This window comes from Rhodococcus sp. Q1 (genome assembly GCF_004153645.1).
Lineage (GTDB): Bacteria > Actinomycetota > Actinomycetes > Mycobacteriales > Mycobacteriaceae > Rhodococcus > Rhodococcus gordoniae.
In genome coordinates, this window is the sequence record NZ_SDMJ01000004.1 from 575,417 (window position 1) to 632,753 (window position 57,337).

The following is a 57,337-nucleotide window of genomic DNA, read 5'->3' on the forward strand; positions in this document are numbered from 1 at the left end:
GTATCCGCTCCCGAAGAGTTCCGACCACTTCATCTTTCCGTCGACGACCTCCATGAACGAGCATGCGAGGTTGAGCCGCGCGGTCATGTCGTAGCCGACAGCGACGGCACGGAGCAGGTTGTCGCCGGACGCACCGACGCGTTCGGCCTCGGCGAGGGCCGAGGAGACCACGATCGTCGCGAAGTGCGCCGAGTTGAAGAGCGTGTCGTCCGCGTCGAGCGCGTAGGTGATCTCGGAGTTGAACGCAGCGGCGACGGCGGCAGGCGCTTTGGTCGAACGGCCGAACACCGTGGCTTCCTCGGGCCCACCGAGGCGATCGATCACCTTGTGTGCCATGCGAGTACGTTCCATGTGTGCTGCGGCGAGGCCGCACACGAGGGTGTCGAAGACGATGAGTCCGGTGTAGTCGGCGACTTCCGGCGGCAGCGCGCGGGCATTGCGCGCGGCGGCGAAGTCGGCGATTCGTTCGGTCAGCAGTGACGTCACAGGAGCACCTCGGGCATGCGTAGGGACGGCCCGCGTCGAGATGCGTGAGGATCCGGCACGAGCTGTAATCCACATCACTCTCGCCGAAGACTGTGATGCACCGCCTTCCGGTCCCGCTCACCGGGAGCCGCCCTCCCCGGTGCACCGGGGCGATCGGACAGGGCCACCGACGCGACGATGCCACGGCGTCGTACGCCGTGGCATCGTCGGAAGGTATCCGGGTGGACGAACTCGATCAGCCCACCGGAGGCGAGAACGCCGCGAGCGGTTCGGAACCCGACCAGTCGTGGCCCCAGTAACTGTCCGCGGTGATTTCCTCTGCGGTGTAGAAGGTCTCGTCGACGAGCATCCCCTCCGTGCCGAACTCGAGGTCCCATCCGCCCGGAGCCCGGACATAGAACGAGACCATCTTGTCGTTGGTGTGGCGGCCCAGCGTCGACGAAATCGAGAAACCGAGCTTGTTCACCCGATCCAGGGCCTGACCGACCGCGTCGAGGGTGTCGACCTCGAGCATCAGATGCACGAGACCGGGCGCACTCCCGGGCGGGGCCGGGCACAGCGCGAGGCTGTGATGACGGCGGTTGACGCCGAGGAAACGCACTCGCCGGACCGGCGGGGGGGCCGAGAGTCCGCCGAGCCGGGTCGCTCCGCGCGGGAGGAAACCGAGCACCTCGGTGTAGAACTCGTAGGACTCGGCGAAGGCTGCGGTGGGCAGGACGACATGTCCGAGCCCTTCCTCACCGGTGTGGAAGGTGCCACCGAAAGGCGTCACGATCGGGCTGTGGTCGAGCACCGGCCCGAAGAAGACCTCGGTGCGAGTTCCGCCCGGGTCGTCGAAAGCGATGACCTGCTCGGCGTCGCGGTAGGTGGACTCTTCCTCCGAGAGCACCTCCACCTCGATACCGGCCTTCTCGACCGCCTCGCGCACGCGGCGGAGAGCGAACTCGTCGCGCACCTCCCAGCCCACGGCGAGCGCCTTGTCGACCTCGCCGGGAAGCACGATCAGACGTGCACGGCGCTCGTCGATACGCAGGTAGAGACCGTCGGCCTCGGGCCCGGTACCGACCGCCATGCCGAGCCCGTCGACGACGAGTTCTCGCCACCGAGTGATGTCTGTGGTCTGGATCCTGAGATAACCCAGGCCCCGGATGTCCGTCATATCCGAATATTCCTTCGCCGTCAGTGGTGTGATGTCAGATCATCGACCGCATCATGCCCTGCGGCTCCTCGCCGAGCTGGCAGAGCGTCGCGGCATGGAAGATGGATCCGGGCACGTGGATGGCGTGGCTCAGACCCGCGTGGGCGTCGCGCCAGAAGCGCTGCAGCGGATTGCTCAACTGCAGTGCGCCACCGCCGGCACGGCCGAAGATCTCGTCGACCGCTGCCACGGCCCGCCAAGCGGCGGCCGTCTGCGTGCGCCGGCCGATGGCGCGCTGTTCGAAGGTGACCTCCACGCCCTTCTCCGTCAGATCCCAGAAACGATCGACGGTCTCGAGGATGGCGGCCCGGGACGCGGCGATCTCCGCGGCAGCGTTGCCGAGGGACGACAAGACGTAGGGATCCTGCTTGATGGCCGTGCCGGACACCGTGACCCGCTCACGCTGCGACTCGATGTAGCAGTTCAGAGCGCCCTCGGCGATACCGATGAGCGACGAGGTGATACCGAGCGGGAAGATGCACGAGAACGGGAACTTGTAGAGCGTTTCGTCCCGGCCGGCGTCCTGCCATGCCACACCGCCCATGACGCGCTCCGCGCGCAGGGTGCGGTACTCGGGGAGGAAGGCATCCTTGACGATGAGGTCCTTGGATCCGGTGCCACGCAGACCGACCACGTTCCAGCTCTCGTGGTCGATGGTGTAGTCGGACCGCGGCAGGAGCACGTGCAGGCTCTGTGGCGGGTTGAGCCGGTTGCCGTCCTTGTCGCCCACGGCCGCGCCGATCATCACCCAGTCGCAGTGATCGGTGCCCGAGGAGAACGACCAGCGGCCGTTGAGGATGTACCCGCCGTCGACGGGGGTCGCGACACCCATCGGCGCGTACGGGGAGGCGATCCAGGTGTCGGGATTCTCGCCCCACACCTCTTCCTGTGCCTTCGGGTCGAAGAAGGCCATCTCCCACGGGTGGACACCGACGATGCCGCTGACCCAGCCGGTCGCGCCGTCCATCGCACCGATGGCCATGGCCGTCTCCGCGAATTCCCGCGGGTGCGCTTCGAGACCGCCGAATTCCTTCGGCTGCAGGAGCCGGATGACACCGGCGTCACGGAGTCTTTTTGCGCTGCGGTCGGTCAGACGCATGAGGGTGTCGCCTTCGGCGCCGTCTGCGCGGATTTCGTCTGCGAACTCCGAAACGGAGTCGAGCACCTGTCCCATGATCTCTCCAGCTCTGTGAGGGTGACGCCCCCGGTACGGCATGGTGAGCGTCGGTTCCGTTGGCGCTTACGGTCCCAGGAGAACGGTTCTCGTATCGTGGATTTTCCACTGAGCGGGAACCGCTCGGCCGGCGCCGAGGGTACCCGGCGGGCACCCTCGGCGACCGGTGCCTAGGAGTCTTCTCGGGTGAGGAACGCGAGCACGGTCGACAGCCATGCCTCGCGTGCTTCGATCATCGTCCAGTGCCCGCAATTGGGGAACACGTGCAGTTCACCCCGGCGCAGCTCGCGCATCGGGAGCATTCCCATGTCCACGGGACTGACACGGTCGTCCCGGCCCCAGGTGAGCAGGGTCGGCGCGGTGATCTTGTGCAGCTGAGCCCAGTACGGGGTGGCGTCGGAGGCGGCCGCGGCCTTCGCGGACGCGGCGAAAGCAGCAGTGCTGTACATACGCCGCGCGATCTCGAGGGTCTTCGGTTCGGTGGCGAGTGCCCACCGCTCCTCGATGAGTTCCTCGGTGATGATCGCCGGGTCGTACACCATGGAACGCAGCCAGCGGACGAGCTTCTCCCGGGTCGGATCGTCGGTGAACTCCATGAGCAACCGGATGCCCTCGCCGGGGGACGGAGCGAAGACCGACCGTCCCGCCCCTCCGATGGTGACCAGTTTCTTCACCCGATCGGGCTGGGCGATGGCGAATTGCGTTCCGACGATTCCGCCCATCGAGTTACCGATGACGGAGACCCGGTCGAGGCCGAGTCCGTCGAGGAAGTCCGTCACGGCCACCGACGCCATCGCCATCGGGTGGCCCTCGCACGGATCGCTCACTCCGAAGCCCGGAAATTCCAGGACCAGGCAGCGGAAGTGCTCCGCGAGATCGGCGAGCACCCCTCGGTAGTTCCGCCAACCGGTGACACCCGGCCCGGATCCGTGGAGCAGCAGGAGCGGTTCACCCTGGCCCGCTTCGTGATACCGGAGGGTGCCGCGGTCGGTCGCGAGTTCCCTCGCCGTGGTCTCGAAACTCAATTGCGTCGTCATACCGACGAGGTTTCCAGTGATCCCACTCACGTCGCGCGTACGCTCCCGATCACCGGGATGCCCCGAGCAGGGACCGGGGGTGCGGGCGTATGAGTGTTACATCCAGCCGTCGGACTGCGTTGCGAGCATGCGTTCCATGACCTGCGGTGACCACGACGCATCCGCCGCCCGAGCGGCACGATTGCGGCGGGGGGTGCTCAGTTCGGGGTACAGCGTGCGGGAGATGTCCCGGACGGCGTTGGCGACCAGCGGTGCAATGCGTTCGAGGTGTCCGGGGCGGGTGGGCCCGCACAGGGAGATCGCGGCGACGGGCGACGCAGGGCTGCGGATCGCGGCGCCCACGCAGGACATACCGGCGGTGGCCTCGCCGGTTTCGAAGGCCAGGCCGTGACGGCGGCGGATCCGGTTGAGTTCGAGGTGCAGGGTCGACAGGTCGGTGATGGTCCGCTCCGTGCGCGGGGGCAGTTGCGGACCCACGTAGAGAGCATCGACCTGCTCGGGTTCGAGACCTGCGAGCAGTGCCTTACCGCCGGCGGTGGCATAGGCGGGTGCGCGTCCCCCGACACGGGAGGGCAGCGCTGCGGCGAGCTGACCACCGATCTTGTCGAGGTAGACGCAGTCGCGACCGTCGAGCACGGACAGGTGCGCGACCATGCCCGTCGTCATGTGCAGTTCGTGGAGCAGGGGCGCCGCCGCCTCGCGGATGCGGATGTGCCCGCCGTCGCCCTCACCCATGGTCTTGGCGCGGCGACCGAGGCAGTACCCGAAGGATGCGTGGTCGATCCAGTCGAGCCGTACCATCTGGTCGAGGATGCGGTGGACCGTCGAGCGCGGCAGGTGAGTGCGGCACGCGACTTCCTCGAGGGTGAGCCTGGAGGACATGTCGTCGAACGCGTCGAGAATGAGGGTCATACGTTCGACCATCGACGCGGGCAGTTCGCGCTTCGATGCCTGGGAGACCTGCGCATGTTGCGAGTCGGACATCGCCACCCTTTCTCCGAACCTGGTCACCCACCACAGCGACGAAACTGAAATTGATTCTTGTGGGCGCTCTCCAGAGTACTCGATGGTGACCTGTTGCACAATTCCCGTTGAGCGGACACCCCGCGGGCCGGACGGCCTCGCCGCTCCCTCCGCGCGTCTCACTGAGCAGGAGATACTCGGCCTCGCGGCTCGGACTGTGGGTACAACCGAGGCGCGGGCCGAATCCGCCCTGCAGCCGTCATCCTACGAGTCGAAAGAGCCGAGACCGCGATGCCAGAAACCGAGTCCCCCCTCTTCCGCCCCCTGACGGTGCGCTCTCTCGAGCTCCGCAACCGCATCGTGATGTCCCCGATGACCCGCTCCTACTCGCCGGGTGGCGTGCCCGGTGCGGACGTCGTCGAGTACTACCGACGCCGGGCCGCGGGCGGTACCGCCCTGATCGTCACCGAGGGTGTCGCCATCGACCACCCGACGGCGGTCGACAACTCGCGGGTGCCGCACATGTACGGCGAAGCAGCCCTCGAAGGCTGGCGCCGCGTCGTCGATGCCGTCCACGCCGAAGGTGGACGTATCGTTCCTCAGCTCTGGCATGTCGGCCCCCTCTGGGGGGCGATGACCGCCGATGTCGATCCCGCTCTCACCCCCATGCGGCCGTCCGGTATCTGGGGCGAGCTCGGCGTCACGTCCTACGGGAAGAGCTACGTCGAACGGGCATCCGCCCCCACACGGGCCATGACCCTCGAGGACATCGAGCAGGTCGTCGCCGCCTACGCCGACGCCGCCGCCGCGGCGGCCCGGGTCGGCTTCGACGGCATCGCCCTGCACGGAGGGCACGGTTACCTGCTCGACTCGTTCCTCTGGGAGGGAACGAATCTCCGTGACGACGAATGGGGCGGAGACCTCACGCGCCGCACCCGCTTCCCTGCTGCGGTTGTCGCCGCGATCCGCTCGCGCATCGGCGACGACCTGCCGATCTTCTACCGGTTCTCACAGCACAAGCAGCAGAACTACGAAGCGCGGATCGCCCACACGCCGGACGAGCTGAAAGCCGTCCTCACGCCGTTGGCCGAAGCAGGTGTCGACGTGTTCGACGCGAGCATCCGACGTTTCGACATGCCGGCATTCGAAGGCAGCGACCTCACGCTCGCGGGCTGGGCGAAGAAGGTCACCGGAGCACTCTCGATGGCGGTGGGCAGCGTGGGAATCGCGACCTCCTTGCGCGAGAGCCGCCTGCAGGGCAGTGCGCCCGTGCGCAACAACGTCCCCGAACTCGAACGACGTTTGGGCGAAGACGAATTCGACCTGATCGCCATCGGACGTCTGCATCTGGCCGACCCGGCGCTCGCAACGACCCTGCGCACCGGTGCCGAGCTGCCCGAGTTCGATCGCACGGTGCACGAGGCCGCACTCATCTGATCTCCGGCACGCGGTCCCGCTCATCGGGATCACAGAGCGGGACGACTCTCACCTGCTCTAGAAAGTGATCCGAGACACTCCCATTCGTGGGTCGGGAACCGCGGCCCGAGATCGGGTCGCCGAGAGTATGGAATGTGCTGTGACGTCCTACGCCAACGAACTCTCCCACTCGGAATCCGTGGCCCGCACAGGTCGGGGCCGATTCGACCGGCGGCAACCGGTGTGGGTGATCGTGTCGGTCCTGATCGCCGTCGAGATCATCAGTGCGTTCGAAACATCCATGATGTTCGCCGCGATTCCGACGCTCATCACCGAATTCGGTAGCGACGCATCGACGGTCGGGTGGGCTGTGACGGCCTTCCTGCTCGTGTCCGCGGCATCCGCCGCGGTGTGCGGGCGGCTCGGCGACATGTACGGCCGGGAACGGATCCTGATGATCCTTCTCGCCGTCGCGGCGGTGGGTTCGACGGTCAGCGCTGTCGGTGACAGCCTCACCAGCATCATCGTCGGTCGCGCGATCCAGGGTGTGGCCGGTGCGATTCTGCCGCTGTGCATCGGCCTGGCACGCGAACACCTTCCGGCCGAGCGCGTTCCCGTCGCGGTGGCACTGATCTCCGGTTCCGCCGTCGCCGCGGGTTCGGCGTCGCTGCTCGTCGCCGGCCTGCTGATCGACAACGCCAGCTGGCACATGATCTTCGTCGTGGCGGCCGTCTATGCGCTCTTCGCGCTGCTGCTCGTCTGGTTCGTCCTTCCCTGGCGCCGCCCCACCGGGACCTCCGAGAAGATCGACTACCTCGGAGCGGTGGGCTTCGCCGGTGCTGTCGCCGCGATCCTGCTCGGTGTCAACAAGTCCCAGGCGTGGGGTTGGTCCGATGCGCGCACCCTGGGCCTCATCCTCGGTGGCACCGTCGCACTGGTCCTGTTCGTGCGGTGGGAACTCCGGATCCCCTCCCCCATCATCAACGTGCGCCTGTTCACCGATCGCAAGTTCTCCCTCACGATGCTGGCCACCGTGGCGATCGCGGCAGGACCACTGGGTGTGATCACCATGATCATCCCGATCATCATGCAGACGCCCTCGACCGGCGGCTTCGGCCTCGGTCTCAGCGCGACGCACGCAGGCTGGCTGTCGTTCATCGGCTCCCTGTTCGGCTTCGTGTGCACCCCGCTGAGCGGACGGATCTCCGCCGCAGTGGGTTCACGGGTGTCGATGCTGCTCGGTACCGGCCTCTTCGTCGTCGGAACCGTCGTCATGCTCACGGCACACCACTCCGTGGTCGCCATGACCGCGATGGTCGTGGTGGTCTCCGTCGCCACCGCCTTCGCCTACACGGCAATTCCCAATCTGATCGTCGAGGCAGTGCCCGAGCACAACACGAGCGAGACGACCGGCACGAACGCCGTGCTGCGCACCGCGGGCCAGGGCGTCGGTACGTCGATCGCCACCATGCTGCTCGCCTTCGCGGCGACCCCACTCGCCGGAATCAACATGGTCGGTGTCATGCTCATCGTCCTGTCCGTGGTCACGATCGGGATCACCGTGCTGATCCCCCGCACCGCACGCGCCGCCTGATCCCGAACAGCCTGTCTCCTCCCGGTGTCCCGATTACCGGGAGGAGACGCGCGTGTGTATCGGGCGGCGTTCTACCGTGGTCCGATCGAAAATTGTTGTATCGAAGGGAACCCGCTGCGATGACAGCCGTCCAGGCACCGGTCAGTTCACGTTCCGCTGTGCTGACCGTCAGTGCAGTCGTCCAGGAGACCGCAGACGCGTGTTCACTGGTGTTCGACGTACCACAGGATCGCCGCGCGGACTTCACCTACAAGCCCGGCCAGTTCCTGACCTTGCGCATCCCCAGCGAGGTGACGGGTTCCGTGGCTCGGTGCTACTCCCTGGCGAGCTCACCGCACGCCGACGAACCGCTCAAGGTCACGGTCAAGCGCACCGCCGACGGATACGGCTCGAACTGGCTGTGCGACAACATCACCGCCGGCCAGAGCATCGAGGTGCTGCCTCCCGCAGGAGTCTTCACCCCGGTCGACCTCACCGAGAAGCTCGTACTGTTCGCCGGCGGAAGCGGGATCACCCCCGTCATGTCGATCCTCAAGTCGGCACTGCACAGCGGAAACCGTAATGTGGTGGTGATCTACGGCAATCGTGACGAGAAGTCGGTCATCTTCGCCGAAGAACTCCGTGAGCTCGCCGCACGACACTCCGACGCCCTCACCGTCGTCCACTGGCTCGAGAGCGTGCAGGGCCTGCCGTCCCCGCAGCAGCTCGCGACCTTGATCTCCTCCTTCGCCGATCACCGCGCGTACATGTGCGGGCCCGGCCCGTTCATGGACACCGTCCGCAACAGCCTGCTCCTGGCAGGTGTCCCCAAGGACCGGATCCACGCCGAGGTCTTCACCTCGCTGTCCGGCGATCCGTTCGCCGACGTCCCCCTCGTCGAGATCGACGAGTCGGATGCCGACGCGACCTCTGCGACAGTGCAACTCGACGGCGAGGAGCACGAGCTCGTGTGGCCGCGCAGCGCCACTCTGGTGGACATCATGCTGTCCAAGGGACTGGACGTGCCGTATTCGTGCCGTGAGGGCGAGTGCGGATCGTGCGCGTGCACCGTCGTCGAAGGAGAGGTGGACACCCCGCCCTCCGCGATTCTCGACGAGGAGGACATCGCCAACGGTTACGTCCTCGCGTGCCAGGCCCGGCCGAAGAGCAAGAACGTGCGCATCGACTTCTGAGTCCCCCACAACGAGATCGTCCCCGGATGCCGTGAGGCACCCGGGGACGATCCGTATGTGGTGGATCAGCGATTGAGCAGTGCCCGCATCGCTGCCGCGGCACCGTGGACGAGCTTGTCGCGAGGGAACCCGCTGCGCTTGACCGCGGCCTCGTAGTTGCCGCCCGCGACCCATACGGGACCGTCCTGGAGGTGTTCGAGACCCTCGCGCGCGACATCCTCCGGCTCGGCAACGAGCATCCCGGGAATGTCGAAGTTCAGACCCGCGCGCACCATCGCGGGCGTACGGGTCACACCGAGGACGAGTTCGACGACGTGCACACCGTGCGGCGCGAGTTCGAGCCACAGGCTCTCGGCGAAGACGCGACTGAACGCCTTCGATGCCGCGTAGATGCTCTGATGCTCGGCTCCCATGTACCCGGAGAGCGATCCGAGCAGCATGATGCCACCGCGACCGCGTTCCTTCATCGGTCCACCGAACAGATGCGACAACTCGACCTGACGGTGGACGTTGAGTTCGATCACACCGCGGAATCCGTCGATGTCACCGGTGACGAACTCGTGGCCGTAGCTGTTGGCGCCGGCGTTGAAGATGAACAGCCCGACCTCGATGTCCTCGGTCGCCCGGCGGATCTGGTCCACCGCGTCGTCGTCGAGGAGGTCCAGCGCGAGAGTGCGCACCTGCACGCCGTTGCTGCGCGCCTTGTCCGCCGTCTCCTCGAGAGGTCCCGGCTTACGGGCGATGAGCACGAGATCGAATCCCGCGCGGCTCAGTTCGTCGGCGAACGCCGCACCGACACCTTCGGATCCGCCGGCGATGACGGCCCACGGGCCGTAGTGCGAGCGATCGAGGTCGAGACGTTCGGTCATGATCGGGTCCTTACGGGAAGTAGTCGGAAAACGAGAGTTCGGTGCGTGGACGTCAGTGCACGATGGGAGGTTTGATCGGGGTGTCGTCGAACACCTCGATGACGCCCGCGGTGGCCGCCCGGGTGATCGCCGCATCCAGATGCGGACACGACATCCGGGGCGCGCCGGGGCGGCCGTCGCGACCGTCGTGGTCCTGAACGACAGGACAACGACGGCGCGCGTCGGCGTTCCACTGGATGGACGTGTGCTCCCAGCTGTTCTTCTGGACCAGCACCTGCGCGGCGCATTCGCCGCACCGCAACGGCTCCATCCGGTTCTGCATGTTCTCCGCTCCTAGTCCGCGGTGGTGGACTGCTGCGCGCCGGCCTGTTCGGCAGCGCCGGCTCCGTCGAGGGCGGTCTTGCGAGCGATGTTCTCCTCGACCTCCTTCATCCAGGCCGCCACCGGACGGGTGGTGTCCATCTCGAATTCGAAGCGGTCGGTCATTTCCGGCTTGACGTCCTCGACGTCCACATAGAACTGCTCGTACCAGCGACGCAACTGGTAGACGGGGCCGTCCTCCTCGCACAGGAGCGGGTTGTCGATGCGCGTCTTGTTCCGCCAGATCTCGATGTCCTGCTCGAAGCCCTTGGCGATGAAGGTCCCGAACTGCTGAGCGGTCTGCAAGGCCTGCTCGCCTTCGAGACGGTCGGACTTCTTGACGATCATGCCGTACATCAGCACGAACTTGTCCTGGGAGACCGGATAGTGGCAGTTGATCAGAACCGACTCGACGTCGTACCCCACGTACTGGTAGACGAGGTCGTCGATCATGAAGGACGGTCCGAAATAGCTCGCATCCGAGCGGCTGCCCAGCATCTTCGGCTGTCCGGCCGCATGCGGACGGGCATCTTCCCGGGCCTGACCGCGCATGAACTGGCTCGCCACCTGTCCTTCGAAGACGTTCTTGAAGTACGTCGGGAAGGAGTAGTGCACATAGAAGAAGTGCGCCATGTCGACGATGTTGTCGATGATCTCACGGCAGTTCGTGTCGACCTCGGTGGTGTACCAGACCCAGTCGGTCCACTCGTCGCTCGTCGCACCTTCGATGCGCGGGATGGTCACGTCGGCCGGCGGCGGGTTCCCCTGCGGGTCGTGCCACACGAAGAGCATGCCGTCCTGGTCGAGGGTGTGCCATGCGCGGGTCTTCGCGATCGGAGGAACTCGCCGCGCATACGGGATGTTCTTGCAGCGACCGTTGCCGCCCCAGCGCCAATCGTGGAAGGGACACGCGATCTCGTCGCCCTTGACGGTGCCCCGGCTGAGGTCCCCGCCCATGTGCCGGCAGTACGCGTCGAGGATCTTGATCTCGTCGTTGCTGTCGGCCCACACCACGAGCTTGGTGCCGAAGGCCTCGACCGAGTGGGGCTTGCCGTCCTTGAAGTCCTTCGACAGACCCAGGCAGTGCCAGCCCCGGGCGAAGCGGGCGGGAGTCGACCCGGCGACGATCTCACGGATCTCGGATTGTTCGGAAGTGCCGAGGCTCACGGTCATCCGTCCTTTCGGGAGGAAGGGAAGCGTTGGGGTTCAGGCGACGGAGTCCGATGAAGCGTTCCGTCGCTATACGACCTGCACGCTAGGTGATCGGAATCACCCCTGATGAGGGCATCTCACTGGTCGAGACCTCCGCCGGTGCCGGAAACGGAGGCCCCCTGCGATCACGCGACCGTAGCGGGCTCCGCGGTCGGCAACAGGGCCGCCCGGCCGTTGGCGACGAACTCCTGCTCGATGCGCGCTCGCGCCTCGTCGTCGAGCAGAACGTACTCCGGCGTCCGTCCGACACGCACGTAGACCGGATCGGTGGTGTTCCACGCCACCGCCCGCAGCGGTGCCTTGTTCACCTTGTTGCTCCCCGTCAGCGGGATCTGTGCGGTGACGCGCACGAACCGCGGCCACCACTTGTCACCCATGTCGGGCTGCTCGGCGAGGACGGCCCCGAACACCGCCGGATCGAACTCCGCGCCGGGATCGAGTTCGACGGCGCACATGACCTGATCCCCGGTGGTCGGATCGGGCACGGCGAAGACCGGGGCGGACAGGATGCCCGGAACCCGGAGAACGATTCGTTCGACGGGGGCGGCGGAGAAGTTCTCGCTGTCGACACGGAGCCAGTCGGAGGATCTGCCCGCGAAGTAGAAGAAGTCGTTCTCGTCGCGGTATCCGAGGTCTCCCGACCAGAAGTCGTTCCCCTTGATCCGGTCGGCCATCGCCTCGGGGTTCTTGTAGTAGCCCTCGAAGGTGTGTGCGGTGTCGCAGGCGACGATCTGGCCGACAGCCTCACTGTTGAGGAGACGACCCGACTCGTCGAAGCGTGCGCGGGGACATTCCTTGCCCGTGGCCTCGTCGAGAATGCGGACGTCGACGTCACCGACGGCGACTCCGAGCGAACCGGCCGGGGTGTCCGGGGTGCGGTTGATGCGGAAGACCCCCTCGCTCATGCCGTAGCCTTCGACGACCGTGCACCCGAAACGTTCGGAGAAGCGGGCCACGTCGGCCTCGGACGCCTCGGTGCCGAACGCCAATTCCAGGGTGCTCGTGCGGTCGCGGGGGTCTTCGGGACGGCTCAGGACATACGACAGTGCCCGTCCCACATAGTTGACGAAGGTGGCGCCGTAGCGGTGGATGTCGTCGGAGAACCGGCTTGCGGAGAACTTCCGGATGAGGCAGACGGTCGCGCCGGCCCGCATGGCCGTGCCGAGGTTGAGCATGACCGCGTTGCCGTGGAAGAGCGGCATGCACAGATAGGCGACCGAATCCTCGCGCATGCGCACACGCTCGGTGAGCGGCCCGAGAAGGCGGGCCAATCGTCCCTGCCCGACGATGACGGCCTTCGGCGCACCGGTGGACCCGGAACTGAACAGCAGCAGCGCGATGTCGTCGGCGGACGGGATCGTCTCCGGCAGGTCTGCACCGCGGAACGGCTCGAGGAACTGCCCGTACCGCGCGTCGTCGATGTCGTAGATCCTGTCGTCGGCGAGACCGTGATCGACGCCCTCGAGCAGGTGCGAGAGCCGGGATTCGGTGATCACCAGGTCGATATCCGCGTGCCGGATGTCCCGGGCGATCTCCGGGCCGCTACGGCTGGCGTTGATGCCCACGACTGCCGCCCCGGCCATCGCGCCGGCGCCGATCCAGAAGACGAAGTCGGGGACGTTCTCGAGCAGCACCCCGATGTGGCGCTGCCGATCCGCGGGAGCAGGCACGGTCGCGATGAGCGCGGCGGCACGATCCGAGCTCTCCTGCACCACCTCGTCCCAGGTCCACTGCCGGTCCTCGAAACGCAACCCCACCTTCGGGTCACCGTGACGAGCGCGCACTACTTCTGCGAACGTGTCCAAGTCTTTCCTCCAGACGGTTGTGGCAATCAAGCGAATACGGCGCGACCGCCGGACAGGACGGAACCGGTCTCCGTGACGACGTCGAACCGGGCGTCCGCGGCATCACCCCAGGCGCGCACCTGCGCGGTGTCGCCGGGGAAGACGGGGGCCGCGAACCGGCCGAACAACGTCGTGAGGTCGGCGGGGTGGACCCCGAGCATGCGTGCGAGCGGCAACGTCGCGGCGGCCAGCGTGCACAGTCCGTGCAGGATGGGGCGGGGCTGCCCGATCCGCGCCGCGGCGTCGGGATCGATGTGGATGTGGTGCCGGTCACCGGTCAGCCGATAGAGAACGGCCTGATCCGGGCTGGTCACGAGGGTGCCGACGAGGTCGGCGTCACCCTCCGGCGCCGCCGGTGCCGACGGCCCGCGTTCGCCGCCGAAGCCGCCCGCTCCGGGCGCGAACAACGACCACGTCGCGACGAAGAAATCGCTCTCCACGACGACCTCGAAGACGGCCGCCCGGCCCTTGTCCCAGACCTCCCCCACGCGCGCGGACATCGTGATCTGCCCTGATCGCGGCAACGGCGCGCGAACCTCGAGACTCTGGGAACCGTGGAGCGCGGTGCTCGTGTCGAATGCGCCGAGCGCACCGAGCGCATCCGGCGCCCACTGGGCGAGGGTCAGCGCGAAGGTCGGCAGTACCCGCAACCGGTCCTCGAACACGAGGTCGAGGTCGGTCGCGCCGGCCCCCACGGCAAGCGCGTACAGGATCGCGTCCCGTTCGTCGTAACCGATCGTGCGGGTGCCCAGATCGTGGCCGCGCCACTGCGCGGGCGACGACGCGGTCGTTGCGGTCATGCGGATGGAAGTCCTTTCTCACAGAGGGCGCCGGGCGGCGGCCCGACCGAGACAGGACCTCGCTTCCCACAGACGCCCAGGTCACAGGCTAAAGAGACAGGTGGTGCCCGTCACCGCCCGTCCCACTCACCGGTACATTCGAAGCCGGGGTGACCGGCCGTGAGATTCTGGCGGTACGCACTGGATGGAGGAGGGGACGTTCGTGAAGCGTGCAGGGGAACAGATGGGATTCGAGCGATGACCATCCCCTCCGATCCCTCCCACTACGTCGATCAGCTCGTGTCGCGACTGACCGGTCCGGGCGGCGAGTTCGAAATCGCGGTACAGGACGTCCTGGGTACCGAGATGCCCGTCATGCGCAAGCGCGATCTCGCCGTCGCGGATCTGCTCTCCCAGTCCCTCGTCTGGGGAGACCGCGAGTACCTGGTCACGTCCGATCGGCGCATCACGTTCGCCGAGAATGCGCGCATGTCCTACGCCCTCGCGGCCGCACTGCACGAGCGATACGGGGTGCGGACGGGCGACCGCGTGGCGATCCTGTCGGCGAACCGGATCGAATGGATCACCGCGTTCTGGGCGACGCAGGCTCTCGGCGCGATCTCGGTGGGCCTGAACGCCTGGTGGGTGCAGCCGGAACTCGAGTTCGGTATCCACCACTCCCGGCCCCGGGTGCTCTTCGTCGACGGTCCCCGCGCTGCCGCCGTGGCCGGCATCGACCGCGCACGGACCGTGGTGCTGTCGATCGAGGAGGACCTGCCGCGCCTCATCGCCGAATTCGACGGCGCGCAACCGCCTCCCCCGCGGGTCGCCGAGGACGATCCGGCCGTCCTCCTGTACACCTCCGGCACGAGTGGTGATCCGAAGGGTGCGCTGCACTCCCAGCGCAATCTGCTGGCGGTGGTCGACTACCACCGGTACCTCGACGCGATCACGACGATCTGGACCGGCGGCACCTACACCCGGGCCACGCCGTCGGATGCCCGGTATCTGCTGACATCCTCGCTGTTCCACATCACGAGCCTGCACAACACGATCGTGCCCCGCCTGGCCACCGGCAGCACCGTGGTGATGAACCAGGGGTGGTTCGGAGTACGCCCCGTCCTCGAACTCATCGAGTCCGAGCAGGTCACGCACTGGATGGCCGTGCCGTCGATGGCGGCGCGAATGCTCGAGGACGAGGACCTCGACGGATACGACCTCACCTCCCTCACGCGGTTCACCCTGTCGTCGGAGCCGCTGACACCCGAGTTCAAACAGCAGCTGCGCGAACGGCTTCCGTTCGGCCGGCAAGCGATGGTCGACAGCTACACCATCACCGAATGCAGTACCTCGATCGCGGTGGCCTCCGCCGCGGAACTCGAGCAGTATCCGGGCACGGTGGGCGCACCGATCATCACCGTGAGCCTCGAGATCCGGGATCAGACGGGCGCGTGGCTGCCCGACGGGCATGTGGGTGAGGTGTGTGTCCGCAGCCCCTTCGTGATGTTGGGCTACTGGGACGACGAAGCAGCGACGGCGGAGGCCATCACCCCCGACCGCTGGTTGCGCACAGGGGATTTCGGTTTCGTGGAGGACGGCCGGTTGCGCCTGGTGGGCCGGCGGGCGGATCTGATCCATCAGAACGGCGAGAACGTCTATCCCTCGGAGGTCGAACGCGTGCTGGCCCAGCACCCGGCCGTCCGCGAGTGCCTGGTGACCGGCGTGCCCCACCCCGAATGGGGGCAGGAGGTCGCCGCGGTGGTCGCGCTCGTCGAGGGCTCCTCGGTCACCTCCGAGGAACTGACGACCTTCGCTTCCGAGCATCTCGCCTACTTCAAGGTCCCGACGCAGTGGACACTGACCCGCAGTCTGCTGCCGCGCAACGCCACCGGAAAGATCATCCGCAAGCGCTGGCGGGACACCCACGGACCCTGGTGACCCCCTACGAATCCTGACTGCCGCTGCGGGTGGGCCGAGACCGGACCCGGCCCACCCGCGAGACATTCCGTCAGCTCAGGCGCTCGAGCACCATCGCCATGCCCTGGCCGCCGCCGACGCACATCGTCTCGACACCGAACTGCTTGTCGTGAGTGCGCAGATTGTTGATGAGCGTCGTGGTGATCCGGGCACCGGTCATACCGAAGGGGTGACCCAGTGCGATCGCCCCACCGGCGACGTTGAGCTTGTCCTCGTCGATACCCAGCTCACGTGCCGAACCGAGCACCTGCACGGCGAAGGCCTCGTTGATCTCGAACAGGTCGATGTCGCCGATGCCCATGTTCGCATTCGCGAGGGCCTTGCGGGTGGCGTCGATCGGCCCGAGGCCCATGATCTCCGGCGACAGGCCCGAGACACCCGTGGAGACGATCCGGGCGAGCGGGGTCAGCCCGAGTTCCTTCGCCTTGACGTCGGACATGATCACCAGGGCGGCCGCACCGTCGTTGAGCGGGCACGCGTTGCCGGCGGTCACGGTGCCGTCCGGACGGAAGACCGGCTTGAGCTGGCTGACCGCCTCGTAGGTGGTGCCCGGACGCGGGCCGTCGTCGGTGGACACGACCGTGCCGTCGGCGAGGGTCACCGGGGTGATCTCCCGCTCGAAGAAGCCGCTCGCGATCGCTTCCTCGGCGCGGTTGTGCGAGCGCACGCCCCAGCGGTCCTGGTCCTCGCGGGAGATCCCGGTGAACGACGCGACGTTCTCCGCGGTCTGCCCCATGCCGAGGTAGACATCCGGCAGGAGTCCCTCGCTGCGCGGGTCGGTCCACTTCACGCCGCCTTCGGCGAGCGTGGCACTGCGGGCCTGTGCATCGTCGAACAGCGGGTTCTTCGTGTTCGGCAGACCGTCGGCGTTGCCGGTGACGAAGCTCGACACCGACTCGACGCCGGCCGAGACGAACACCTCGCCCTCGCCGGCCTTGATGGCGTGCAGCGCCATGCGGGTGGTCTGCAGCGACGACGAGCAGTAGCGGTTGACCGTGACACCGGGCAGGAAGTCGTAGCCGAGCTGGACGGCGACGACGCGGGCGATGTTGAAGCCGGACTGGCCGGCGGGCTGACCGCAGCCGAGCATCAGGTCGTCGATCTCGGCGGGGTCGAGGTCGGGAACCTTCGCCAGCGCCGCCGCGACCATCTGCGTCGCCAGGTCGTCCGGGCGGATCGACGCAAGCGAGCCCTTGCGTGCTCGTCCGATCGGCGACCGTACTGCGGACACGATTACTGCTTCGGGCATCTTCTCTCCTCGGTGTTCCGGTCGTACTGCGACCTTACGACCCTCTGGGTCAAGCGGCTATCCTGTGCTAACTTACCAAGCAATCGCTTGGTTCGGTACAGACGTTAGGAACATGCCATGGGCATCACCTCGACCTCCGACAGCGCCGGTATCACCACGGTCACCGTCGACTTCCCGCCCGTGAACGCTCTCCCCTCACAGGCCTGGTTCGACCTGGCCGAGGCCGTCACCACGGCCGGGCGCAGTCTCGACACCCATGTGGTGATCCTCCGTGCCGAGGGCAGGGGCTTCAACGCAGGTGTGGACATCAAGGAAATGCAGGCCACCGAAGGGTTCGACGCCCTGATCGCCGCCAACCACGGTTGTGCTGCCGCATTCGCCGCCGTCTACGACTGCGAAGTACCGGTGATCGTCGCCGTCAACGGCTTCTGCGTCGGAGGCGGCATCGGCCTCGTCGGCAACGCGGACGTCATCGTCGCCTCCGACGATGCGATCTTCGGTCTGCCCGAAGTCGACCGTGGTGCGCTCGGAGCCGCGACTCATCTCGCGCGCCTCGTCCCCCAGCACATGATGCGAACCCTGTACTACACGGCACAGAACGTGACCGCGCAGCAACTCGAGCACTTCGGCTCGGTGTACAAGGTCGTGCCGCGCAGCGAACTCGACGCTGCCGCACGCGAGGTCGCCGAGATGATCGCCGCGAAGGACACCCGCGTCATCCGCCGCGCGAAGGAAGCCATCAACCGCATCGACCCCGTCGACGTCAAGACGAGCTACCGCCTCGAGCAGGGTTTCACCTTCGAGCTGAATCTCGCCGGCGTCGCCGACGAGCACCGCGACGAGTTCGTCGCAACCGGAAAGCCGCGCAGCAACAGCTGACGCCCATACCACCAGGAGTTCGGAACACCATGCGTGACAAGAGAATGTCGCTCGACGACGTGGTCGGCGAGCTGCGCAGCGGAATGACCATCGGCCTCGGCGGCTGGGGATCGCGCCGCAAGCCCATGGCCCTCGTCCGGGCCATCCTCCGTTCGGACGTGAAGGATCTGACCGTCGTCACCTACGGCGGTCCCGATCTGGGTCTGCTGTGTTCGGCGGGCAAGGTGAAGAAGGCGTACTACGGATTCGTGTCGCTCGACTCGGCACCGTTCTACGACCCGTGGTTCTCCAAGGCCCGCACGGGCGGCGAGATCATCGCCCGTGAGATGGACGAGGGCATGGTCAAGTGCGGCCTGGAAGCCGCCGCCGCGCGCCTGCCGTTCCTGCCCCTCCGCGCGGGCCTGGGTTCGGCCGTGGTCGACTTCTGGGAGGGCGAACTGAAGACCGTCACCTCGCCGTATCCCGGACCGGACGGCACCGAGACCCTCATCGCCATGCCGGCGCTGAACCTCGACGCGTCGTTCGTGCACCTCAACATCGGCGACAAGCACGGCAACGCCGGTTACCAGGGCGTGGACCCCTACTTCGACGACCTCTACTGCATGGCCGCAGAACGTCGCTACGTCTCCGTCGAGAAGATCGTCGAGACCGAGCAGCTCGTGAAAGAGGTTCCGCTGCAGCAGCTCCTGCTCAACCGCATGATGGTCGACGGGATCGTCGAAGCGCCGAACGGGGCGCACTTCACCCTCGCCGGCGACAGCTACGGTCGCGACGAGAAGTTCCAGCGCCACTACGCCGAGTCCGCCAAGGACCCCGAGTCGTGGAAGGCATTCGTCGACCGCTTCCTTTCGGGCAGCGAGGACGACTATCAGGCCGCAGTTCAGAAGTTCGCACAGGAGCAGTCATGACCACCACCGAGACCGTGACCCGCGCCGAGTACTGCGCGATCGCCTGCGCCGACATCTTCTCCGGTGCCGGCGAGATCATGGCGAGCCCGATGGCGACGCTGCCCCAGATCGGGGCGCGGCTGGCCAAGCTCACCACCGAGCCCGACCTGCTCATCACCGACGGTGAAGCACTCATCCTCGCCGACGTCCCGGCTCTCGGAGCGAAGGCACCGGTCGAAGGATGGATGCCGTTCCGCAAGGTGTTCGACGTCGTCGCGTCGGGTCGCCGCCACGTGGTGATGGGCGCCAACCAGATCGACCGCTACGGCAACCAGAACCTGTCGGCCTTCGGCCCGCTCCAGCAGCCGACGCGTCAGATGTTCGGTGTGCGTGGTGCTCCCGGCAACACCATCAACCACGCGACCAGCTACTGGGTCGGCAAGCACTCCTCGCGCGTGTTCGTCGACACCGTCGACATCGTGTCCGGTGTCGGATACGACAAGGTCGATCCCGAGAACCCGGCGTTCCGCTTCCTGGACATCCCGCGGGTCGTCACCAACCTCGGTGTCTTCGACTTCGGTGGCCCCGGCCACACCTTCCGGGCATTGACCCTGCACCCGGGTGTCGAGGCCGCGACCGTCGCCGAGAACACCTCCTTCGAGGTCGCCGGTCTCGACGAGGCCGGTGTGACCCGTGAACCCACCGCCGAGGAACTGCGCATCATCCGAGAGGTGATCGACCCCAAGGGATTCCGCGATCGTGAGGTCGCGCTGTGAGCACCCTGCGCACAGCCCTGACGGAGCTCGTGGGCATCGAGCATCCCATCGTCCAGACGGGCATGGGCTGGGTGTCCGGCCCGCGCCTGACCGCCGCGACCTCGAACGCCGGTGGTCTCGGCATCCTCGCGTCGGCGACGATGACCTATCCCGAACTCGAAGCGGCGGTCGCGAAGACCAAGTCGCTCACCGACAAGCCGTTCGGCGTCAACATGCGCGCCGACGCTTCGGACGCCGGCGAGCGCATCGACCTGCTGATCCGCGAGAAGGTCAAGGTCGCGTCGTTCGCGCTCGCCCCGAAGAAGGAGCTGATCGCCAAGCTCAAGGACCACGGCATCGTCGTGGTGCCGTCGATCGGTGCGGCGAAGCACGCCGTGAAGGTCGCATCCTGGGGCGCGGATGCTGTGATCGTGCAGGGCGGTGAGGGTGGTGGTCACACCGGACCGGTCGCGACGACGCTGCTGCTGCCGAGCGTGCTCGACGCCGTCGACATCCCGGTGATCGCCGCCGGTGGTTTCTTCGACGGTCGGGGACTCGCAGCTGCGCTGTCGTACGGTGCCGCGGGCGTCGCGATGGGCACGCGCTTCCTGCTCACGAGCGACAGCGCGGTGCCCGATTCGGTGAAGCAGCAGTACCTCGCGCGGGGTCTGCAGGACACCACCGTCTCGCTCAAGGTCGACGGCATGCCGCACCGCGTGCTCAACACCGAACTGGTGAACAGCCTCGAGAAGTCGAGCTACGCCAAGGGACTGGTCGCAGCCGCACGGAACGCGACGAAGTTCAAGGCCATGACGGGTATGAAGTGGTCGACCCTCGTCAAGGACGGCCTCGCCATGAAGAAGGCGAGCGACCGCACCTGGCAGCAGATCATCATGGCCGCGAACACCCCGATGCTCCTCAAGGCCGGCCTGGTGGAAGGCAACACCGAAGCCGGTGTACTGGCTTCCGGTCAGGTCGTGGGCATGCTCGACGACCTGCCGAGCTGCCAGGAACTGATCGACCGCATCGTCGCCGAGGCCGTCGAGCGCATCGACGCCCTTGCCGGCCTGCGCGATCAGGGACGTCCCGTCGCCTGATTCCGATCCCGAGCACGTCGAGACCGGCGTCGTTGTCGAATATCCGCGAGAAATCGACAACGACGCCGGTCTCGTTCGTTTCCAGCGACCGCTACTCGGCGGCGAGCGCGCTCAGGTTGCCACGATCCCAGCCGCCGAGCTCGGCGGCCGCGTCGTAGGTGCTGCGCAGGAACCGCAACAGTTCCGCGTCGGGGTCGGCCGCGGTCCGCACCGCCTCGTAGGGCAGCACGAACTCCCCCAGTTCGGCAGCGTAGTGAGCGGCGTCGGGGCGCACCGGGTACTGGGCGAATCCCTCCAGTGCAGGGTAGACGTACGAATAGAACGCGCCTTCGTCCCCACCTCCGGGCCAGAATCCACAGCTGCTGAGCTCGTGGGAGTAGGCCTCCCTCATCACTGCGTCGGGACAGTTCGGGATTCCCCCGGGATGGGGCGGAGCAGGGCGCCCGGAGAATCGGGTGCATGCGAGGTCCATCGCACCCCAGAAGAAGTGCACCGGACTGACCTTGCCGAGGAATTCTGCTCGGAACCGGAGCAGGACACGATGCGCCTGCACGAGTTGCCGCCAGAAGAGATGGGCTGCCTCGGCGTCGTACGAATCGTGCTCACGGTCCTGGGCGAACGGGATCGCCGGGTCCACCTCGTTGGGCGTAGCCTGGATCCGGGTCGCGATACCCAGCTCGTCCAGAGCCGTGAAAGTGCGGCTGTAGAAGTCCGCGACCGGTTGCGCGACCAGAGGGACGGAACGACTGCGGCCGTCGCTCGCCCGGATGTGCAGGCGGTGTTCGAAGAAATCGAACTCCATGTCGAAGACGGAGTGCTCGTACGGAATCGACGAGGTGCCCAGCCCTCGTGGCGTGACGTACAGCGTCGTCTGCCACCAGTGGTTGACCATCGGTGAATGGGCCATGCGGATCTTGCCGACGATCTGCAACCACATGTGGAGCGTGTCCCGGGTGTCGGTCCATTCCGCCGTGCGCAGGCTCGGCCACGCCTCGCCGGAAACAGGTGCTGGGTCGTTCACGATGCCTCCCGCGGTCCGGGAATCGACCCTACTCCGCCGAAGCCCGGCCCATGGCCCGGTCAGGAGGATTCCCGAGACCGCGTCACAGCAGTTCCCCACAATTTCAGGGAACTGTGTTCGGAAGCGGACCGGAGCTGCCGCACCGATCAGGCCTGTCACGACGACAGCGAGAAACGAAACGGCGGTGATGGAGATCGCCAGTGGGAACGGACTGTGACGCAATCGCTTCCAGACCGATGGCAGTCAGGTTTCCCGGTCCGGATCCGAGTACGAGCACGATCGTGCTCCGACCGAGTGCATCCCGGAGCAGGTAACGAGCGAAAGCCCCGACAGCGCCGAGGTCGTCGAGGTGAATCGGCCTTCGGCGCAACGGAGATCTCGGGGACCGAGGAACATGCATCCAGCGTCGCCGAAGGGGTATCCCGGGCGCCGCGCACGGGTCGAGTTCGCTCATCCATCGAAAGTCGGAGACCCAGGATCGGTACGGCACGGTGGCGGACGGCGGGACTAGAGTGGCGAGATGCGGAGTTCCGATGTGTCCCACGCGGGCGGGGCCCTGCCGGTGCTGCGCGCCATGCAGCTCGGCGCCCATCTCCTGTTCTTCCTGCTTCTCGCGGTGGGTGTCGTACGCACGGTTGCCGACAGTGCTCATCCCGTTCCGATCATCGCGCTCGCTGTCGTGGTGGCGGGATGGTACGTCTTCGGAATCTTGTTCGCGCGACGTAAGGGCTTCGAGAACGGGGAGCCGGTACAGCGCCGATGGGGACAGATCTGGTTCGCGGCGCTTGCACTGGGATGGCTGGCACTCGTGGTGGCGGAGGTCAACTTCGTCTGGCTGGCGTTCGCGTTGTTCTTCTTGTGCTTCCCCTTGTTCTCCACTCCGGTCGCGTTGACGGTGACGAGCGCACTGACCGCGGCGGCGATCGCGGCGACCCTGTGGCACGGCACCACGAACACGGTTGCCTCGATTCTCGGTCCGGTGTTCGGAGCGGCAGCCGCTGCCGGCATGGCCGTCGTCTATCAGCAGCTGGTGCGGCAGTCCGCGCAGCGACAACAGTTGGTGGACGAGCTCACCGAGGCGCACCGCGAACTGCTCGGCGCGCAGGACGAATTGGTGGCGCTGCAACGGGAAGCGGGCGCACTGACCGAACGTTCCCGCCTCGCGCGCGACATCCACGACACACTGGCGCAGGGATTCTCGTCCATCCTGCTGCTCTCTCGTGCCGGGCAGCGCGCGTCCGACGACCCCGCCGCGATCTTCGTGCAGATAGCGGACACCGCGCAGCAGAATCTGGTCGAGGCCCGCCGAGTGGTCGACGCGCTCGCACCGGTTGCACTCGAGTCCGCGCCGCTCGAATCCGCACTGCGGCGCCTGCTCGAGCAACTCGAGCAGCAGACCGGGATCAGCGGTGAGCTGCTCACCGACGGCGAGCCGGTCTCGCTCGTGATGGACTTCGACGTCGCCTTGCTGCGTGTCGCCCAGAGCGCCCTCGCGAACGTGCGGCTGCATTCGCGGGCCCGTCGGGTGCGGGTGACATTGAGCTACGCCACCGACGAAGTGCGGCTCGATATCGTCGACGACGGTATCGGATTCGATCAACGTCAGGATGGTGGATTCGGCTTGCGGTCGATGCGGGAACGACTGGCCGAACTGGGCGGCACACTCGTCGTGGAATCGGCGCCCGGAGACGGAACCGCGGTTGCCGCAACCCTTCCGGTCGGGCGGGTCGCATGAGCGCGGTGCGTGTACTGCTCGTCGACGATCACCCGGTGGTGCGGGCGGGACTGCGCGCGTTGCTGGCGTCGCACGACGACGTCGTGGTGGTGGCGGAGGCATCGTCGGGTGAGGAGGCCGTGGCGTCGGCGGCTGCCGCGAAACCGGATGTGGTGTTGATGGATCTGCGTCTGGGATCGGGGATCGACGGGGCGCAGGCGACCGCCCGGATCGTGGCGGCGGCCGATCCGCCGAGGGTCGTCGTGCTCACCACCTACGACACCGACGCGGATATTCTGCGTGCGGTGGAGGCCGGTGCGGCAGGTTATCTCCTCAAGGACACCGACCCGAAAGTGCTGATCGAATCGGTGTTCGCGGCGGCCCGTGGGGAGACGGTCCTGGATCCGGACGTGGCCCGGCGCCTCTACCGCCGCATGCAGCAGCCCCGCGCCGACCTCAGCGCCCGTGAGATCGAGGTGCTCTCGCTCGTGGCCGAAGGGTTGTCGAATCGCGCAATCGCGAAACAGCTCTTCGTCAGCGAGGCAACCGTGAAATCTCATCTGGTGCATGCCTTCACCAAACTGGATGTGGACAACCGCACCGCCGCGGTGGTGGCCGCACGCGAACGGGGCCTGATCGCCTGATCCGTGGCCAGGACCGGATCAGGAGAACGAACCGTGGCGGCCCTCGCCGGAGGCGAACCGCGCGGCCCCAGCGACGGTGTCGCTTCCGACGGACTCCAGGCCGATGGCGAATTCGAATCCGAGCGCCTCGGATTCGGAGCGGCCGAACTGTTCGTGGACCGACCGACGATCGTTGCGCATGCAGGTCTGCGGGAATCCGGCGATCTCCCGCGCCAGGTGTTCGCCGGCGTCGCGTGTGGTTCCGGGTTCGACCACACGGTTGGCCAGACCGAATTCGCGCGCTTCCGCCGCTCCGACGGGTCGACCCGTCAGGATCATGTCCATGGCCCGGCTCGTGCCGATCAGGCGGGGCAGCCGAACGGTGCCGCCGTCGATCAACGGCACTCCCCACCGGCGGCAGAAGACACCGAACACCGCGTCGGCGGAGACGACGCGCAGATCGCACCAGATCGCCAGTTCGAGTCCACCGGCAACCGCGTAGCCTTCCACCGCCGCGATCACCGGCTTGGAGAGCACCAGACGCGTCGGTCCCATCGGACCGTCGCTGTCCGCGCCGAGAACGTTCTGCCGGTCGGTACCGATCGCTTCGAGATCCGCTCCTGCACAGAAGTTTCCGCCGTCCCCGTAGAGGACCGCCACATCGGCGGCAGCGTCTGCGTCGAATGTCCTGAACGCGTGGGCCAGCTCGGCGGCCATCGGACCGTCGACCGCGTTCCGGCGCTCGGGGCGGTCCATGATCACGGTCGTCACCCGATCGCGCGTCTCGACGCCGATCGATTCGTACGGCGTCATACCCGTCCTCCCCCGCTCAACAGCATCGACTTGCCGGGTTCGCATCCGCTGCGGCATGCCGCTCACGCCAGTAGTCGCGTTCGCTCGGCGGCGGCCGATCGGGATGCAGGCGGCGGTGCAGTTCGACGTACCTCGCGTAGTCGTGGTCGCCCATGACCGCCCCGACCCACCACCACGCGCGACGCAGTGCCGTGATCACGACCCACCTCCGTCCCCGTCGCGATGCCGCGAGGCGTGGGTGTGTGCGGCGCCCGGGGCGCGGACCCTGCCCGATGCGATCAGCTCGTCCCACTCCTTCTGCAGTTCCCGCTCGGCCGCGGTCGGCACGAAACCCGCGGGCGCGAATATCTTCGACGGCACGTCGGGTGTCTCGGTGGTGGGCATACCTCCGGCCCGGACCGATCTGATGCACACCACCACACCGGCTGTGACGACGATCAGTACGAGACCCGCGAACACGATCGACAGGGTGCCCTGGATGAACGTGTTGCGGATGACGGCGTCGATCTCGTCGGCCGTCTTCGCCGAACCGAAAGTGGTCGCGCCGGAGTTCTTGGCGTCGACGAAGGCCCGGTGCTGCGCCCAGTAACCGACCGCGCGGTCGCCGGAGAAGATCTTCTGCCACGACGCCGTCATGGTCACGATCAGATCCCACACCAACGGCACACCGGGGATCCACGCCCACTTCACCAGCCCCTTCTTCACGACGATGGTGAGCACGACCGTCAGGGCGATGGCGGCGAGCAACTGGTTGGCGATGCCGAACAGCGGGAACAGAGTGTTGATACCGCCCAGGGGGTCGGTGACGCCCATCAGCAGGATCGCACCCCACAGGCCGACGACCACCGCGGAGCACAGCCACGCACCGGGGCGCCAGGACGGATCCTTGAAGCGGCGGGCCGGACCGCCGAAGTTGCCGAGCGAGTCCGACAGCATGAACCGCGCGACACGCGTTCCCGCGTCGACGGTGGTGAGGATGAACAGCGCCTCGAACATGATCGCGAAGTGGTACCAGAACGATTTGAGGCTGTCGCCTCCGAACAGGTCGCTGAGCACCTGCGACATGCCGAAGGCGAGCGTCGGTGCGCCGCCGGTGCGGGAGATGATCGATTCCTCGCCGACCGATTCGGCAGCGGCGGAGATCTGTTCGGGCGTGATGTCGGGCGCACCCAGCCCGAGACCGTTGACGTAGGCCGCTGCGGTTTCGGGGGTGCCGCCGGTCAGGGCCGCAGGGGCGTTGAGCGTGAAGTACAGGTGCTGGTCGATGATGCAGGCGGTGACCAGTGCCATGATCGCGACGAACGACTCGGTGAGCATGCCGCCGTAGCCGATGAGCCGGATCTGCTTCTCCTTCTCGATCAGCTTCGGTGTGGTGCCCGACGAGATCAGGGCGTGGAAGCCCGAGAGTGCACCGCAGGCGATGGTGATGAACAGGAACGGGAACAACGATCCCGCGAACGCCGGACCATCACCGTCGATCGCGAACGACGTGACGTCGGGCATCTCCAGGTTCGGTCGTGCGACGAGGATCCCGATCGCGAGCAGGACGATCGTGCCCACCTTCATGAAGGTCGAGAGGTAGTCGCGCGGGGCGAGCAGCAGCCAGACCGGCAACACCGACGCCGCGAATCCGTAGGCGATCATCAACCACGAGATCGTCACCGGGGACAGGGTGAACCAGTTCGTCCCCCAGTCGGTCTCGGCGACCCAGCCGCCCGCGATGATCGCGACGAGCAACAGGACGACGCCGATCAGCGACACTTCCGCGACCTTGCCGGGTCGCAGGTACCGGAGATAGACCCCCATGAACAACGCGATGGGGATGGTCATCGCGATCGAGAACAGTCCCCACGGGCTGTCGGCGAGCGCATTCACGACCACCAGCGCGAGCACCGCGATGAGGATGATCATGATGACGAAGACCGCGATCAGGGCCGCGACGCCACCGATCGGTCCGAGTTCCTCGCGGGCCATCTGACCGAGGCTGCGGCCGCGGCGGCGCGACGAGATCCACAGGACGAGGAAGTCCTGGACCGCACCGGCGAAGACGACACCGACGATGATCCAGATCGTGCCGGGCAGATAGCCCATCTGGGCGGCGAGAACCGGGCCGACGAGCGGGCCGGCGCCGGCGATGGCGGCGAAGTGGTGGCCGAACAACACCCGACGGTCCGTCGGCATGTAGTCCTTGCCGTTCTCCAGTTCTTCTGCGGGTGTCGCACGATCGTCGCGTGGCTGCACGATCCTGCGTTCGATGAACTTCGCGTAGAAGCGGTAGGCGACGAGATAGGTGCACACGGCGGCGATGACGAACCAGACCGCGTTGATCTCCTCACCGCGCACCAGCGCGATGATCGACCACGCGACCGCACCGAGAATCGCGAGCACGAGGAAGACGATGCGCGCGGTGGGCGAGATCGGTGTCCGGTCGACGACACCGACCGGTGGAAGATCGGGATCGGTCCGGAGGTACTCGACTTCGCTCGTTCTCGACGCCGGATCGACGGCCATATCGGCTCCTCACCAGGACCGTCGCGACTCCGTATACCGCCCGTTACGGTCCTCGACAACGTGCACGCTGCTGACCAACGTGACGCTACCCGACCCGGCCGGTTCGCCGACGGGACTTGCATGTCTCGATACGCCGTCTCCGAGCGCAGCACATGCGCCGGTCGCGGGTATGCGAGGTGATCACCGCCGAGCGGGCCGACGTTCGAGTTCCGTACCGTTCCGGACCGGCGCCACCCGCTGTACCACGACTCGACGACCCGGTCGCGGGTCAGCCGCGTGCGGCGATCCTCGCGCGTACCTCGGGTCGCCGAAGCGGCGGAACCGTCGGCGGCGGTTGCCGCCGCGCGGGAAGCGCCCCGAGCAGCCGAGTGGTCGTCGCGGTGACCTCGGCGACGGCCTGTTCGAAGGGTTCACGCGTGGCATCGGAGAGTGTGGTGATTCCGCTGACCTTACGGACGTACTGCCGTGCGGCCGCTTCGATCTCCTCGGCGGTCGCAGCCGGCTCGAGCCCGCGCAGCTCCGTGATGTTCCGGCACATGCTTCGAGGGTAGACGCCACCCGAGTGCCGGACCATACATCCGCGCGCCCGCTGTCCATCCGCTACAGCAATCGCTGTAGCGGATGACGAACGGGCGCGCGGAGGTGAAGGAGCAGATCAGACGCGTTCGATGATGGTCACATTGGCGGTGCCGCCACCCTCGCAGATGGTGAGCAGGCCGTAGCGGCCACCGGTGCGCTCGAGTTCGTTGAGCAGCGTCCCCATGAGCTTGGTGCCGGTCGCGCCGAGCGGGTGGCCGAGGGCGATCGCACCACCGTTGACGTTGACCTTCGACGGGTCGGCGCCGATCTCCTTGATCCACGCCAGGACGACGGGCGCGAAGGCCTCGTTGATCTCGATCAGATCGATGTCGTCGATCGTCAGACCCGTCTTCTCGAGCGCGTACTGCGTCGCCGGGATCGGAGCGGTGAGCATGAAGATCGGGTCGTCGCCGCGGGCGCTGAGATGGTGGATGCGGGCGCGCGGCTTCAGGCCGTACTTCTTCACGGCCTCGTCCGAGGCGAGCAGCACCGCGGACGCACCGTCGGAGATCTGGCTCGCGACCGCCGCGGTCAGACGGCCCCCTTCGACGAGGGTCTGCAGCGAGGCCATCTTCTCGAGGCTGGTCTCGCGCGGTCCTTCGTCGACGGCGGCGTCGCCGAGAGGCACGATCTCGTTCTCGAAGCGACCCTCGGCGATGGCCGCCTTGGCGCGCTCGTGGCTCTGCAACGCCCACTTCTCGAGTTCCTCACGGCTGAGGTCCCACTTCTCGGCGATCATCTCGGCGCCCTTGAACTGGGAGACCTCGTCGCTGCCGTAACGCTCGGTCCAGCCGGTCGACCCGCCGAAGGGGGTGTCGAAACCGTACTGCTGGCCGACGATCATGGCCGCGGAGATCGGGATCTGCGACATGTTCTGCACGCCGCCGGCGATGATGAGGTCGGCGGTGTTGCTGAGGATCGCCTGGGCTCCGAAGTGCAGCGCCTGCTGGCTCGACCCGCACTGACGGTCGACGGTCACGCCCGGCACGTGCTGCGGGTAACCGGCGGCGAGCCACGAGGTACGGGCGATATTGCCGGCCTGCCCACCGATGGCGTCGACGCAGCCGAAGACCACGTCGTCGACGTCGGCCGGGTCGATACCCGTGCGTTCGACGACGGCCTTGATGACGTGCGCGCCGAGATCGGCCGGATGCACGCCGGACAGACCGCCGTTCTTCTTGCCGATCGGGGTGCGTACCGCGTCGACGATGTAGACCTCGGTCATTGCTGCTCCTTAACTGGAATTCTGGTTCGACAGTCCGTCGAGAACGATGGAGAGATACTGCTGGGCAACCTGTTCGATACTGAGCGGCCCCCCCGGCCGGTACCAGCGGACCGCGACCCAGACCGTGTCGCGCAGGAACCGGAAGACGAGTTCGACGTCGACGTCCGGCCGGAACGAGCCGTCTGCGACACCGCGTTCGATCACCCCCACCCACAGCTCTCGGAACTCGATGTGGAGTTCGGCGATGTACGCGAAACGCTCCCCTTCGAGATGCTTGGCCTCGCCCTGATAGATGGCCACTGCGGGATGCGACTTGTCGATCGCGTCGTAGGAGGTCGTCACGAGTGCCGCGAGGGTGTCGCGGGAAGAAAGACCGGACGCGACGATCTTGCGGTACCGGTCGAACAGGTCGTCGAGGAACGCGCGCAGGATCTCGTCCACCATGGACTCCTTGGAGTCGAAGTGGTGGTAGAGGCTGCCGGAGAGGATTCCCGCCGCGTCGGCGATGTCGCGCACGGTGGTTGCTCTGACACCGCGGGAGGCGAACAGATCGGCGGCGATGTCGAGCAGTTCGGCACGGCGTCCGGACTTGCCGTTGGTGTCGTCGCGGGATGGAGTCATGGAGACATCCTTTCAAGCTGCCGTGCGCGGTTCCCGAGCGCAGGCGTGACGGGAACCGCGCACGGACGCGGTCACGCGCGCTGCGAGGAGATCGACACGACCTCGCCGGTCAGATAGGTCGTGTAGTCGCTGGCGAGCATCGCGATCGTCGCCGCGACCTCCCAGACCTCCGCAGCCCGTCCGAACGCCTCACCGGCGGCCAGATTGTCGAGCAGTTCCTCGCTGGTGACCTTCGCGAGGAAGGGATGCCGGGCGATGGACGGGGCGACGGCGTTGATGCGCACACCGTATTCGGCGGCCTCGATCGCGGAGCACCTGGTGAGTGCCATGACGCCGGCCTTCGCCGCCGCGTAGTGCGCCTGCGAGTGCTGCGCGCGCCAGCCGAGCACCGACGCGTTGTTGACCAGCACACCGCCGTGATCGACCGAGCGGAAGTACCGCAGTGCCGCGCGCGTCGCGCGGAAGGTGCTGGTGAGGGTGATGTCGAGGACGCGATCCCATTGCTCGTCGGTCATGTCCACGACCGGGGTCTCACCGCCGAGACCGGCATTGTTGATCAGCACGTCGATACGCCCGAGAGTCTCGGCCGCACCGCTGATCAGGGCGTCGACCTGTTCGGTGGACGAGACGTCGCACACGATCGACGCGACCTGCTGTTCCGGGAATTCCGCGGCCAGCTTGTCCGCGGCCTCCCCGAGACGACGCTCGTGGAAGTCGGAGATCAGCACATCGGCACCCTCGAGCAGCGCCCGCCGTGCGGACGAGAATCCGATCCCGGTGCCGGCCGCGGCGGTGACGACGACCTTCTTACCGGCGAGGAGGCCGTGACCGGGGGTCTCGGCGGGCGGGGTCGCGAGGGGCGAGGTGGTGTGGGGTGAAACGGTCACGGACGTGCCTCCCGGGGAAGGCCGAGCACACGCTCGGCGATGATGTTGCGCTGGACCTCGTTGGATCCGCCGTAGATGGTGTCGGCGCGGGTGAACAGGAACAGGCGCTGCCACTCCGCGAGTTCGAGATGCTCGGGGTCGGTGATGTCGGAAGGAGTCCCGGCATGGTCGTGGTCCGGTCCGACGAGCGACGACGCGCCCTGCACGTCCATCGCCAGCTCCCCGAGGTCACGGTGCCAGCCGGCCCACAGCAACTTCGCGACCGAGGCTTGTCCGGGGTCGGCGTCGCCGAGTGTACGTAGCGCGTGAGCGCGCATGACACGCAACCCGATTCGTGCGCGTGCGATCCGTTCGCGGATGTGCGGATCGTCGAACGCCCCGTTACCGCGGGCGATCTCGACGACGCCGTCGAGCTCGCGGGCGAAGCCGATCTGCTGACCGAGCGTCGAGACGCCGCGTTCGAAGGTCAGCAGACCCATCGCGACCTTCCACCCGTCGCCGGGGGCACCGACGACGAGGTCGGCGTCGGTGACGGCGTCGTCGAAGAAGACCTCGTTGAACTCGGAGGTACCGGTGAGCTGCTGGATGGGCCGCACCGTCACGCCGGGCTGATCGAGCGGGACGAGCAGGAAGCTCAGACCGTGGTGGCGGGTCGAGCCGGGTTCGGTCCGGGCGACGACGAACGCCCATTGCGCGACGTGGGCGAGCGACGTCCAGACCTTCTGGCCGTTGATCACCCACTTGTCGCCTTCGAGGCGCGCGGTGGTGGAGACGTTGGCGAGGTCGGAGCCGGCGCCCGGCTCGGAGTAGCCCTGCGCCCACAGTTCGGTGACGTTGCGGATCCCGGGCAGGAAGCGCTTCTTCTGCTCCTCGGTCCCGAAGGCGATGAGGGTGGGGCCGAGCAGTTCCTCACCGAGGTGGTTGACGCGTGCGGGCGCGTTCGCCTTCGCGTACTCCTCGTGGAAGATCACTCGTTGATCCATGCTCGCACCGCGACCGCCGTACTCGGTGGGCCACCCGATGCAGGTCCATCCGGCGGCCGCCAGGTGGCGGTCCCACGCGAGTCGCTGATCGAAGAATTCGTGTTCGCTTCCGGGCCCACCCTTCCCCCTGAGCTCGGCGAACTCGCCGGTCAGGTTGTCTTCGAGCCACTGTCGTACGGTGGCTGCGAACTCCGCATTGTCCTGGCTCTCGCTCTCGTGCACGTCTGTACGATAACCTACCAAGCAATTGCTAGGTAGGGAGCTACGTGAACACAACACCCGGAACCACGCCGGCCGCCCTCAACCGTGCCGTCCGCGACCACGCCGACCGGTGCGCCCTCGTCGACGGCGACATCCGATTGAGTTTCGCTCGACTGCACGAACACGTCCGGGCTTTCGCTGCCGCGCTCGTGGCGCGGGGTCTGCAACCCGGTGAGCGGGTCGCGATCTGGTCCCCGAACACCTTCCACTGGGAGGTCGCCGCACTGGGCGTGCACTGGGCGGGTGGGGTCGTCGTCCCCGTCAACACCCGGTACACCGGCAGCGAGGCAGCCGACATCGTCGAACGTGTGCGGGCCGCCGCTCTCGTCGTCGCGGGCGACTTCCTCGGCTCCGACCGATTCGGCGCCCTGCGCGAGGCCGCGCCCGACCTCACCGTTCCCACGGTGATACGAATCCCACTGGGTGGCAACGACACCCCGCGCGGCGATGTCTTCGAGTGGGAGGACTTCCTCGGTCTTGCCACGGAGCGATTGCTCGAGCTGGCGGACGAGCGCGCGCGATCGGTACGGCCCGACGACGTGTGCGACATCCTCTTCACATCCGGTACGACAGGTCGCAGCAAAGGCGTCCTGAGCGCACACCGTCAGTTGATCGGTGTCGCACAGGCCTGGGCCGAATGCGCCGCGCTGACCCCCGACGACAACTACCTGATCATCAACCCGTTCTTCCACAGCTTCGGCTACAAGGCGGGTTTCGTCGCAGCGCTGCTCGCCGGCTCCACCGTCGTGCCGATGGCCGTCTTCGACACCGAGAAGGTCATGGCCATCGTCGCGCAGGAGAACATCAGTGTGCTGCCCGGCGCACCGACGATCTACCAGAGCATCCTCGACCACCCGCGTCGCGGCGACTACGACCTGAGCAACCTGCGCATCGCCGTCACCGGCGCCGCACCCGTGCCCGTCTCCCTCGTCGAACGTATGCAGACCGAGCTGAGCTTCGACGCGGTGCTCACCGCCTACGGGCAGACCGAAGCCGTGGTGGCCACGATGTGCCGTATCGACGACGATCCCGTGACCGTGTCGACCTCGTCGGGCCGCGCCACCGCCGACTTCGAGGTACGCATCGGCGACAAGGGTGAGATCCTTCTGCGCGGCCCCAATGTGATGTTGGGCTATCTCGACGACCCCGAAGCCACCGCGAAGACGATCGACGAGGACGGCTGGCTCCACACCGGTGATGTGGGTGTCCTCGACGACCGCGGTTATCTCGACATCACCGACCGGCTCAAGGACATGTACATCAGCGGCGGATTCAACGTGTATCCCGCCGAGGTCGAGGCGGCTCTCCTGCGCCTGCCGGGTGTACACGAGGTCGCCGTGATCGGTGTCCCCGACGGGCGCATGGGCGAGGTGGGACGCGCCTTCGTCGTCCCGCTGGACGGGTATCCCCTCACCGAGGACGACGTGATCGCGTATGCCAGAGAGAAACTCGCCAACTTCAAGGCACCGCGCTCGGTACGGTTCGTCGATGCGCTGCCCCGAAACCCGTCCGGCAAGGTACTGAAGAACGTTCTGCGTGAGGAGAAGTCATGACCGTCCCGTACGAACCCGATGTCGTCACCTACGAGGTGCGCGACGGCATCGCGATCGTCACTCTCAACCGACCCGACTATCGCAACGCCCAGAACTCGGTCATGACCTACGCCCTCGACGCGGCCTTCGAGAAGGCCGTCGAGGACGACGAGGTGAAGGTGATCGTGCTGGCCGGCAACGGCAAGCACTTCTCCGCCGGTCACGATCTGGGCACCCCGGGCCGCGACCATCACGTCCACTACGAGAACAAGGCCGTCATGTGGTGGGACCACGTCGACAAGGAGGGCGGCGACCAGCGCTACGCGCGTGAGATGGAGGTGTACCTGGGGATGTGCCGCCGCTGGCGCGAGATCCCCAAGCCCACCATCGCCTCGGTGCAGGGTGCGTGCATCGCCGGCGGCCTGATGCTGGCCTGGGTGTGCGATCTCATCGTCGCGTCCGACGACGCCTTCTTCTCCGACCCGGTCGTGCGCATGGGTATCCCGGGTGTCGAGTACTTCGCCCACCCGTGGGTCCTCGGGACGCGTTTCGCGAAGGAGATCCTCTACACCGGCGATCGTTTCTCGGCGCAGCGCGCGTACGAGGTCGGCATGGTCAACCGTGTCGTCCCGCGTGAGCAGCTCGAGTCCGAGACCCTCGCCCTCGCCGCCCGCATCGCGGAGATGCCCCGTTTCGGTCTCGCGCTCACCAAGCGTGCCGTCAACCAGTGCGAGGACCAGATGGGCATGCGCAACGGCATGGACTCGGTCTTCGGTCTGCACCACTTCGCTCATTCGTACAACGCCGAGGTCGGCACCGACTCTCTCGGCGGCATGAACGCCAAGTCGATGGCCGCGAGCGCGCGCCCGGTCCAGGAAGGGTCCAAGTAGTGAATCTCGAACTCGACGATGCCACCGTCGCGTTCCGCGACGAGGTGCGCGCCTTCCTCGAGGCGAACGTTCCCAGCACACCGCTGAAGTCGATGGACACCGCGGAAGGCTTCGAACAGCACCGTGAGTGGGAACGGCGGCTCGCCGACGCACGACTGGCGGTCGTCTCGTGGCCCGAGGAACTCGGTGGCCGCGATGCGACGCTCGAACAGTGGGTGGTCTTCGAGGAGGAGTACTACCGTTCGGGCGCACCCGGACGTGTGAGCCAGAACGGCATCTTCCTGCTCGCCCCCACTCTGTTCGAGCACGCGCACCCCGAGCAGCTCGCACGCATCATGCCCCGCATGGCCCGCGCCGACGACATCTGGGCGCAGGCCTGGTCGGAGCCGGAATCGGGTTCGGACCTCGCGTCGCTGCGTTCGACGGCCACGAAGGTCGACGGCGGCTGGCTGCTCAACGGCCAGAAGACGTGGAGCTCGCGCGCCTCCTACGCCGACATGGGCTTCGGCCTGTTCCGGTCCGATCCGGAAGCTCAGCGCCACAAGGGAATCACCTACTTCATGTTCGACCTGCGGGCCGAAGGGGTCACGGTCCGACCCATCCCGCAGCTCGACGGCGAACCCGGTTTCGCCGAGATCTTCCTCGAGGACGTCTTCGTGCCCGACGACCCCGAGAAGCCCGGTGAGTCCGGCGTCATCGGTGGGGTGAACGAGGGCTGGCGTGTCGCGATGAGCACGGCGTCCAACGAACGCGGGCTGTCGCTGCGTTCGCCGGGTCGCTTCCTCGCCGCCACCGACCGGTTGCTGCGCTCCTACCGCGACTCCGCCCTGCACGGCGATCCCGCCCTCCGTAACCGCGTCGCCGACGCCTGGATCGGTGCTCGTGCCTACGAGCTGTCGACCTGGGCCACCGTGACCCGGCTGCAGGCCGGTGGGCAGCTCGGCGCCGAATCGTCGATCAACAAGGTGTTCTGGTCCGACTGGGACATCGCCACTCACGAGACCGCGCTCGACCTGCAGGGTCCCGACGCGGAACTTGCCGATGGCTGGACCGACGGTTACCTGTTCTCCCTGTCGGGACCGATCTACGCCGGCACCAACGAAATCCAGAAGAACGTCATCGCCGAGCGGCTGCTCGGCCTCCCGAGGGGTGACCGATGAGATTCGCACTCGACGAGTCCCATGAGGACTTCGCGTCCAGTATCGATGCCCTGCTCACCAAATCGGACATGCCCGCCGTGATCCGCGCCTGGAACGACAGCGACACGGCTCCCGGTCTGCAGGTGTGGCAGCGACTCGCCGAGACGGGCGTCAACGGCCTGCTCGTGGCCGAGGAACACGACGGACTCGGCGCCGACGCGGTCGATCTCGTCGTCGCCGTCGAACAGCTCGGCCGCCACGCCGTGCCGGGCCCGGTGGTGGAGACCGTCGCGGTGGCCCCGGCCCTGCTCGCATCGGTGGCACCGGAACGGCTCGCGCTGCTCGCGGCGGGTTCCCTCGCCACGGTCGCGATGCTCCCGCACGTTCCCTATGCGGTGGACGCGCACGTCACCGATCTCGCGCTGCACGTTGCCGACGGCACCGTCTCGGTGGGCACCGCCGGAGAAACACGCAGGTCGGTCGACCGGTCCCGGACGCTCGCCTCGCTCACTCCGACCGAGTCCCTCGGCTCCTGTGACACCGCCGCGGCCTTCGACATCGGTGTGCTCGCCGCGGCCGCCCAATTGCAGGGTCTCGGCCGGACGCTGCTCGACACCACGGTCGAATACGCTCAGCAGCGCAAGCAGTTCGGGCGGGCCATCGGTTCCTTCCAGGCGGTCAAGCATCACCTCGCCGAGGTGGCGGTCGCACTCGAGATGGCGCGTCCGTTGCTGCACGGCGCCGCGCTCGCCGTCCGCGACGGTCTGCCCACCGCGGCCCGCGACGTCTCGGCCGCCAAGGTCGCGTGCGGCGATGCCGCGTACCTCGCGGCGCGCACGGCCCTGCAGGTGCACGGCGCCATCGGTTACACCCAGGAATACGATCTGTCGCTGTGGATCACGAAGGTCCGCGCGCTCGTCACCGCATGGGGCACCCCCGACGAGCACCGGGCACGCGTGGTCGCGGCACTCGAGAGCGAGGCGTCGTGACGTTCGAAACGGAAGAGCGTGCCGCACTGAGGGAATCGGTGCGCACTCTGCTCTCCAAGCATTCCGATTCGGCTGCCGTCCGGCGCGCGATCACCACCGCCGACGGTTACGACGGCGACCTGTGGACGATGCTCGTCGAGCAGATCGGTGTCGCGGCCCTCGCCGTCCCGGAGGAATACGACGGTGTGGGTGCGTCGTGGGTCGAAACCCACGTGGTGCTCGAGGAACTCGGCCGCACGCTCACGCCCTCCCCCTTCCTGGGTTCGGCGGTGCTCGCGGCGCAGACCGTGCTGTCGTCCGGTGATACCGACGCGGCGGCGCGCCTGCTTCCCGGCATCGCGGCCGGCGAGGTCGTGGCGGTGTGCTGGGCGTCGGCCGCCGGATGGCAGCGTCCCGGAGTGAGCACCGACGGGGACGTGCTGACCGGTACCGCGCACTACGTGCTCGGAGGTGACACCGCGTCCGTCCTGCTCGTTCTCGCGGCCGACGGCGACTCGGTGGCCCTCTTCGAGGTCGATCCGGATGCCGACGGGGTGATGCGACGCCGCGTGCCCACGATGGATCCCACGCGTGCCCTCGCGGAGGTGTCGTTCTCCGCGGTGACCGGTCGTCGCCTGTCGTCGTCCGACGATCTCGTCGACCGGCTGCGGGTGGCCGCCGCGATCGCCCTGTCCGCCGAGCAGGTCGGCGCCGCGCAGGCGGTACTCGACCTGACCGTCGAGTACACGAAGAACCGCAAGCAGTTCGGACGCGTCATCGGCTCCTTCCAGGCGCTCAAGCACCGCATGGCCGACATGTACGCACTGGTGGAGACCGCACGTTCGATGTCCTACGCGGCGGCACTGTCGCAGGATCCGCAGGACGCGTACGCCGCGAAGATCTACTGCTCGGAAGCTCTCCAGCAGGTCGCCGCCGAGGCCGTGCAGCTTCACGGCGGGATCGCGATCACCTGGGAGCACGACGCACAGTTGTTCTTCAAACGGGCGCACGGCAGCGCCCAGCTGTTCGGGCAACCTCGCGAATACCTGGGCGCAATCTCGGCCTGAGCAATATCGTCGGCGGCGATCCCTGCGGAAGGAGATACATGAGAGTCCGATACGCGAGTGCCGCCGCCGTCCTGTCCGCCGCTGCGATCACCCTGGCCACGCCGGGCGTGGCCGGGGCCGCAGCGACCGCGGAGGTCGTCCCGGGACGCACCCGGATCATGGTGACCGTGCACGGTGTGCCGGTCCATCCGGAGAGTTGCCGGGTCGACCCCGACGCGAACGGGAACACCCGGAGCCTGCCGGTGGAACCGTCGGGGACGATGATCGCGCACTTCGTCGACCCCGGTCCCCGGCGGGTCCTGGTGTGGTGTCCCGACGGAGGCATCGTCTACGACCGCATCGTCGACGTCCGGCCCGCCGATCCGCTCGCCGATGCCGCCGACACGGTCTTCCGCACCGCCGGGAGCGGCGACCGCGTCACCGACCCGACCCTTCGGTGACGAGCCTCCTCGATTCCCCGGTATCCGCGGTCCGGAACCCCTGATCATCCGGGATTGCTCGCGCCCGCCGCGGTGGCTCGCTAACGTCGGAGAGATGACACCTCCCACGATCACGCTGAATTCCGGAACGACGATCCCGCAGCTGGGCCTGGGTGTCTGGCAGGCCACAAACGACGAGACCGAACGCGCGGTCCGATACGCGATCGACGAGGCCGGCTACCGGCACATCGATACGGCCGCGGCCTACGGCAACGAGGAGGGCGTCGGTCGCGCGCTCGCCGCATCGCCGGTGCCGCGCGAGGACATCTTCGTCACCACGAAGCTGTGGAATTCGGATCAGGGTTACGAACCGGCGCTGAAGGCCTTCGACACGAGCCTGAAGAAGCTGGGCACCGAGTACGTCGACCTGTACCTCATCCATTGGCCGCTGCAGGACCGTGAGCGGATCCTGCGTACCTGGGACGCGCTCGAGAAGATCGCCGAGTCGGGTCGCGCGAAGGCGGTCGGGGTGTGCAATTTCGAACCGCACCATCTGCAGGTGCTGGTCGATCGCGGCGGACTGTTGCCGGCGGTGGATCAGGTGGAGTTGCATCCGCATCTGCCGCAGCAGGGGATCCGCCGGTTCGCGTCCGAACACGGCATCGCCGTGGAGTCGTGGAGCCCGCTCGGGGGCACGAGCAACTCGGGGTGGGGTCCGAACTCGAAGCCGAACACCCTGCTCGTCGATCCGATCGTCACCCGTATCGCCGATCGTCACAGCAAGTCGGCCGCGCAGGTGCTCATCCGCTGGCACCTGCAGAACGGTCTGATCGTCATCCCGAAGTCGGTACACGAGCAGCGCATCTCCCAGAACATCGACGTCTTCGACTTCGAACTCGACGAACTCGACCTCAGCGAACTCGACACCCTCGACGACGGCACCCGGGTGGGCGCGCATCCCGACGAGATGAACATCGGCGCACCAGCCTGATCCCTTCCCTCCATAATTGGAACGTGTTCTCATTACTGGAGTGCGCACGTCCGACTTCCGGAAGGCAGCGATGAGCGAGACGACGACGCATCTCGTGTTGGGCAGACCGGTCACGATGCCCGTGCAGGTCCGGACCGCCACGGCGTTCATGGGGATGTTCTCCGTTCCCGTGCACCCCGCGCAGGAACTCGTCGCCCACACCGGGCTCGAGATCCTGCAGTACCGGCCGGGTCACGGGATCTGCACTCTCGTCTTCGTGGACTACGTCGACGGGGATCTCGGTCCGTACAACGAGTTCGGGGTGTGCTTCCTCGTCCGCGATCATCCCGACCGCGGAGACGGCATCATCGGAGACTGGCGGAGCCTCCTCGGCGGGCGCGCCGGGGCACTCATCCACCACCTGCCCGTCGACGGGGACTTCACCCTCGCGGCCGGACGCGGCATCTGGGGCTTCCCCAAGACCCTCGCCGACTTCGACGTCGACCACGACAGCAGTACCAGACGCGGTTCGGTCTCCGCGGACGGAGCGCTGATCGCCGAATTGACGGTAGTGCCAGGAATTCCCGTCCCCGGCAAAGGTCTCGCCGCGTCGCTCGCCGCGTATTCGCACATCGACGGCATCACCCGGCGCACGGTCTGGGAGATGAACCCGAGCGGGGTGCGCACCCGGTTCGGCGGCGCGACCCTGCGGTTGGGTACGCATCCGATCGCCGACGAACTGCGTTCGCTCGGCCTGCCCCGCCGCGCACTCGCCTCGTCGTCGATACCCGACCTGCGGATGACCTTCGGCGACGCGACCGTCGTCCGACGACGACCACCGCGCTCAGGAGAGCGCGCCCGTCACGGCGAGAACGATCACCGCGACACCCAGGAGGGTGTCGAGTACGCCGCAGAACTCCGCCAGCGAGCGAGCGACCACGGTGTTCCGCCGGAAGTGGAGACAGTCCCACGCAGCGTGGCCGAGCAGTCCGAGTCCGACGACCACTCCGGCCGGGACGGGAGCGAGCATCAGCGCAGCCACCGCGACGGCCCCGAATCCGAGCATGGCCACGGCCGACGGCCCGACGAGCATCGTCCGGCCGGCCGGGGTGCGCGCGAGCCCGTAGACGGCGCCGGCGGCACCGAGAGCGACCATCACCCCGGTGACCGGCACCGGTATGCCGAAGGCGACGACGGCGACCTTGCCGATCCCGATCAGCACGACGGCGCCGAGGAACAACGGCCAGGCCGTACTGCGGCGGCCCAGTACGGCCGCACCGAGATAGACGAGCGCCGCGCCGGTCAGGATCGCCGGGAAGTCGGTTCCCCCGTCCGCGAGGACGAAGGCGGCGAGGGCGACCGCGACGAGGCTCGGCCACCGACGCAACACCCCTCGTAGCAGCACCTTCGGGCCGGCGCCCGCCGCAGGTCGATCCACGGGGACAGTGGTGATGCCGGAACTCGTCATGGCGATCCGCCTAAGTTGAACAGTGATGTTCGATTTGTCGATCAGCGTAACCTGAACCCCGGTGTTCGACAAGAGGAGGATCCGTGGCCACCGGTAAGACATCCCCCCGATCCGAAGCCGTCCGACCGGGCTCCCCCCGCGTCAGGAAACGCGCGGACGCCGAACGGAACATCGAATCGATTCTCGAGGCCGCACGGATCTCTCTGAGCCGCAACCCCGACGCGAGCATCGGGGAGATCGCCGAGACCGCCGGCGTCGGTCGCGTCACGCTCTACGGCCACTTCCCCACTCGCGCAGAACTCGTCACGGCGGTGGTGCACCGCGCGCTCGCCGAGGCGGAGGAGACCGTGGACCGGATCGACCTCACCGGCGACCCACGCGACGCCCTGCGCCGCCTGATCACCGGTTCGTGGTCGCTGACCGCGGACGCAGGGGCACTGCTCGCCGCCGCCGGACAAGCGCTGCCCGCCGAGGAGGTCCGTGCCGCCCACGACGGCCTGCTCGCCCGCGCGACCGCCCTCATCGATCGCGGTCGAGCCGAGGGGGTCTTCCGCACCGACCTGCCGTCACCCTGGTTGGCATCCGCTCTGCACAGCCTGGTCCATTGCGCCGCAGTCGAAGTCGCCGCCGGACGACTGTCGACGAAGGACGCCGCGGACTACATCGCCGCGACGGCCCTGTCGTCGTTCACCCCACCCGACTGACCGGCATCAGCTCGAGGCGATCACGCCGTCGACGTCCTGACGGTCGCGGAGCCGGGTGACCGTGTCGTGCAGGTGCTCGTCGAGCAGTCGCCGCACATCGTCCCGGTCGGCGGTACGGATCGCCTCCTGGAGCACGACGTGCTCGTCCACCTGCACGTGCAGGTCGGGATAGGTGGTCTGCAACGCGCCGAGGCACATTCGTGTCTCGACGAGCAGGGTACGGGCGGCCCGCACGAGCCGCGGACTCTCCGCGCTCGACACGAGGATCTCGTGGAAACGACGGTCGCCGTCCGAGACACCGGTGGCGTCCTCGCGCTCGGCGGCGGTGCGCATCTCGTCGATCGCGGGTTCGAGAGCCTTCCACGTCTGCTCGCGACGGCCGTTCAGCACCAGGTCGAGGGCGCCGCCCTCGATGACCCGGCGACTGCGGTAGATGTCGACGACGTCGTCGAAGGTGAGCTGAGTGACGAAGATCCCGCGATTGCGGATGCTGTAGAGCAGTCCTTCGGACAGCAACCGCTGCATGGCTTCCCGCAGCGGCCCACGGGAGACCTGGAAGTGCGCCGCGAGTTCGGCTTCGCCCAGCTGCGCGCCGGGGGCGAGCACGCCCCGGACGATGGCCGACCTGATCTGCTCGGCGATGAGCTCGGCCGTGGACGGACGGGTGACAGGACGTAGATCTCCCAGATCACCGAGCACCATGATCGGCATCCTCCTCGAACAGCGAGCCCAGCTCCGGGCATCCCACTGTATATCCGGCGAGTTCCAGGCCGTGCCATACGGTGACCTGGTTGGCGGTGAGGACCGGTTTGCCGGTCTCCTTCTCGAGCTCCCGCACGATCCGCAGCGTGTGCATCGCGGTGTCGGGCACCAGCACCGCCTGGGCGTCGGGGTGATCGTTGGTTCGCACGAAGTCGAGCACCGCCTCCCCGGTCAGGGCGCCGACCTCGGCGGCGGTGTCGATGCCGGCATCCGCGAGCGACACGATGTCGATGCCGGCGTCCGCGAGGAAGGCGACGAACAGGTCGGCGACATCGCGCGGATAACTCGCCGCCACGGCCGTCCGGGTGATCCCGAGCGACCGGATCGCGGCGACGAACGCGATGCCGGTGCTCGTCGTGGGCACACCCCCGGCAGCCCGGGAGAGCCGCTCGATCTGAGTGCGTGCCCCCTCGGGCCCGTAGACGAAGCTGCCCGACGTGCACGCCCACACGAGGGCGTCGAGGCGCTCACCCGCGAACTGTGCCGCCCCTCCGGCGAGCCTGGCGGGGCTCCCCAGGTCGAGGAGTTCGGGAACGGCATGCAGGTCGGTGCCGTAGATGTGGGCGACGGGCAGGTTCACCCCCAGGAGTTCTGCGGCGAACGGATAGTCGTCCTCGGCGGCATGATCCGGATAGACGATCCCGACGGTCGGGCGGGCACGATGCATTCAGAAGACTCCTCTCAACCATTTCCCGGGCCCGGTCATGGGCAGTTTCATCCGGCCGAGGCACGCCCAGATGGTGAGCTGGTTGGCCGTGAGGACCGGCTTGCCGAGTTCCCGTTCGAGCGGTGCGATCAGGTCGTAGGTCGGCAGGTTGGTGCAACTGACGAAGATCGCCTGCGCATCGGGTGTGTCGGCCCCGATGATGTGTTCGGCGATGGTGCGGTAGTTGACCTTCCAGATGCCGCCGCCCAGACCGAGATGCGACGATCGGACGACCTCGGTCCCGGCTTCGTCCAGGAAGTCGCGCAGCAGGTCGGTGAGTTCCCGGTCGTAGGGAGTGATCACCGAGATGCGGGTGAGGTCGAGCTTCCGGAGCGCTTCGAGGAGTGCGCCGGAGGTCGTCACCGCGCACGAGGCGCCCGCCTCGCAGATCGCGTCGCACAGGGCCTTCTCGTAGGTCACCCCGTTGACGAAACTTCCCGAGGTACACAGATACGCAACGACTTCCGGTTCCACCGACAGGACGTCGCGGGTCGCGACCATCAGGTGCCGGCGGTCGGAGACCAGTTCGGCCATGGCACGGCTCACCGGCACCGGTTCGTAGGGGGTCCGAGCGAGGTGCAGGCTGACCTCGAGCGGCGCCCATCGCCACAATTCTCGTTCCAGAGCGAGATCGAAGGGTGCGATCACACCGATGCCCCGCTGAGCCAGAGGACCTTCGAATTCGGGAATGTTCAGTTCCATACGGTCCCTCGGCTTCGTCGAGAGTTCCCTCAGCCTCGAGGATTGTTGACAATAATACGAGGCGCTCCTACGGTGTCAACGTGGATGCCGAGCCGGTCGTTGCAGTGCTTCATGCCGAAGCCGTGCCGGACCGCGCGCGGATGACCCCGGTGGCCGAACGTGCCGCGGTGCGCTGTACCGACGCCGCCGGTCTGGTCGATGCGCTCGACGGTGCCGACATCCTGTTTGCGTACGACTTCCTCACCGATGCCCTGCCTGCGGCCTGGCATGCCGCGACGTCCCTGCGATGGATCCACGTCGCCGCGGCCGGGGTCGACGCCCTCATGTTCCCCGAGCTGCGCGACAGCGACGTGGTCGTCACCAACTCCCGCGGAGTCTTCGACGGGGCGATCGCCGAATACGTGCTCGCCCAGATACTCTCCTTCGCCAAGGACATCCCCGAATCGCTGCGGCTCCAGCACGGGCACATCTGGAAGCACCGCGAATCCGAACGCATCGCCGGGCGCTCCGTGCTCGTCGTCGGCACCGGTCCGATCGGTCGCGCGATCGCGCGGCTGCTCTCCGCCGTGGGGATGACGGTCCGCGGCTCCGGCCGACGGCCTCGCCACCACGACCCCGATTTCGGCAGCGTCACCGCGACCGCCGATCTTCCGGCCGCCCTGGCCGACGCCGATTTCGTCGTCGTGGCCGCGCCGCTCACGGAGCAGACCCGGCACCTGTTCGACGCCCGGATGTTCGCCGCGATGAAGCCGCAGGCCCGGTTCGTCAACGTCGGGCGGGGCGAACTCGTGCGCACCGGCGACCTGGTCGAGGCACTGCGGGCCGGCACGATCTCCGGCGCCGCACTCGACGTGTTCGACGTCGAACCGCTCCCCGACGACCATCCGCTCTGGGACATGCCGAATGTCTCGATCACCCCGCACAATTCGGGAGACTTCGTCGGCTGGCGCGACGCGCTGGTGGACGTCTTCGTCGACAACTTCCACCGTCACCGCAGTGGCGAACCTCTTCGGAACGTGGTGGACAAGAAGTTGGGTTACGTGCCCGGCGCGTGAGAGTCGGCATCGTCCGACGAGAAGGAGGCACGATGGAGCCCACAGAGATGACCGCCGTCGAACTCGTGTCGGCCTTCTCCTCGGGCAAGTTGTCTCCCGTCGAGGTGACGCGAGCCGTGCTCGATCGGATCGCATCCCACGACCGCGAGATCAACTCGTTCTGCCTCGTCGACGAGGAGAAGGCACTCGACCAGGCCCGTAGGTCCGAGGAGCGGTGGCGGACCGGTTATTCGAAAGGTCTGCTCGACGGGGTCCCCATCTCGATCAAAGACGTCTTCCTCACCGACGGATGGCCGACCCTGCGAGGTTCGCAGGCCGTCGACGAGAACCAGGACTGGAACGTCGACAGCCCGGTCGCGGCCCGGCTGCGGGAGGACGGGATGGTGTTGGTGGGCAAGACCACCACTCCGGAGATCGCATGGAAGGCGGTGACCGATTCGGCACTCTACGGGGTGACCACGAATCCCGCCGACACGACGAAGACCGCCGGTGGCTCGTCCGGGGGCAGCGCGGCGGCGGTCGCGGCCGGATTCGGTCCGTGCTCCGTCGGCACCGACGGTGGGGGCAGCATCCGCATCCCCGCGTCGTTCTGCGGCGTCGTCGGATTCAAGCCCACCCACGGGCGGATCCCGATCTTCCCCGCCAGCCCGTTCGGGCCGCTCGCGCATGCCGGGCCGATCACCCGGACGGTCGAGGACGCGGCGCTGCTCACCGACATTCTCTCCCTCCCCGATCCCCGGGATCCGACAGCGCTGGCACCGCCCCTCACGACCTTCCGGGGTGGCCTCCATCGTGAGGTGGTGGGGATGGACGTCGCCTACTCGAAGACCCTCGGATACGTCCACGTCGATCCCGAGGTGGGTGAGATCGTCGACCGGGCGGTCCGCATGCTCGACGAGGCAGGACTACGGGTGACCGCCGCCGATCCCGGTTTCACCGACCCGCTCGAGGCTTTCGAGAACCTCTGGGCGGCAGGCGCAGCCACGATGCTGAAGACCTTCCCCGAGGGCACGCGGGACAAGGTGGACCCCGGACTCGGACGCGTCTGGTCGCACGGCGAACAACTCGGTGCCGTGGACTATCTCGAAGCCCGCGCGGTCGCGGCGGCGGTCGGCATCACGATGGGGATGTTCCACCAGAAGTTCAACGTTCTGCTCACCCCGACGATGCCGATCCCCGCATTCGAGGCCGGCCACGACGTGCCGCCGGGGTCGTCGCTGACCTCGTGGCCGCAGTGGACCCCGTTCACCTATCCCTTCAATCTCACGCAGCAGCCCGCCATCAGCCTGCCCGTCGGGACGACCTCGGCGGGCCTGCCCGTGGGTCTGCAGATCGTCGGGCCGCGGCACTCGGACGACCTGCTGCTCGCGGTGGCGAGATTCGCCGAGCACGCACTGAGCTGACCCACCGAACGGCACCGCACATCGCGCGGTACCGTTCGGTTCGGCGCCCGTCTACGCGCGGGCGAAGCTCAGCGTCTCCCCTACGACACCCCCGATCCACAGGTCGTTGCACGCGACGGCGAGTTCGGGCAGGCCGTCCTCGATGCTCGCGAAGACATTGCCCGGCACCCAGCCCACGTCGCCGTTGAGCAGCAGATTGTTCCGTCCGTAGAACAACGCGAGATCGGTCGCCCCCTGCGAGGCATGGGCCTGCGAGCCGGGTTCGTAGCCATAGGCGGGATTGCCGATCTCCCACGGTTCGAAATCGAACAGGCACACGTCGCCGGGGATCGGCGTCACCGTCGGATTCTCCCGGTGCGGTGCCCCGGCGATCCTCGGCACCAGGGTGTACAACTCGTTGCGAGCGTACTTGGCATGGAAGGCGGCACCGCTCTGCGGCAACGCATCCCACACCGCCGCGCAGGTGAGCGGCGCTTCGTCGTCGAGAAGTCGTGCTCTGCACGTGATGTCGCGCTTGTCGAGAGCGATCGTGATGTATCGGGCCACGCGGACTCCCTCGTTCGACGGATTATCGGACCTCTGCGAGGACTTCGGACCAGATGCCGAGCGCATCATCGATCTGCTGCGCGGTGACGATCAGGGGTGGGATCATACGCACCACATTCATGTGGGCACCACAGGTCAACAGCAGCAATCCCTTTCGGGATGCGAGTTGTTGTGCGGCGGTTGCGCGGTCCCGATCGGGAGACCCCTCGGTGGTGAATTCGAGGCCCACCATGAGACCGAGCCCCCGCACGTCGCCGATATCGCCGGTCGCGCGCTCCCGCGCACCGGAGAGCAGTTCGCGTCCACGCGTGGCCGCGTTGTCGACGAGCCCTTCCTTCTCGATCACGTCGAGAGTGGCCACGGCCGCCGCGCACGAGACGGCATTCGCCCCGTACGTCCCGCCCTGCGATCCCGGGCGGGCGCGCTCCATGAGCTCCTCGGAGGCGGCGATACCCGACAACGGGAAACCGCTCGCGAGCCCCTTGGCGATGGTGATGACGTCGGGTCGCACTCCGAAGTGCTGGTGGCCGAAGAACTTTCCGGTGCGGCCGAAACCGGTCTGGATCTCGTCGAAGACGAGCAGGATGCCGTGCTCGTCGGCCCGTTGCCGCAATCCGCGGAAGAACCGCGTGTTCCCCGGTACGTAGCCGCCCTCGCCCAGGACCGGTTCGACGACGAAGGCCGCGATCTCGTCCGGTGCCACCAGGGTCGCGAACAGGTAGTCCAGTTCCTGCAGCGCGAAGTCGGTCGCCTCCTCCTCCGACCAGCCGTATCGATAGGCGGTGGGGAACGGAGCGACGTGTACACCACCCATGAGCGGTGAGAATCCAGCGGAGAAGCGGGTTCCCGAGGTCGTCATCGTCGCAGCGGCGACGGTCCGGCCGTGGAAACCGCCGTGGAAGACGACGATTCCGGGGCGTCCCGTCGCCTGCCGGGCCAGCCGCAACGCCGCTTCGACGGCCTCGCTACCCGAATTGGCGAAGAACAACGAGTCGAGCCCTCCGGGCAGTACCGTGCCCAGTCGTTCGGTGAGTTCGAGCAGGGGCCGGTGCATCACCGTCGTGTACTGCCCGTGGATGAGCGAGCCGATCTGCCGGCGCGCGGCTTCGACGACGTGCGGATGACAATGCCCGGTACTCGTCACGCCGATACCGGCGGTGAAGTCGAGGTAGCGGCGTCCGTCGGTGCCGTGGACGTAACACCCCTCGGCATGGTCGACGGTGACGGACGTCGCCTGCAGCAGGCGGGGTGACAGTCGGGTCATGACGATCCCTCCGAACAGCCGAGGGAGCGAACCCTCATGCTTGTTGTCGGATTGTTGACAATATGGATAACACGCGGAGAGGGGTCGCGCAACGGCGAGCGGTGTGACAACGGCGTTTCGTCACTCTCACCGGAGGGCATCCGCACTGCAGTAAGCCGCATCGCCCACGGATGAGGACATCATGATCAGCAACGACGACATCGACACCCTCGCTCGCGCCACCGCGTACGGGCCCGACGGTGACAAGCTCGGACGCGTCGGAGAGGTGTACCTGGACAACGACACGGGCCGACCCGCATGGATCACCGTCGTCACGGGACTGTTCGGCACACGCCGGCACTTCGCCCCCATCGACGAAGCCGAACTCGACAGCAGCGGAGTGCGCCTGCCCTTCGACAAGGACACGATCACCGGCGCCCCGAACATCGACGAGAACGGTGAGCTGACGCCGCTCGAAGAGGACGAACTGTACCGCTACTACCGCCGGTTCGGGGACACCCATGCAGAGGGTGGATCCACCGGCGACCGGGGCGGATTCACGGACGAGCGGGCTGGGTTCACCGACGACCGGAGGGGCCTCGACGACCGGAACACGGCCGGTGGTGGCGGTCTCGTCGGTGGTGCAGCCGGCGGACCGGGCAGTACCGGTGCGCCGCACACCGGCGAGTCGTACGGCACCGCAGCGCCGGCGGGAACAGGACAGTCGCCCACTGCGGGGACCGCACAGTCGCCCACTGCGGGGACCGCACAGTCGCCCACTGCGGGGACCGGGCATGCGCCCACCGCGAGCACCGGGCATTCGCCGACGCCGCCCGATGTCGCTCGTGAGGAGATCGCCGGCAACTACCGGCCGAGCGAGGGCCAGAGGGACGAATCGCTCGAGCACTCGATGCCCGGGCATACCGCGTCGACACCGGCCGCCCCGTCCGGCACCGCGCACCCGTCCGGCACCGCACACTCGGCGGCGGACACCGCCCGCCACGCGGCGCCCGGCGGCACCGGCGGTGAGCAGGAGATCGTCGGTCCGGGGCCGACGGGGCCGGCGCACTTCACGCCGCCGCAGCCGGCCGGCACCGACACGGGCACGACCGACGCGAAGACGGACACGGCCGCGACAGCCAGCGCGGACGACGATCGACCGCGCAAGCCGCGCCTGGTGCGCCGCGTCGTGACCACGGAGTACTACGAGGAATCGCCGGACGACGCGACCGACACCGACCGTTCCTGATCCACATACGAAGCCGGGACGGCCACATCGCATGTGGCCGTCCCGGCTTCGTCGTGCGGTCTACAACCAGGTGTCCTCCGTGACCGAGGTGAGGAACGCTTCGAGGTCGTCGCGCCAGGGCGCCGGAGTGGTCTTGTCCGGTTCGATCCCGGTGTACTGCCCCCGGTAGAAGAGCAGCGGGCGCTCCTTGTCGTCGCGCACTTCGCTCAGCGACGACACACGCCCGAACACCACCCAGTGGTCTCCCCCGTCGTGCACCGTCTCGACCGTGCAGTCGATGTGCGCGAGCGATCCGGTGAGGACGGGTGAGCCCAGCGGTGAGGACGTCCAATCGAGGCCGGCGAACTTGTCGGGTTCGCGGGAGCCGAACCGCGCGCAGGTCTGCTGCTGCTCCTCGGCGAGAACGTTGACGCAGAACCGGCCGGCTCGTTCGATCGCCGCCCACGACCGCGACTGCTTCGTGGGACAGAACAGCACCAACGGCGGGTCGAGCGACAACGCGGCGAACGACTGGCACGCGAATCCCACCGGCGTCCCGTCGTCCTCGGTGGTGGTGATGACGGTGACGCCGGTGCAGAATTGCCCGAGCACGGTGCGGAACGCCCGAGGGTCGATCGCACCGTCCCGTCCGGCCTCCGGCGCGGTCATCACTGCATTCCCACCGAGAAGTCGTGCCCCCACAGGCTCACGGCCGTGGATTCACGGGCGATCCAGTCGGCGTCCTCGACCTGCAGCCCCTCGCAACCGAATTCCACGTCGAATCCCCCCGGGGTCTTCATGTAGAAGGACAGCATCTTGTCGTTCACGTGGCGCCCCAGCGTCGCGGACATCCTGACCTTCTTCCGCAGCGCGCGGTCGAGGGCGAGACCGACGTCGTCGGAGTTCTCCACCTCGATCATGAGGTGCACGATGCCCGACGGGGTGGGCATGGGCAGGAAGGCCAGACTGTGGTGGCGCGGGTTGCATCCGAAGAACCTCAGCCAGGCGGGTTTTCCGTCGGCGGGCCGGCCGACCATCTGCGGGGGCATCCGCATGGAGTCGCGCAGACGGAAACCGAGCACGTCGCGGTAGAAACGCAGCGATTCCTCGTCGTCGCGGGTCGAGAGCACCACGTGCCCGAGACCCTGTTCACCGGTGACGAACTTGTGCCCGTACGGGCTGACCACGCGGCGATGTTCGAGCGCGGCACCGTGGAACGCCTCGAGCGTGTTGCCCGACGGATCCTGGAAGACGATCAGTTCGTCGACGCGACGATCGGCGAGCTGCTCGGCGGTGCCTTCCTTGAACGGCACGCCCGCCGCCGAGAGGCTGTCGCGAACGGACTGGAGATCGGCGGCGTTCGCGGTTTCCCACCCCGAGACGAGCAGCGTGTCGGACTCGTGCGGCTCGATCACGAGGCGGGCCGGGAAGTCGTCCATCCGCAGGTACAGCGCATCGGAGTGGACGCCCTTGCCCTCGATCATGCCGAGGACCTTCAGACCGTACTCGCGCCAGGCCGGTACGTCGGTAGCGCCGATCCGCAGATATGCCAGCGACCGGATACTCATCTATTCGACTCCATCCGTGAGGAAATCCACTGTCAGGCGGTTGAATTCGTCGAACTTCTCGAGCTGTGCCCAGTGGCCGCATCCACCGAACACATGCAGTTGGGCACGGGGGATCATCTTGAGGGCGACGAGAGCACCGTCGAGCGGGTTCACGCGGTCCTCGCGGCCCCAGATCAGCAGGACCCGCTGGCGGAGCTTGTAGGCGTCGCGCCAGAGCATGCCCTTCTCGAATTCGGCGCTGGAGAACGACTTTCCCATCGCCTTCGCCGCAGCGAGCGACTCGGGGGTGCTCGCCGACGCGAACCGCTCCTCGACGAGCTCGGGAGTGATCAGCGACTGGTCGAAGACCATGATCCGCAGGAACGCCTCGAGATTCTCGCGGGTGGGCTCGTACGAGAACCGGCCGAGATTCTTGACGCCCTCGGTGGGATCGGGCGCGAACAGGTTGACGCTCAGCCCACCCGGGCCCATCAGGACGAGCCGTCCGGCGCGCTCGGGGTGGTCGAGGGCGAACCGCACAGCCGCGCCACCGCCCAGCGAGTTGCCGAGGAGATGGACGCGATCGGTGATGCCGAGGGTGTCGAGCAGATCCTTCAGCGCCGACGAACTGTGGACGAAGTACTGCGGGTGCTCGGTGGGCTTGTCGGATCTGCCGTAACCCGGCTGATCGACGGCGAGCACGTGGAACCGTTGTGCCAGCACCGGGATGTTCCTGGCGAAGTTCGACCACGACGACGCGCCCGGCCCACCGCCGTGGAGCAGCACGATCGTGGTGTCGTTGCCGACGCCGGCCTCGTGGTAGTGCAGGCGGAGGTCGTCGCGGACCTGCGCGAAACGGGAGGTCGATTCGTAGGTGATCTCGTCGAGTGCGGTCACATCCACCCCTAGACCATCGTGTCGGTGATCGGCAGGCCGAACTCGGCGGCACCGAACATCACGTAGGCGCGTTCGGCATCGTTGGCGGCGTGCACGCGACCGGCGTGTGCGTCGCGCCAGAAACGCTGGATCGGTGTGCCGTCCGCGAGTGCGGTGGCACCCGAGTTCTCGAAGAGACGGTCGATCGACGCGATGGCACGGCCGGTCGCGCGGACCTGGTCGCGACGTGCCCGCAGACGCAGTTCCATCGGAACCTCCCGTCCGGCGACCAGATGGGCGTATTCGTCGGCGACATTGCCCGACAGCTGGCGCCATGCGGCGTCGATGTCGCTGGACGCCTCGGCGATGCGGATCTTGGCGAACGGATCGTCCTTGGCCTTCTCGCCGGCGTAGGCGGCGCGGACCCGTTTGCCCTGATGCTCGACGTGCGCCGCGTACGCGCCGTAGGCCATACCGACGATGGGTGTCGAGATGGTCGTGGGATGGATGGTGCCCCACGGCATCTTGTAGACGGGTGCGGTGTTGCGCTCGAGCCCGGGCGAGGTGAGATCGTTCATGCTCTTGAAGCTGAGGAACCGGTGGGTGGGGACGAAGACGTCCTTCACCTTCACCGTGTTGGATCCGGTGCCCCGCAGGCCGACCACGTGCCACACGTCGTCGATCTCGTATTCGGAACGCGGGATCAGGAAGCTGCCGAAGTCCACGGGCCGGCCGTCCTTGATGACGGGGCCACCGACGACCACCCAGCTCGCGTGGTCGCATCCCGACGACCAGGCCCAGGCACCGTTGACCTTGTATCCGCCGTCGACGACCTCACCGGCGCCCATCGGCGCGTAGGACGAGGAGATCCGCACGTCGGTGTCGTCGCCCCAGACCTCTTCCTGCGCCTGCTGCCCGAAGAGCGCGAGATGCCAGTTGTGGACGCCGATGATGCCGGAGACCCATCCGGTCGATCCGCACGCGCTCGCGATATCGCGTACCGCGGTGTAGAAGGTGACGGGATCGGCCTCGTATCCGCCCCACTGCGCCGGTTGCAGAAGTTTGAAGAAACCGGCTTCCTGGAGTTCCTTGATCGAGTCGTCGGGTACCCGGCGCAGATTCTCGGCCTCCTGCGCCCGTTCGCGCAGCGTGGGCAGCAGAGCGTCGATCCGCTGCAGTACCTCGTGGCTGTCGTGGTCGCCCACTGGACGCTCCCGTCTGTTCAGGAAATGATCGCTTGTACCGAGACTAGAACATGTTCTTATTCGTGTCGAGGTGCAGGCGGACCGCAGGTAGGCGATCCCTATAGAGGGACCAAAGTCCCCGAACCCTTCCCCTCCGCACGCGAGTTCTATAACGTGTTCTAGAGATGATTTCCGGAAGGAAGTGAGCGGACATGGCACAGATTCGCGAGATCGACGTCGGAGAGGTCCGGACGCGTTTCGCGCGAGGCTGGCACTGCCTCGGCCTCGGTCGCACGTTCAGGGACGGCAAGCCCCACGCCGTCGAGGCCTTCGGCACGAAACTCGTGGTGTGGGCCGACAGCAACGGCGATCTGAAGGTGCTCGACGCGTACTGCCGCCACATGGGCGGCGACCTGTCGCAAGGGAAGATCAAGGGCGACTCGGTCGCCTGCCCGTTCCACGACTGGCGGTGGGGCGGCAACGGCAAGTGCACCGACATCCCCTATGCGCGTCGCGTCCCACCGCTCGCGCGGACCCGGGCGTGGACGACGATGGAGCGCCACGGACAGCTGTTCGTCTGGAACGACCCCGAGGGCAACGAGCCGCCGGCGGACGTCACGATCCCCGAGATCGAGCAGTACGGCAGCGACGAATGGACGGACTGGACCTGGAACCAGATCCTCATCGAAGGTTCCAACTGCCGGGAGATCATCGACAACGTCGTCGACATGGCGCACTTCTTCTACATCCACTACGCCTTCCCCACGTTCTTCAAGAACGTCTTCGAGGGGCATATCGCCGAGCAGTACCTCAACACCCGGGGGCGGCCGGACAAGGGCATGGCGACGCAGTACGGCATGGAGTCGACACTCCGGTCGTATGCGGCCTATTACGGCCCGTCCTACATGATCAATCCGCTCGAGAACAACTACGGCGGGTACCGGACCGAATCCGTGTTGATCAACTGCCATTACCCGATCACGCACGATTCGTTCATGCTCCAGTACGGCGTCATCGTCAAGAAGCCCACGGGCATGTCGGCGGAGCAGTCGGATGCACTGGCCGCCAAGCTCACCGAAGGTGTCGGTGAGGGCTTCCTGCAGGACGTCGAGATCTGGAAGAACAAGACCAAGATCGAGAATCCGCTGCTGTGCGACGAGGACGGTCCGGTCTACCAGCTCCGGCGCTGGTACGAGCAGTTCTACGTCGACGTCGCCGACGTGACGGAGAAGATGACGGGCCGCTTCGAGTTCGAAGTCGACACCGCCAAGGCGAACGAGGCCTGGGAGAAGGAAGTCGCCGAGAACCTCGAACGCACGAAGCGCGAGGAAGAACAGGGCCAGCAGGAAGCGGAGGTCTGACGATGAGCGCCTCGGCCCGACAGAGCAGGTGGGCGAAGTCCCCGGACTTCTCCGAGTGGCCCGGCCGGGCCGAGGCCGTCGCCGCTCAGACCGCCATCGACAAGATCAACTACCTGGAGTCCGGCCAGCACGAGGTACGGTGCCGCGAGTGCGGCACGTGCGTCCTCGTCCGCAAGAGCAGCCTCTCGCACACGAGCGTGCAGTGGCAGGAGGATCCGGACACCGTGTGCCCGACCTTCCGAGGAAGCACCTCGACGCGAGGTTCGTCCATCACGCCGCGCGAAGGGTGTCCGCAACTCGGGGCGAGCATCGACCGGGCCGTGCTCGACGGCACCCTTCCCGTGCCCGACGGATCCCCCACCTGACCGACCCGGTCACCGGTCCACCACGCGACAGCACCGTCCCACCGACGGTGCTGTCGCGTTCCCTTTCCTCGGTGATATCCGGTTCCACTGCCGACATCACGCCGTCTTCGGTTCACGCCCAGGACTCTTCGTTTTCGGGGATGGACTCGGCACCGCCATTTCTATAACGTGTTCTACATGACGAAGCAGGAATACGACATCGTTGTCGTCGGCAGCGGTGCCGGCGGGATGACCGCCGCCGTCACCGCCGCCCGCAAGGGTGCCGACGTGGTCCTGATCGAGAAGGCGCCGCGCTACGGCGGGTCGAGCGCCCGATCGGGTGGAGGTGTGTGGATCCCGAACAACGAGGCACTGAAGGCCGCCGGAGTGGACGACACCCCCGAGGAAGCCCGGAAGTACCTCCACAGCATCATCGGCGACGACGTGCCCGCCGAGAAGATCGACACCTATATCGATCGCGGACCGGAGATGCTCTCCTTCGTCCTGAAGAACAGCGCGCTCGAACTGCAGTGGGTACCGGGCTATTCCGACTACTACCCCGAGGCGCCCGGCGGACGTCCCGGGGGCCGTTCGGTGGAACCGGCACCTTTCGACGGGCGGCGCCTCGGCGAGGATCTCCCACTCCTCGAACCCGATTACGCCCGCGCTCCCAAGAATTTCGTCATCACCCAGGCCGACTACAAGTGGCTGAACCTGCTCATGCGCAATCCGCGCGGACCGGTGCGCGCCGTGCGTGTCGGGGCGCGTTTCGTCTGGGCGAATCTCACCAGGAAGCACCTGCTCGTCCGGGGCCAGGCGCTCATGGCCGGTCTGCGAATCGGCCTGCGCGACGCCGGCGTCCCCCTCCTCCTGGAGACCGCGCTCACCGACCTCGTCGTCGAGGACGGCACCGTGCGCGGTGTCGAGGTCGTCGCGAACGGTGAGAAGCGCATCATCCGCGCCCGCAAGGGCGTCATCCTCGCCAGCGGCGGTTTCGAGCACAACGCCGAGATGCGGGCGCAGTACCAGCGTCAGCCGATCGGCACCGAGTGGACCGTGGGGGCGAAGGCCAACACCGGCGACGGCATCCTCGCCGGACAGAAGCTCGGCGCCGCAGTCGACTTCATGGACGACGCCTGGTGGGGGCCGTCCTTCACGCTCACCGGCGGCCCGTGGTTCGCACTGTCGGAACGCAGTCTCCCCGGTTGCCTCATGGTCAATACAGCGGGCAAGCGCTTCGTCAACGAGTCGGCGCCCTACGTCGAGGCGACCCATGCGATGTACGGCGGCAAGCACGGACGCGGCGACGGTCCGGGAGAGAACACCCCCAGCTGGCTGATCCTCGATCAGCGTTACCGCGACCGCTACACCTTCGCCGGCATCACGCCCCGCACCCCCTTCCCCCGCCGGTGGTTCGAGGCCGGCGTACTCGTCAAGGCCGGTTCCATCGCCGAACTCGCCGAGAGGATCGGGGTGCCGGCCGACGCCCTCACCGAGACCGTGCAGCGGTTCAACGGGTTCGCACGCGCCGGGAAGGACGAGGACTTCGGCCGCGGCGAATCCCACTACGACCACTACTACGGGGACCCGCGCAACAAGCCGAACCCGAGCCTCGGCGTGGTCGACAAGGCCCCGTTCTACGCGTTCGCGGTGGTCCCCGGTGATCTCGGCACCAAGGGTGGCCTCGTCACCGACGTCCACGGCCGGGTCCTGCGCGAGGACGGCACCGTGATCGACGGCCTCTACGCGACCGGCAACGTCAGCTCGCCGGTCATGGGCCACACCTATGCCGGCCCCGGCGCCACCATCGGACCGGCGATGACCTTCGGCTACCTCGCGGCACTCGACATCCTCGACCGCACACGTGACGACCACACCGGAGAAATGCGAGCATCCGCCGACACCGTGTGACCCGACCGACCCGAGTTCGAGCCGTAGAAAGGAAGCGCCTGTGCCCATCGATCCCTCGGTTGCCGTCGGAGCCGAACTGCCCGCCCAGGAATTCGAGTGGAACAGTACCGATGTCCAGCTCTACAACCTCGGCATCGGTGCCGGTTCCCGCCCGACCGACGCAGGCGAACTCCGATACCTCCACGACAAGGAGCCCCAGGTGCTCCCCACCTTCGCGACCGTCGCCGCGACCTTCCACCAGGTCGAGCCGCCGAAGGTGTCGTTCCCCGGAATCGAGATCGATCTCGCCCGAGTCGTCCACGGCAGTCAGGAGGTGACCGTGCACGCACCCGTCCCGGCTTCGGGCAAGGGACGCACGATCACCCGCATCGCCGAGGTATGGGACAAGGGCAAGGCCGCTGTCGTCGTCCAGGAATCGAGGACCGAGGATCTCGACGGCACCCCCCTGTGGACCGCACGGTCGTCGATCTTCGCTCGCGGCGAGGGCGGTTTCGGCGGTGAACGTGGACCGTCGGAGTCGGTGGAGTACCCCGATCGCGCGCCGGATGCCGAGTTCGACGTGCCCACCCTGCCTCAGCAAGCGTTGCTGTACCGGCTGTGCGGCGACCGCAACCCGCTCCATTCCGATCCGGAGTTCGCTTCCGCGGCAGGATTTCCCGCACCCATCCTGCACGGGCTGTGCACCTACGGCATCGTGTGCAGGGCCGTGACCGACAACCTGCTGGATGCGGACGCGTCCCGCGTGAAAGGATTCCGTGCCCGTTTCGCCGGCGTGGTCTTCCCCGGCGAGACACTCCGGGTGCGCGTCTGGAACGACGGCGAACGCAAGCTCGTCACCGCATCCGTGGTCGAACGCGACCTCGCCCCCGCCCTGACCGACGTGGTACTCACCGTGGCCTGAGCGCCACGCCCCCCGAAAGAGCGACATACGACATGACACTTCGTGATTCGTCGCCGCGCCTGTCGCGGCGCGGATTCCTTGCGGCCGGTGCGGGCGCGCTGGCCGTCACCGCGATCGGCGGCTGGACTCCGGTCCACGCGGTTCCTTCCGGATCGGCAGGGGCGACACTCCCCACCCCACCGGGTTTCCCCGAGGGCATCGAGCTCTATCAGCAGGCATACCAGA

55 protein-coding genes and 1 pseudogene (2 of these 56 cut by a window edge) are annotated in these 57,337 nt (G+C 67.3%); 27 read left to right on the forward strand and 29 right to left on the reverse strand.

Annotated elements, in window-relative coordinates:
* The 5 genes from EQ874_RS14950 to EQ874_RS14970 form a co-directional block, all read right to left on the reverse strand.
* A protein-coding gene (locus EQ874_RS14950; protein ID WP_165369253.1) for an MmgE/PrpD family protein crosses the window boundary here: on the reverse strand, positions 1-486 show its 5' end (the start). The gene continues 972 nt to the left of window position 1, outside the view; the window shows 486 of its 1,458 coding nt (coding positions 1-486); its start codon is at positions 484-486; its stop codon lies beyond the left edge, outside the window.
* Positions 487-721: 235 nt separating this feature from the next.
* A complete protein-coding gene (bphC, locus tag EQ874_RS14955) occupies positions 722-1,645 on the reverse strand; it encodes a biphenyl-2,3-diol 1,2-dioxygenase (RefSeq protein ID WP_064063455.1) in 924 nt (307 codons plus the stop codon).
* Positions 1,646-1,679: 34 nt separating this feature from the next.
* Positions 1,680-2,858: an acyl-CoA dehydrogenase family protein gene (locus EQ874_RS14960; protein ID WP_064063454.1), complete on the reverse strand. Its 1,179-nt coding sequence runs from the start codon at positions 2,856-2,858 to the stop codon at positions 1,680-1,682.
* A gap of 170 nt (positions 2,859-3,028) precedes the next feature.
* Entirely contained in the window at positions 3,029-3,895 is an 867-nt protein-coding gene (locus tag EQ874_RS14965; protein WP_016931766.1) for an alpha/beta fold hydrolase, read from the reverse strand.
* A 96-nt stretch (positions 3,896-3,991) separates the two neighbouring features.
* A complete protein-coding gene (locus EQ874_RS14970) occupies positions 3,992-4,879 on the reverse strand; it encodes an IclR family transcriptional regulator (RefSeq protein ID WP_064063453.1) in 888 nt (295 codons plus the stop codon).
* A gap of 270 nt (positions 4,880-5,149) precedes the next feature.
* On the opposite strand from EQ874_RS14970, the gene EQ874_RS14975 reads away from it, so the two are divergent.
* From EQ874_RS14975 to EQ874_RS14985, 3 genes are all read left to right on the forward strand, one after another.
* On the forward strand, positions 5,150-6,295 hold the full coding sequence (locus EQ874_RS14975) for a 12-oxophytodienoate reductase (protein WP_064063452.1): 1,146 nt from the start codon (positions 5,150-5,152) through the stop codon (positions 6,293-6,295).
* Between the two features lie 226 nt (positions 6,296-6,521).
* Positions 6,522-7,868, forward strand: coding sequence for an MFS transporter (locus EQ874_RS14980; protein ID WP_064063495.1), 1,347 nt, complete (start codon positions 6,522-6,524; stop codon positions 7,866-7,868).
* Positions 7,869-7,987: 119 nt separating this feature from the next.
* Positions 7,988-9,040 carry a ferredoxin--NADP reductase gene (locus EQ874_RS14985; protein ID WP_129977233.1) on the forward strand — a complete coding sequence of 351 codons (1,053 nt, stop codon included), beginning with the start codon at positions 7,988-7,990 and terminating at the stop codon, positions 9,038-9,040.
* 65 nt (positions 9,041-9,105) lie between these two features.
* Here EQ874_RS14985 and EQ874_RS14990 read toward each other — a convergent pair whose 3' ends face one another.
* The 5 genes from EQ874_RS14990 to EQ874_RS15010 form a co-directional block, all read right to left on the reverse strand.
* Positions 9,106-9,909: an SDR family NAD(P)-dependent oxidoreductase gene (locus EQ874_RS14990; protein WP_016931761.1), complete on the reverse strand. Its 804-nt coding sequence runs from the start codon at positions 9,907-9,909 to the stop codon at positions 9,106-9,108.
* Between the two features lie 52 nt (positions 9,910-9,961).
* The gene (locus EQ874_RS14995; RefSeq protein WP_129977234.1) at positions 9,962-10,231 is read right to left on the reverse strand and encodes a hypothetical protein; all 270 of its coding nucleotides are present in this window, start codon (positions 10,229-10,231) and stop codon (positions 9,962-9,964) included.
* Positions 10,232-10,242: 11 nt separating this feature from the next.
* Positions 10,243-11,436 (reverse strand): Rieske 2Fe-2S domain-containing protein, encoded by a 1,194-nt coding sequence (locus EQ874_RS15000; protein ID WP_277986190.1) that lies wholly within the window; start codon positions 11,434-11,436, stop codon positions 10,243-10,245.
* Positions 11,437-11,606: 170 nt separating this feature from the next.
* Positions 11,607-13,286, reverse strand: coding sequence for an AMP-binding protein (locus EQ874_RS15005; RefSeq protein ID WP_129977236.1), 1,680 nt, complete (start codon positions 13,284-13,286; stop codon positions 11,607-11,609).
* 26 nt (positions 13,287-13,312) lie between these two features.
* Positions 13,313-14,125, reverse strand: a complete 813-nt coding sequence (locus tag EQ874_RS15010) for a MaoC/PaaZ C-terminal domain-containing protein (protein WP_129977237.1) — start codon at positions 14,123-14,125, stop codon at positions 13,313-13,315.
* Between the two features lie 237 nt (positions 14,126-14,362).
* Here EQ874_RS15010 and EQ874_RS15015 point away from each other — a divergent pair, with 237 nt between their 5' ends.
* Entirely contained in the window at positions 14,363-16,042 is a 1,680-nt protein-coding gene (locus EQ874_RS15015) for a class I adenylate-forming enzyme family protein (protein WP_016931756.1), read from the forward strand.
* A 70-nt stretch (positions 16,043-16,112) separates the two neighbouring features.
* On the opposite strand, the gene EQ874_RS15020 is transcribed toward EQ874_RS15015, so the two are convergent.
* The gene (locus EQ874_RS15020) at positions 16,113-17,330 is read right to left on the reverse strand and encodes an acetyl-CoA C-acetyltransferase (RefSeq protein ID WP_026002776.1); all 1,218 of its coding nucleotides are present in this window, start codon (positions 17,328-17,330) and stop codon (positions 16,113-16,115) included.
* 117 nt (positions 17,331-17,447) lie between these two features.
* On the opposite strand from EQ874_RS15020, the gene echA20 reads away from it, so the two are divergent.
* The 4 genes from echA20 to ipdC are packed head-to-tail and all read left to right on the forward strand — an operon-like array spanning position 17,448 to position 20,948.
* The gene (gene echA20, locus EQ874_RS15025; protein ID WP_016931754.1) at positions 17,448-18,209 is read left to right on the forward strand and encodes a (7aS)-7a-methyl-1,5-dioxo-2,3,5,6,7,7a-hexahydro-1H-indene-carboxyl-CoA hydrolase; all 762 of its coding nucleotides are present in this window, start codon (positions 17,448-17,450) and stop codon (positions 18,207-18,209) included.
* A 29-nt stretch (positions 18,210-18,238) separates the two neighbouring features.
* Entirely contained in the window at positions 18,239-19,117 is an 879-nt protein-coding gene (locus tag EQ874_RS15030; RefSeq protein WP_198420222.1) for a CoA-transferase, read from the forward strand.
* Entirely contained in the window at positions 19,114-19,872 is a 759-nt protein-coding gene (gene ipdB / locus EQ874_RS15035; protein WP_064063446.1) for a cholesterol ring-cleaving hydrolase subunit IpdB, read from the forward strand. Before EQ874_RS15030 ends, ipdB begins: the two co-directional genes overlap by 4 nt.
* The gene (gene ipdC, locus EQ874_RS15040; protein WP_016931751.1) at positions 19,869-20,948 is read left to right on the forward strand and encodes a (3aS,4S,5R,7aS)-5-hydroxy-7a-methyl-1-oxo-octahydro-1H-indene-4-carboxyl-CoA dehydrogenase; all 1,080 of its coding nucleotides are present in this window, start codon (positions 19,869-19,871) and stop codon (positions 20,946-20,948) included. The genes ipdB and ipdC overlap by 4 nt, the downstream gene beginning before the upstream one ends.
* 91 nt (positions 20,949-21,039) lie before the next feature.
* Here the strand turns inward: ipdC and EQ874_RS15045 are convergent, their stop codons facing one another.
* A complete protein-coding gene (locus tag EQ874_RS15045) occupies positions 21,040-21,972 on the reverse strand; it encodes a DUF5996 family protein (protein ID WP_129977313.1) in 933 nt (310 codons plus the stop codon).
* Positions 21,973-22,489: 517 nt separating this feature from the next.
* Between EQ874_RS15045 and EQ874_RS15050 the strand changes: the two genes are divergently transcribed.
* Both EQ874_RS15050 and EQ874_RS15055 read left to right on the forward strand, forming a co-directional pair.
* Positions 22,490-23,704, forward strand: coding sequence for a sensor histidine kinase (locus tag EQ874_RS15050; RefSeq protein ID WP_165369254.1), 1,215 nt, complete (start codon positions 22,490-22,492; stop codon positions 23,702-23,704).
* Entirely contained in the window at positions 23,701-24,327 is a 627-nt protein-coding gene (locus EQ874_RS15055) for a response regulator transcription factor (RefSeq protein ID WP_064063444.1), read from the forward strand. Before EQ874_RS15050 ends, EQ874_RS15055 begins: the two co-directional genes overlap by 4 nt.
* Positions 24,328-24,345: 18 nt before the next feature.
* Here the strand turns inward: EQ874_RS15055 and EQ874_RS15060 are convergent, their stop codons facing one another.
* The 8 genes from EQ874_RS15060 to EQ874_RS15100 form a co-directional block, all read right to left on the reverse strand.
* On the reverse strand, positions 24,346-25,119 hold the full coding sequence (locus EQ874_RS15060; RefSeq protein ID WP_129977238.1) for a crotonase/enoyl-CoA hydratase family protein: 774 nt from the start codon (positions 25,117-25,119) through the stop codon (positions 24,346-24,348).
* Between the two features lie 16 nt (positions 25,120-25,135).
* Positions 25,136-25,318 carry a YbdD/YjiX family protein gene (locus tag EQ874_RS15065; RefSeq protein ID WP_172506079.1) on the reverse strand — a complete coding sequence of 61 codons (183 nt, stop codon included), beginning with the start codon at positions 25,316-25,318 and terminating at the stop codon, positions 25,136-25,138.
* On the reverse strand, positions 25,315-27,630 hold the full coding sequence (locus EQ874_RS15070; RefSeq protein ID WP_129977239.1) for a carbon starvation CstA family protein: 2,316 nt from the start codon (positions 27,628-27,630) through the stop codon (positions 25,315-25,317). Before EQ874_RS15070 ends, EQ874_RS15065 begins: the two co-directional genes overlap by 4 nt.
* A 268-nt stretch (positions 27,631-27,898) precedes the next feature.
* Positions 27,899-28,168 (reverse strand): DUF2277 domain-containing protein, encoded by a 270-nt coding sequence (locus tag EQ874_RS15080; RefSeq protein WP_016931744.1) that lies wholly within the window; start codon positions 28,166-28,168, stop codon positions 27,899-27,901.
* A 117-nt stretch (positions 28,169-28,285) separates the two neighbouring features.
* The gene (locus EQ874_RS15085; RefSeq protein ID WP_016931743.1) at positions 28,286-29,434 is read right to left on the reverse strand and encodes an acetyl-CoA C-acetyltransferase; all 1,149 of its coding nucleotides are present in this window, start codon (positions 29,432-29,434) and stop codon (positions 28,286-28,288) included.
* Positions 29,435-29,443: 9 nt separating this feature from the next.
* A complete protein-coding gene (locus EQ874_RS15090) occupies positions 29,444-30,055 on the reverse strand; it encodes a TetR/AcrR family transcriptional regulator (protein WP_016931742.1) in 612 nt (203 codons plus the stop codon).
* Between the two features lie 71 nt (positions 30,056-30,126).
* Positions 30,127-30,942 (reverse strand): SDR family oxidoreductase, encoded by an 816-nt coding sequence (locus EQ874_RS15095; protein ID WP_064063440.1) that lies wholly within the window; start codon positions 30,940-30,942, stop codon positions 30,127-30,129.
* A complete protein-coding gene (locus EQ874_RS15100; protein ID WP_129977240.1) occupies positions 30,939-32,147 on the reverse strand; it encodes an acyl-CoA dehydrogenase family protein in 1,209 nt (402 codons plus the stop codon). Before EQ874_RS15100 ends, EQ874_RS15095 begins: the two co-directional genes overlap by 4 nt.
* Positions 32,148-32,191: 44 nt before the next feature.
* On the opposite strand from EQ874_RS15100, the gene EQ874_RS15105 reads away from it, so the two are divergent.
* From EQ874_RS15105 to EQ874_RS15150, 9 genes and pseudogenes are all read left to right on the forward strand, one after another.
* Positions 32,192-33,739, forward strand: a complete 1,548-nt coding sequence (locus tag EQ874_RS15105) for a FadD3 family acyl-CoA ligase (protein ID WP_129977241.1) — start codon at positions 32,192-32,194, stop codon at positions 33,737-33,739.
* Positions 33,736-34,608, forward strand: coding sequence for an enoyl-CoA hydratase (locus EQ874_RS15110; RefSeq protein WP_016934834.1), 873 nt, complete (start codon positions 33,736-33,738; stop codon positions 34,606-34,608). Before EQ874_RS15105 ends, EQ874_RS15110 begins: the two co-directional genes overlap by 4 nt.
* Positions 34,608-35,768 (forward strand): acyl-CoA dehydrogenase family protein, encoded by a 1,161-nt coding sequence (locus EQ874_RS15115; RefSeq protein WP_129977242.1) that lies wholly within the window; start codon positions 34,608-34,610, stop codon positions 35,766-35,768. Before EQ874_RS15110 ends, EQ874_RS15115 begins: the two co-directional genes overlap by 1 nt.
* Positions 35,765-36,736: an acyl-CoA dehydrogenase gene (locus EQ874_RS15120; RefSeq protein ID WP_129977243.1), complete on the forward strand. Its 972-nt coding sequence runs from the start codon at positions 35,765-35,767 to the stop codon at positions 36,734-36,736. The genes EQ874_RS15115 and EQ874_RS15120 overlap by 4 nt, the downstream gene beginning before the upstream one ends.
* Positions 36,733-37,782, forward strand: a complete 1,050-nt coding sequence (locus EQ874_RS15125) for an acyl-CoA dehydrogenase family protein (protein WP_129977244.1) — start codon at positions 36,733-36,735, stop codon at positions 37,780-37,782. The genes EQ874_RS15120 and EQ874_RS15125 overlap by 4 nt, the downstream gene beginning before the upstream one ends.
* Positions 37,783-37,820: 38 nt before the next feature.
* Positions 37,821-38,222 carry a hypothetical protein gene (locus EQ874_RS15130; RefSeq protein WP_064063434.1) on the forward strand — a complete coding sequence of 134 codons (402 nt, stop codon included), beginning with the start codon at positions 37,821-37,823 and terminating at the stop codon, positions 38,220-38,222.
* 94 nt (positions 38,223-38,316) lie between these two features.
* Positions 38,317-39,192, forward strand: coding sequence for an aldo/keto reductase (locus EQ874_RS15135; protein WP_064063433.1), 876 nt, complete (start codon positions 38,317-38,319; stop codon positions 39,190-39,192).
* Positions 39,193-39,262: 70 nt separating this feature from the next.
* Positions 39,263-39,997 (forward strand): annotated as a pseudogene (locus tag EQ874_RS15140) (acetoacetate decarboxylase family protein); the annotation flags it as partial.
* A 725-nt stretch (positions 39,998-40,722) separates the two neighbouring features.
* Positions 40,723-41,343, forward strand: coding sequence for a TetR/AcrR family transcriptional regulator (locus tag EQ874_RS15150; protein ID WP_129977245.1), 621 nt, complete (start codon positions 40,723-40,725; stop codon positions 41,341-41,343).
* Positions 41,344-41,349: 6 nt separating this feature from the next.
* On the opposite strand, the gene EQ874_RS15155 is transcribed toward EQ874_RS15150, so the two are convergent.
* The 3 genes from EQ874_RS15155 to EQ874_RS15165 are packed head-to-tail and all read right to left on the reverse strand — an operon-like array spanning position 41,350 to position 43,513.
* A complete protein-coding gene (locus EQ874_RS15155) occupies positions 41,350-42,045 on the reverse strand; it encodes a GntR family transcriptional regulator (protein ID WP_129977246.1) in 696 nt (231 codons plus the stop codon).
* Complete coding sequence (locus EQ874_RS15160; RefSeq protein WP_129977247.1) at positions 42,032-42,772, reverse strand: maleate cis-trans isomerase; 741 nt, start codon at positions 42,770-42,772, stop codon at positions 42,032-42,034. The genes EQ874_RS15155 and EQ874_RS15160 overlap by 14 nt, the downstream gene beginning before the upstream one ends.
* Positions 42,773-43,513, reverse strand: coding sequence for a hypothetical protein (locus tag EQ874_RS15165; RefSeq protein WP_064063429.1), 741 nt, complete (start codon positions 43,511-43,513; stop codon positions 42,773-42,775). It lies immediately after the preceding gene.
* 80 nt (positions 43,514-43,593) lie between these two features.
* On the opposite strand from EQ874_RS15165, the gene EQ874_RS15170 reads away from it, so the two are divergent.
* Together EQ874_RS15170 and EQ874_RS15175 are read left to right on the forward strand one after the other, a co-directional pair.
* A complete protein-coding gene (locus tag EQ874_RS15170) occupies positions 43,594-44,568 on the forward strand; it encodes a D-2-hydroxyacid dehydrogenase (RefSeq protein WP_129977248.1) in 975 nt (324 codons plus the stop codon).
* 32 nt (positions 44,569-44,600) lie between these two features.
* The gene (locus EQ874_RS15175; protein WP_165369255.1) at positions 44,601-45,971 is read left to right on the forward strand and encodes an amidase; all 1,371 of its coding nucleotides are present in this window, start codon (positions 44,601-44,603) and stop codon (positions 45,969-45,971) included.
* A 51-nt stretch (positions 45,972-46,022) separates the two neighbouring features.
* Here EQ874_RS15175 and EQ874_RS15180 read toward each other — a convergent pair whose 3' ends face one another.
* Both EQ874_RS15180 and EQ874_RS15185 read right to left on the reverse strand, forming a co-directional pair.
* Positions 46,023-46,517 (reverse strand): DUF3830 family protein, encoded by a 495-nt coding sequence (locus tag EQ874_RS15180; protein WP_064063427.1) that lies wholly within the window; start codon positions 46,515-46,517, stop codon positions 46,023-46,025.
* A 22-nt stretch (positions 46,518-46,539) separates the two neighbouring features.
* Positions 46,540-47,781 (reverse strand): aminotransferase class III-fold pyridoxal phosphate-dependent enzyme, encoded by a 1,242-nt coding sequence (locus EQ874_RS15185; protein WP_064063426.1) that lies wholly within the window; start codon positions 47,779-47,781, stop codon positions 46,540-46,542.
* A 181-nt stretch (positions 47,782-47,962) separates the two neighbouring features.
* Here EQ874_RS15185 and EQ874_RS15190 point away from each other — a divergent pair, with 181 nt between their 5' ends.
* Positions 47,963-49,009: a PRC-barrel domain-containing protein gene (locus EQ874_RS15190; RefSeq protein WP_129977249.1), complete on the forward strand. Its 1,047-nt coding sequence runs from the start codon at positions 47,963-47,965 to the stop codon at positions 49,007-49,009.
* A gap of 60 nt (positions 49,010-49,069) precedes the next feature.
* Here EQ874_RS15190 and hsaB read toward each other — a convergent pair whose 3' ends face one another.
* The 4 genes from hsaB to hsaA are packed head-to-tail and all read right to left on the reverse strand — an operon-like array spanning position 49,070 to position 52,616.
* Complete coding sequence (gene hsaB, locus EQ874_RS15195; protein WP_129977250.1) at positions 49,070-49,657, reverse strand: 3-hydroxy-9,10-secoandrosta-1,3,5(10)-triene-9,17-dione monooxygenase reductase subunit; 588 nt, start codon at positions 49,655-49,657, stop codon at positions 49,070-49,072.
* Positions 49,657-50,556 carry an iron-dependent extradiol dioxygenase HsaC gene (gene hsaC / locus EQ874_RS15200; protein ID WP_064063424.1) on the reverse strand — a complete coding sequence of 300 codons (900 nt, stop codon included), beginning with the start codon at positions 50,554-50,556 and terminating at the stop codon, positions 49,657-49,659. The genes hsaB and hsaC overlap by 1 nt, the downstream gene beginning before the upstream one ends.
* Complete coding sequence (gene hsaD, locus EQ874_RS15205) at positions 50,557-51,432, reverse strand: 4,5:9,10-diseco-3-hydroxy-5,9,17-trioxoandrosta-1(10),2-diene-4-oate hydrolase (protein WP_016933445.1); 876 nt, start codon at positions 51,430-51,432, stop codon at positions 50,557-50,559.
* 8 nt (positions 51,433-51,440) lie between these two features.
* Positions 51,441-52,616 (reverse strand): 3-hydroxy-9,10-secoandrosta-1,3,5(10)-triene-9,17-dione monooxygenase oxygenase subunit, encoded by a 1,176-nt coding sequence (gene hsaA / locus EQ874_RS15210; protein WP_016933446.1) that lies wholly within the window; start codon positions 52,614-52,616, stop codon positions 51,441-51,443.
* Between the two features lie 191 nt (positions 52,617-52,807).
* Here hsaA and EQ874_RS15215 point away from each other — a divergent pair, with 191 nt between their 5' ends.
* The 5 genes from EQ874_RS15215 to EQ874_RS15235 all read left to right on the forward strand — a co-directional run.
* Positions 52,808-53,956 (forward strand): Rieske 2Fe-2S domain-containing protein, encoded by a 1,149-nt coding sequence (locus EQ874_RS15215; protein WP_129977251.1) that lies wholly within the window; start codon positions 52,808-52,810, stop codon positions 53,954-53,956.
* A gap of 2 nt (positions 53,957-53,958) precedes the next feature.
* The gene (locus EQ874_RS15220) at positions 53,959-54,321 is read left to right on the forward strand and encodes a hypothetical protein (RefSeq protein ID WP_064063423.1); all 363 of its coding nucleotides are present in this window, start codon (positions 53,959-53,961) and stop codon (positions 54,319-54,321) included.
* Between the two features lie 177 nt (positions 54,322-54,498).
* Positions 54,499-56,211: a 3-oxosteroid 1-dehydrogenase gene (gene kstD / locus EQ874_RS15225; protein WP_207213549.1), complete on the forward strand. Its 1,713-nt coding sequence runs from the start codon at positions 54,499-54,501 to the stop codon at positions 56,209-56,211.
* Positions 56,212-56,251: 40 nt separating this feature from the next.
* Positions 56,252-57,112 carry a MaoC/PaaZ C-terminal domain-containing protein gene (locus EQ874_RS15230; protein WP_064063421.1) on the forward strand — a complete coding sequence of 287 codons (861 nt, stop codon included), beginning with the start codon at positions 56,252-56,254 and terminating at the stop codon, positions 57,110-57,112.
* Between the two features lie 32 nt (positions 57,113-57,144).
* A protein-coding gene (locus EQ874_RS15235) for a cholesterol oxidase substrate-binding domain-containing protein (RefSeq protein WP_129977253.1) crosses the window boundary here: on the forward strand, positions 57,145-57,337 show its start. The gene runs 1,553 nt beyond the window's last position; only the first 193 of its 1,746 coding nucleotides appear in the window; the start codon lies at positions 57,145-57,147; its stop codon lies beyond the right edge, outside the window.

Bases quoted from the DNA above. Each gene is read 5' to 3' on its own strand.
- EQ874_RS15090 (WP_016931742.1), bottom strand. From the start codon at position 30,055: ATGACTCCATCCCGCGACGACACCAACGGCAAGTCCGGACGCCGTGCC.
- EQ874_RS15155 (WP_129977246.1), bottom strand. From the start codon at position 42,045: ATGGTGCTCGGTGATCTGGGAGATCTACGTCCTGTCACCCGTCCGTCC.
- EQ874_RS14995 (WP_129977234.1), bottom strand. From the start codon at position 10,231: ATGCAGAACCGGATGGAGCCGTTGCGGTGCGGCGAATGCGCCGCGCAG.
- EQ874_RS15010 (WP_129977237.1), bottom strand. From the start codon at position 14,125: ATGACCGCAACGACCGCGTCGTCGCCCGCGCAGTGGCGCGGCCACGAT.
- echA20 (WP_016931754.1), top strand. From the start codon at position 17,448: ATGGGCATCACCTCGACCTCCGACAGCGCCGGTATCACCACGGTCACC.
- EQ874_RS15120 (WP_129977243.1), top strand. From the start codon at position 35,765: ATGAGATTCGCACTCGACGAGTCCCATGAGGACTTCGCGTCCAGTATC.
- EQ874_RS15055 (WP_064063444.1), top strand. From the start codon at position 23,701: ATGAGCGCGGTGCGTGTACTGCTCGTCGACGATCACCCGGTGGTGCGG.
- EQ874_RS15030 (WP_198420222.1), top strand. From the start codon at position 18,239: ATGCGTGACAAGAGAATGTCGCTCGACGACGTGGTCGGCGAGCTGCGC.
- EQ874_RS15190 (WP_129977249.1), top strand. From the start codon at position 47,963: ATGATCAGCAACGACGACATCGACACCCTCGCTCGCGCCACCGCGTAC.
- EQ874_RS15165 (WP_064063429.1), bottom strand. From the start codon at position 43,513: ATGGAACTGAACATTCCCGAATTCGAAGGTCCTCTGGCTCAGCGGGGC.
- EQ874_RS15160 (WP_129977247.1), bottom strand. From the start codon at position 42,772: ATGCATCGTGCCCGCCCGACCGTCGGGATCGTCTATCCGGATCATGCC.
- EQ874_RS15015 (WP_016931756.1), top strand. From the start codon at position 14,363: ATGACCATCCCCTCCGATCCCTCCCACTACGTCGATCAGCTCGTGTCG.
- EQ874_RS14960 (WP_064063454.1), bottom strand. From the start codon at position 2,858: ATGGGACAGGTGCTCGACTCCGTTTCGGAGTTCGCAGACGAAATCCGC.
- hsaC (WP_064063424.1), bottom strand. From the start codon at position 50,556: ATGAGTATCCGGTCGCTGGCATATCTGCGGATCGGCGCTACCGACGTA.
- EQ874_RS14970 (WP_064063453.1), bottom strand. From the start codon at position 4,879: ATGTCCGACTCGCAACATGCGCAGGTCTCCCAGGCATCGAAGCGCGAA.
- EQ874_RS15185 (WP_064063426.1), bottom strand. From the start codon at position 47,781: ATGACCCGACTGTCACCCCGCCTGCTGCAGGCGACGTCCGTCACCGTC.
- ipdB (WP_064063446.1), top strand. From the start codon at position 19,114: ATGACCACCACCGAGACCGTGACCCGCGCCGAGTACTGCGCGATCGCC.
- EQ874_RS14975 (WP_064063452.1), top strand. From the start codon at position 5,150: ATGCCAGAAACCGAGTCCCCCCTCTTCCGCCCCCTGACGGTGCGCTCT.
- EQ874_RS14965 (WP_016931766.1), bottom strand. From the start codon at position 3,895: ATGACGACGCAATTGAGTTTCGAGACCACGGCGAGGGAACTCGCGACC.
- EQ874_RS15215 (WP_129977251.1), top strand. From the start codon at position 52,808: ATGGCACAGATTCGCGAGATCGACGTCGGAGAGGTCCGGACGCGTTTC.
- EQ874_RS15135 (WP_064063433.1), top strand. From the start codon at position 38,317: ATGACACCTCCCACGATCACGCTGAATTCCGGAACGACGATCCCGCAG.
- EQ874_RS15085 (WP_016931743.1), bottom strand. From the start codon at position 29,434: ATGACCGAGGTCTACATCGTCGACGCGGTACGCACCCCGATCGGCAAG.
- EQ874_RS15110 (WP_016934834.1), top strand. From the start codon at position 33,736: ATGACCGTCCCGTACGAACCCGATGTCGTCACCTACGAGGTGCGCGAC.
- EQ874_RS15220 (WP_064063423.1), top strand. From the start codon at position 53,959: ATGAGCGCCTCGGCCCGACAGAGCAGGTGGGCGAAGTCCCCGGACTTC.
- EQ874_RS15070 (WP_129977239.1), bottom strand. From the start codon at position 27,630: ATGGCCGTCGATCCGGCGTCGAGAACGAGCGAAGTCGAGTACCTCCGG.
- kstD (WP_207213549.1), top strand. From the start codon at position 54,499: ATGACGAAGCAGGAATACGACATCGTTGTCGTCGGCAGCGGTGCCGGC.
- EQ874_RS15130 (WP_064063434.1), top strand. From the start codon at position 37,821: ATGAGAGTCCGATACGCGAGTGCCGCCGCCGTCCTGTCCGCCGCTGCG.
- EQ874_RS15020 (WP_026002776.1), bottom strand. From the start codon at position 17,330: ATGCCCGAAGCAGTAATCGTGTCCGCAGTACGGTCGCCGATCGGACGA.
- hsaB (WP_129977250.1), bottom strand. From the start codon at position 49,657: ATGACCGCGCCGGAGGCCGGACGGGACGGTGCGATCGACCCTCGGGCG.
- EQ874_RS15175 (WP_165369255.1), top strand. From the start codon at position 44,601: ATGGAGCCCACAGAGATGACCGCCGTCGAACTCGTGTCGGCCTTCTCC.
- bphC (WP_064063455.1), bottom strand. From the start codon at position 1,645: ATGACGGACATCCGGGGCCTGGGTTATCTCAGGATCCAGACCACAGAC.
- EQ874_RS15060 (WP_129977238.1), bottom strand. From the start codon at position 25,119: ATGACGCCGTACGAATCGATCGGCGTCGAGACGCGCGATCGGGTGACG.
- EQ874_RS14990 (WP_016931761.1), bottom strand. From the start codon at position 9,909: ATGACCGAACGTCTCGACCTCGATCGCTCGCACTACGGCCCGTGGGCC.
- EQ874_RS14985 (WP_129977233.1), top strand. From the start codon at position 7,988: ATGACAGCCGTCCAGGCACCGGTCAGTTCACGTTCCGCTGTGCTGACC.
- EQ874_RS15080 (WP_016931744.1), bottom strand. From the start codon at position 28,168: ATGTGCCGGAACATCACGGAGCTGCGCGGGCTCGAGCCGGCTGCGACC.
- EQ874_RS15050 (WP_165369254.1), top strand. From the start codon at position 22,490: ATGCGGAGTTCCGATGTGTCCCACGCGGGCGGGGCCCTGCCGGTGCTG.